The sequence below is a fragment of the Alphaproteobacteria bacterium genome (assembly GCA_019635875.1).
Classification (GTDB): domain Bacteria; phylum Pseudomonadota; class Alphaproteobacteria; order Reyranellales; family Reyranellaceae; genus JAFAZJ01.
In genome coordinates this window covers 56908-114578 of sequence record JAHBYP010000007.1, presented here as the reverse complement: position 1 = coordinate 114578, position 57671 = coordinate 56908, and the positions used below count along the sequence as shown (strand labels likewise).

Here is a 57671-nt window from a genome sequence, read left to right as displayed (position 1 = left end):
CCGAGCACTCCGTCGTCACCACCTGCGCCTATTGCGGCGTCGGCTGCTCGTTCAAGGCGGAGATGCGCGGCGAGGAGGTCGTGCGCATGGTGCCGTTCAAGGACGGCAAGGCCAATCGCGGCCATTCCTGCGTCAAGGGACGCTTCGCCTGGGGCTACGCCACGCACAAGGAGCGCATGCTCAATCCGATGATCCGCGCGCGCACCACCGATCCATGGCGCGAGGTGTCGTGGGACGAGGCGCTCGCCCACACCGCCTCGGAGTTCAAGCGCATCCAGGGCACATACGGCCGCGGCGCGATCGGCGGCATCACCTCCTCGCGCTGCACCAACGAGGAGACCTTCCTGGTGCAGAAGCTGGTGCGCGCCGGCTTCGGCAACAACAACGTCGATACCTGCGCCCGCGTCTGCCACGCGCCGACCGGCTACGGCCTGTCGACCACCTTCGGCACCTCGGCCGGCACGCAGGATTTCGACTCGGTCGAGCACGCCGACGTCATGATCGTGCTGGGCGCCAACCCGACCGACGGCCACCCGGTCTTCGCCTCCCGCCTGAAGAAGCGGATGCGCCAGGGCGCCAGGCTGATCGTCATCGATCCCCGCCGCATCGACCTCGTGCGCATGCCGCATGTCGAGGCGGCGTATCACCTGCCGCTGCGGCCCGGCACCAACGTGGCGATCCTCGATGCGCTGGCGCATGTCATCGTCACCGAGGGCCTCGCCGACGAAGCCTTCGTGCGCGAGCGCTGCGACTGGGACGAATACCAGCGCTGGGCCGCCTTCATCGCCGAGCCGCGCAACAGCCCGGAGGCGGTGGCGGAGATCTCCGGCGTGCCGGCCGAGACCATCCGCGGCGCCGCGCGGCTCTACGCCACCGGCGGCAACGGCGCGATCTACTACGGGCTGGGCGTCACCGAGCACAGCCAGGGCTCGACCGCGGTCATGGCGCTGGCCAATCTCGCCATGGCCACCGGCAATATCGGCCGGCCCGGCGTCGGCGTGAATCCGCTGCGCGGCCAGAACAACGTCCAGGGCTCGTGCGACATGGGCTCCTTCCCGCACGAGCTCAGCGGCTATCGCCACATCTCGGGCGACGCCACGCGCGCGATGTTCGAGACGCTGTGGAACGTGCCGCTCGAGAAGGAACCCGGCCTGCGCATCCCCAACATGCTCGATGCGGCGGTCGACGGCTCGTTCAAGGGCATCTACATCCAGGGCGAGGACATCCTGCAGTCCGACCCCGACACCCAGCACGTCGCCGACGGCCTCGCGGCGATGGAATGCGTGGTGGTGCACGATCTCTTCCTCAACGAGACCGCGAACTACGCCCATGTCTTCCTGCCGGGCTCGACCTTCCTCGAGAAGGACGGCACCTTCACCAACGCCGAGCGGCGCATCCAGCGCGTGCGCAAGGTGATGACGCCGCGCAACGGGCTGGCCGACTGGGAGGTCACCTTGCGGCTGGCCCAGGCGATGGGCCTGCCATTCCACTACGATCATCCCGCGCAGATCATGGACGAGATCGCCGCGCTCACCCCGAGCTTCGCCGGCGTGTCGTTCGCCAGGCTCGACGAGCTGGGCTCGATCCAGTGGCCGTGCAACGAGCAGGCGCCGGAAGGCACGCCGGTCATGCATCGCGACGGCTTCGTGCGCGGCAAGGGCCGCTTCATGGTCACCGAGTACGTGCCGACCGACGAGCGCACCGGTCCGCGCTTCCCGCTGCTGCTGACGACCGGCCGCATCCTCAGCCAGTACAATGTCGGCGCCCAGACCCGGCGCACCGCCAACATGGTGTGGCACGCCGAGGACCGGCTCGAGATCCATCCGCACGACGCCGAGCAGCGCGGCATTCGCGACGGCGACTGGATCAAGCTGCAAAGCCGCGTCGGCGCCACCAGCCTGCGCGCGCTGGTCACCGACCGCGTCGCGCCCGGCGTGGTCTACACGACCTTCCATCACCCCGACACGCAGACCAACGTCGTCACCACGGAATACTCGGACTGGGCGACCAACTGCCCCGAGTACAAGGTCACCGCGGTGCAGTGCGTGCCCTCGAACGGGCCGACCGAGTGGCAGGAGGACTACCGCGCGCTCACCGATCGCTCGCGCCGCATCGCACCGGTGGACGCGGCCGAATGACCGACGACGTGCCGCCGCCGGTGCAACGCGTGGCGCGCGCAGCCTGGGCCGGCGGCGAGCCGTCCTCGGGCATGCGCGTCTTGCCCGAGGAGACCGCGGTCGCGCTCACCTACAATCGCACGACGCACGCGGTGATGATGGCGACGCCGGCCGACCTTGAGGATTTCGCCGTCGGCTTCAGCCTGACCGAGGGCATCGTCGAGCGGCCGCGGGAGATCGAGGAGCTCGCGGTCCTGCCTGGCCGCGACGGCATCGAGCTGCGCATGTGGATCGGCGAGGATCGCGGCGCGGCGTTCCACGATCGCAGGCGCCACCTCGCCGGGCCCACCGGTTGCGGCCTGTGCGGCATGGACAGCCTCGCCGAGGCGATGCGGCCGCCGCGTGTCGTGAGCAGCGGGCTGCGGCTTTCGGCCGACGATGTGCGACGCGCCATCGCCGCCCTGCCCTCGGCGCAGACGATCAACCGCCAGACCCGCGCGGTGCATGGCGCGGCCTATTGGGAGCCGGAAGCCGGCCTCGTCGCCTTGCGCGAGGATGTCGGGCGCCACAACGCCGTCGACAAGCTGGCCGGCGCGCTGGCCCGGCAATCGCTGTCGCCCGACAATGGCCTGCTGCTGCTGACCAGCCGAGTCTCGATCGAGATGGTGCAGAAGGCCGCCGCGATCGGCGCGCCCGTCGTCGTGGCGGTGTCAGTGCCCACGGCGCTGGCGGTGCGCGCCGCCGAAGCGGCGGGCATCACCCTGATCGCCGTGGCGCGCGAGGACGGCTTCGAAATCTTCAGCCATGCCGGTCGCATCGCCAGGGGACCCATCGCCGATGTCGCCTGACAAGCTGATCTACATGGCCAACCAGATTGGCAAGTTCTTCGCCCACGAGGGCGAGGCGCAGGCCGCGCAAAGCGTCGCCACGCATCTGCGCAAGTTCTGGGATCCGCGGATGCGCAAGGCCATCGTCGTGCACTACGAGTCCGGCGGCGTCGGCCTCGATCCGATCGTGCGGCAGGCGGTGGGAAGCTTGAAGGAAGCCTCTTAACTCCCTCTCCCCGCCTGCGGGGAGAGGGTTGGGGTGAGGGGCTGTGGCATGTGACGCACGACTGCCGTGCGCAACCTGAATCTACCCCTCACCCCGACCCTCTCCCCGCAGGCGGGGAGAGGGAGAATGAAAGACCTCAGCCGATCCGCACCATCGTCTCCCTGAACTGCACCTGGCGCTTGGCGTAGCTCAGCGCGCTCATGCGCAGGCGGTTGGCGTTGTCCTCGGAAAGCTCGCGCGCCACCTTGGCCGGAGCGCCGAGAATCAGCACGCCGCCCGGAAACTCCTTGCCTTCGGTGACCACGGCGCCGGCGCCCACCAGGCTGCGCGCGCCGATCACCGCCTTGTTCAGCACCACCGCCTGGATGCCGATCAGCGCGCCGTCGTGCACGATGCAGCCATGCAGCATCGCCTGGTGGCCGATGGTGACGTCCTCGCCGACGATCAGCGGGCAGCCCGGATCGGTGTGCAGGATGGCGCTCTCCTGCACGTTGCTGCCCTTGCCGATGGTGATCGGCTCGTTGTCGCCGCGCAGCACGGCGCCCGGCCAGACGCTGGCGCCCTCGGCCAGGGTCACCTTGCCGATCACCGTCGCCTCCGGCGCCACCCAGGCGGTGGGATGGATATTGGGCGCGTGCTCGCCGAGCTTGTAGATGGCCATGGACGTCTCCGATTCCCCGTAGCGTTTCCCCGCCGGCTTAGCATTGCGAACCTCGCGTGACCACATCAGGTCTTGCTAGGGCGCATTGCAGGCGGGTTGAATGAAACCTGTCATCCCGAGCGCAGCGAGGGATCTTTCCGCCGACGAAAGATCCCTCGCTGCGCTCGCGATGACACCCGGGTTCAGGGAGTGTTCGCGATGGCCAGCGATCTCGTCCGATTGTCCGCCACCGAGGCGGTGGGGCTGCTGAAGAAAGGCGAGGTCTCGCCGCTCGAGCTGATCGATGCCGCCGAGCAGCGCATCGGCGAGGTCGAGAGCGACGTGAACGCGCTGCCGACGCTGTGCCTCGATCGCGCCCGCGATCACGCCAAGAAGCTGATGGCCGGCCGCGGCCGCGTCGCCGAAGGCGAGGCCGGCTGGCTCGCTGGCCTGCCGGTGGCGATCAAGGACCTCGCCGATGTCTCGGGCGTGCGCACGACCTACGGCTCGCCGATCTTCAAGGACCACGTGCCCGAGCGATCGCACCCGCTGGTCGAGCGCATCGAGCGCAAGGGCGGCGTGGTGATCGCCAAGTCGAACACACCGGAGTTCGGCGCCGGCGGCAACACCTTCAACGAGGTCTTCGGCCGCACGCTCAATCCCTGGAACACGTCGCTGACCTGCGGCGGCTCGACCGGCGGCGGCGCCGTGGCGCTGGCCACCGGCGAGGTCTGGCTGGCGCAGGGTTCGGACCATGGCGGCTCGCTGCGCGGTCCGGCGACCTTGTGCTCGGTCGTCGGCATCCGCCCCTCGCCCGGCCGCGTGACGCGCGGCACCAGCAACAACCTGTTCTCGCCGATGTCGGTGCAGGGGCCGATGGCGCGCAACATCCCCGACCTGGCGCTGTTCCTCGACACCATGGCGGGTCATTGCCCGCTCGATCCGCTGACCTTCGACGCGCCGGCGGTGCCGTTCGCCGAGGCCGTGAAGGCGCCGGCGCGCAAGCTGCGCATCGGCTTTACCGCCAATTACGGCGGCACGCTGCCGGTCGACCGCGAGACCCGCGAGATCTGCGCCCGCGAGGTGCGCCGCTTCGAGCAGGCCGGCTGCATCGTCGAGGAGGCCTTCCCCGAGCTCGGTCCGGTCGACGAGACGTTCCTGGCGCTGCGCTCTCAGGTCTTCCTGGTCGACCGCGAGCTGCAATTGCAGACCCATCGCGACCTGCTGAAGCCCGACATCATCTGGAACACCGAGCGCGCCCTGCAGCAATCGCCCAGCGCGCTCGCCCGCGCCGACCGCGAGCGCGCCGCGCTCTATCGCCGCTTCGCCGAGTTCTTCACCAGGTACGACGTGCTGGTCACGCCCGGCGCCGCCACCCCGGCCTGGGACGTGACGCTCAGGGCGCGCGACGTGATCGACGGGGTGAAGCTCACCAACTACATCGCCGGCAGCGCGCTGACCTCGGCCATCACGCTGACCTCCTGCCCGGCGGTCTCGGTGCCCTGCGGCTTCGACGCCTTCGGCCGGCCGGTCGGCCTGCAGATCGTGGCGCCCGCCCGCCAGGAGGCGCTGGCGCTGCATACGGCGGCGGTTTTCGAGCAGCTGAGCGGGCTCAGCCTGCTCTTGCCGATCGATCCACGGCCGGGCACGGTGCCGCCGACCTGACGCCCGATCCTGTCAGCAGTCTGACGAGGGCCTGCATGGACGTTGCACTCAGCACGTAAATTGAGTAATATCAGCCCATTAAGGGGATATTCAGAAATTAATTTTCAGAGGTAATGCAAGTGACCACCAGCGAGCTCGGCCACCAAATTCGTCTTGTCCTCAACGAGGGCGGCACGCTGCCGGTGGATGCCACATCACTCAAGGACGGCGATGATCTCTACGCGGCGGGGCTGACCTCGCACGCCACGGTCAATCTGATGCTGGGCCTCGAGGAACGTTTCGACGTCGAGTTTCCCGACCGCCTGCTGCGGCGGCGCACCTTCGAGAGCATCGACGCCATCAGCGCCGCGGTGACGGAGCTGCTGGCCAGCAAGAAGGCGGCATGACGTCACTGCTCGCGCGCGCCCGCCAGGTAGGGTCCGAGGTCGCCGCGCGGCACGCCGACAGCGTCGATCGCGATGCCCGCTTCCCGCGCGAGGCCTTCGACGCCCTGAAGCAGGCCAGACTGCTGGGCGTGATGGTGCCGCGCGAGTTCGGCGGCGAGGGCGCCTCGATCGCCGAGATCGTGGCGCTGTGCCATGCGCTGGGCCAGCATTGCCCGTCGACGGCGATGATCTTCGCCATGCATCAGATCCAGGTCGCCTGCATCGTGCGCCACGGACAGGAGAGCGCCTGGCACCGCACGATGCTGCGGCGCCTGACCGGCGAGCAGCTGCTGCTGGCCTCGGCGACCACGGAAGCCGGCGTCGGCGGCGACGTGCGCAGCAGCGTCTGCGCCGTCGAGCGCGACGGCGATCGCTTCCGCCTGGAGAAGAACGCCAGCGTCATTTCCTACGGCGCCGATGCCGACGCGATCCTGGTGACCGCGCGGCGCGCGCCGGACGCGCCGGCCTCCGACCAGTCGATCGTGGCCGTGCTCAAGGCCGACTACACGCTGGAGCGCACCGCGGGCTGGGACACGCTGGGCATGCGCGGCACCTGCAGCGACGGCTTCGTGCTGCGCGCGTCGGGCGAGGTCGCGCAGGTGCTGCCGACGCCCTATGCCGAGATCTCGGCGCAGACCATGCTGCCGACCACGCACCTGACCTGGGCCGGCGTCTGGCTCGGCATCGCCACCGACGCGGTGTCGCGCGCCCGCGCCTTCATCCGCGCCGAGGCGCGGCGCAAGCCGGGCACCACGCCGTCGGGCGCGGTGCGGCTGGCCGAGACGGTGAACCTGCTGCAGTTCATGCGCGCCAACGTCGTCGCCGCGACGCGCGACTACCAGCGCGCCATGGAGCAGGCCGAGACGCTGACGGCGCTGGCCTTCGCCGTCGAGATGAACAACGTCAAGACCGGCTCGGCACAGATGGCGACGCAGGTGATCAACCACGCGCTGCTGGTCTGCGGCCTGGCCGGCTACCGCAACGACGGGCCCTACAGCGTTGCGCGCCATCTGCGCGATGCGCATTCTGCCGCCGTGATGATCAACAACGACCGCATCCTCGCCAACAGCGCCGGCCTGCTGCTGGCGCTGAAGGACGAGCCGGAGCTGTTCGCGTGAGCAGCGAGGCGCAGATCGCGTTCCGCAACGAGCTGGTCGCGGCCGGCCTGCTGCACGCCACCGAGGTCGACGGCCTGTACGCGCAGTCCGGCGCCTTCGAGGAGATCGTCGAGCGCTTCAGCGCGCTCATCACCCGCACCGGCGCGGGCGACGGGCCCGAGGTGCTGCGTTTTCCGCCCGGCATGACGCGCGGCACGCTGGAGCGCAGCGGCTATCTGCGCAGCTTCCCGCAGCTTGCCGGCACCATCCATTCCTTCGACGGCGGCGATCGCGAGCACGCCGCGCTGATCGCCGCGCTCGACGGCGGCGCCGACTGGACCGGGGGCCAGAAGGTCACCGGCCTCGCCTTCACCCCGGCCGCCTGCTACCCCGGCTACCCGATCGTCGCCCGGCGCGGCCCGCTGCCGGCCGAGGGCGTGCTGCTCGACGTGCAGTCCTGGTGCTTCCGCCACGAGCCCTCGCTCGATCCGGCGCGCCTGCAGCTCTTCCGCCAGCGCGAGCATGTGCGCATCGGCACGCCGGCGCAGGTGCTGGAGTTCCGCGAGCGCTGGCTCAAGCGCGGCCGCGCCATCATGGAATCGATGGGCGTGCCGCTCGACATCGACGTCGCCAACGATCCGTTCTTCGGCCGCGCCGGGCGCATGCTGGCGGCCAACCAACGCGACCAGGCGCTGAAGTTCGAGCTCCTGGTGCCGATCACCAGCACCGAGAAGCCCACGGCCTGCGTCAGCTTCAACTACCACCAGGACCACCTCGGCCACGCCTTCGGGCTGAGCCTCGCCGACGGCTCGACCGCGCACACCGCCTGCGTCGGCTTCGGCCTGGAGCGCATCGCGCTGGCGCTGCTGCGCCATCACGGCCTCGACACCAGGGCCTGGCCCGACGCCGTCCGCCGCGCGCTCTGGACCTAGAGCGGAGGCCGATCATGTATCTCCGCTGTCATTCCGAGCGCAGCGAGGAATCCAGGCGCCTTCGCGAGATTCCTCGCTGCGCTCGGAATGACAGGGTGATTCCATCCACGCGGCATCGGCACTAGGGCCATGGCGGCGCGGCTGCTCGACCTCAATCCCGCGACCTGGGTGCCCCACAGCCTGCACGCGCCGGACCGCGACTGGGTCGAGACCAATTGCTACATCGACGTCTGGGTCGAGGCGCTGCACGCGCTCGGGCTGGAGCCGTTGGCGGCGCTGCCCTTCACCGTGGCGCAGGACTTCGAGGGCGATCACTTCACCTTCTTCAAGTTTCCGCCCGAGGATCTGCGCGCGCTGTTCGGCCTGGCGGTGCAGGAGCTGGCGATCTTCGACACCGTCGAGGGCCATATCGAGCAGCAGCTCGGCCGCGGCCGCATGGTGCTGGTCGAGGTCGACGCCTTCCATCTGCCCGACACCAAGGGCACCTCCTACGGCCGTGCCCACACCAAGACGACGGTGGCGGCGATCGACATCGACATCGCGGGCAAGCGGCTGGGCTACTTCCACAACACCGCCTTCCACCGGCTGGAGGGCGCCGATTTCGACGGCGTGTTCCGTCGCGCGCCCGAGATCCTCTTTCCCTATTGCGAGTTCGTGAAGCGCGAGAGCCCGCCCTTCGCCGGCCGCGCCCTGGTCGACCGCTCGCTGGCGCTGCTCGGCACCCATCTGCGCCGCCGCCCGGCCGATCCCATCGCCGCCTTCCGCGCCGAGTTCCCGACGCACATCGAATGGCTGGCGACGCGTTCGATGGACTATTTCCATCAGTACGCCTTCAACGTGCCGCGCCAGCTCGGCGCCAATTTCGAGATGCTGGGCAGCTATCTGCGCTGGCTCGCCGAGAACGGGCAGAAGGACCTCGCCGGCGCGATCTCGGCCTGCCAGACCGTGTCGGCCGCCTGCAAGGCACTGCAGTTCCAGCTGGCCCGCGCGGTCAATCGCAAGAAGTTCGGCGACTACGACGCCCTGCTCGACACGCTGGCGACGTCCTACCAGTTCGCCATCACGCCGCTGGTGTCGAAGTACGCATGACCTACTATTCCTGGTGTGTGGCCGGTTGACGCAGGGCACCCCATCGAGTGCGTCATCGTGATTTCAGAGCACATGTCACAAGTGGTCGAAGGGCACCGATTTTATCCCGAGAAATCAAAGACCTTTACCGTAAGGACTTAAAGTGCGGGTCAGCGCGGACATGCGCCTCGATCGGCGGACCTGCCGCGATCGCAGCGGGATCGCGCTACGTGCCGAGGCGCGACGCCGCGATCCGACGGGGCCGGAATCGCATCGGTGAATCAGGGAGTTGTTTTGCCCGCCGCCAGTCATTTGCAGTTCGCTGCGCCTCGCAAGACGACGCGCAAAGCCGCTGATTCGGCAATTTGACTCACGATAGGACTCAACGTACCTCTTGTTCAGCGTTCGCGTGAACATCGACATCTAGGCTCTCCATGAATAGAGGCCCGGATGGTTCACGGCGAAGGCAAATAAGCGCGCGGTGATCCACGGGGGTGGAGGACCGGGCGAGCATGAATGGTTTTAGGCACGGGGGAAGGATCGATGATGGTGGAGGGCGATCGCGCGCGTTGGGCGCCGTGATCGACCAGGTTTCCGGCCACGCCTGAACGGGAGCGAACGATCGGACACGGGGCGACCCGTGGCGGGCTCCGTTTGTCGTGGCGGGACAGCGACGCCGTCTGAGAAGCCTTGGCCTCCACGGAGAGCGGAATGCCGTGGTGGTGTGAGACGATCACAGCGAAGGCCGGGTGAGCGCGGCGATGGCGCGCGTGCACTCCAACGCAGGCGAGCGCGTGCGCGCGCTCGGCGAGGGCTGGTCCCTGGCGACGACGGCGCCGGGCGCCATCGCCACGCCGGCCTGCCTCGGCTCGACCGCCGGCTGGATCGCCGCACCCGTGCCCGGCACCGCCGCGCAGGCGCTGCGCGACGCCGGACGCTGGTCGCTCGACGCGCCCACCCCGCTGCACGATCGCGATGTCTGGTACCGCCTGCGCTTCGAGGGCGACGGCCCGCGCACGTTGCGCCTGGGCGGCCTCGCCACCATCGCCGAGGTGTGGCTCAACGGCGAGCGCCTGCTGGGCAGCGACAGCATGTTCGTCGAACATGCCATCGATGTCAGCCTGCGCGGCGACAACGAGCTCTGCCTCGCCTTCCGCGCGCTTCATCCCCTGCTGGCGGCGAAGAAAGGCCGCGGCCGCTGGCGCACGCGGCTCGCCGAGCCGGCCAATCTGCGCTTCTGCCGCACCACGCTGCTGGGCCACATGGCCGGCTGGTGCCCGCCGGTGCATGCGGTCGGCCCCTATCGCCCGATCGAGCTGGTCGAGCGCGCCTGCCCGCTCAGCCTGCGCAATGTCGATCTGCGCACCCGCGTCGAGGGCGGCGACGGCGTCGTCAGCGTCAGCATCGCCGCCGACTGGACGGACGGCACGCATCCCGCCGCGTTGCTCGAGGTCGGCGACTGGCGCGCGGCGCTGACCTGGCACGACGGCAAGCTGCAGGGCGCGCTGCGCATTCCCGACGTCGCGCTGTGGTGGCCGCATACGCACGGCACGCCCGCGCTGCACGACGCGCATCTCAAGATCGGCACCATCGCGCTCGATCTCGGCCAGGTCGGCTTTCGCACGGTCGAGGTCGATCGCGGCGCCGACGGCAAGGGCTTTGCGCTGCGGATCAACGGCGAGCGCGTGTTCTGCCGTGGTGCTGCGTGGAGCAGCGCCGACATCGTCTCGCTGCCGGGCGACCGTGCCGCCTACGAGCCGTGGCTGCGCACCGCGCGCGACGCCGGCATGAACATGATCCGCGTCGGCGGCACCATGCTCTACGAGAGCGACGCCTTCTTCGCGCTGTGCGACGAGCTGGGCCTGATGGTCTGGCAGGATTTCATGTTCGCCAATTTCGACTATCCGGCGAGCGATCCCGCCTTCCTCGACACTGTCGAGCGCGAGGCCGCGCAGCTGCTCGACCGCACCCAGGCCAATCCGTCGCTCACCGTGCTGTGCGGCGGCAGCGAGGTCGAGCAGCAGGCGGCGATGCTCGGCCTGGCGAAAGGCTCGTGGGACAACCTGATCTTCACCGACGTGCTGCCGCGCGCCGTGGCGCAGCGCCGGCCCGACGTGCCCTTCGTGCGCAACGCGCCGACCGGTGGCGCCCTGCCCTTCGTCGCCAGCGAAGGCGTCTCGCACTACTACGGCGTCAGCGCCTATCTGCGCCCGCTCGACGACGCGCGGCGCGCCAATGTGCGCTTCGCCGCCGAGTGCCTGGCCTTCGCCAACGTGCCGGAGCGCGCCAACGTGGCGGCGCTGATGGGCGAGCAGATCGCCGCTGTCGGCCACCATCCGCGCTGGAAGTCGGCCGTGCCGCGCGACCAGGGCGTCGGCTGGGATTTCGAGGACGTGCGCGAGCACTACATGCGCACGCTCTATCACGTCGAGCCTTCGCGGCTGCGCTATGGGGATCCCGATCTCTACCTGCGACTGTCGCAGGCGATCAGCGGCGAGGTGATGGAGGCGGTCTACGCCGAATGGCGGCGCGGCCGCTCGAGCTGCGCCGGCGGCCTGGTCTGGATGCTGCAGGATCTGCGGCCCGGCGCCGGCTGGGGCGTGATCGATTCCGCCGGCGCACCCAAGCCGTGCTGGCACGCGCTCAAGCGCGCCTTCCGCCCGGTGCAGGTCAATCTCACCGACGAAGGTGTCAACGGGCTGGCCATCCACGTGCTCAACGAGACCGCCGCGAGCATCGACGCGACGCTGTCCTTCGCCTGCCTGCGCGACGGCACGACCGTGGTCGCGCGCGCCGGCCGCGAGCTCAGCCTCGCACCGCGCTCCAGCCTCGAGCTGACAAGCGCCGAGCTGCTGCAGAATTTCTTCGACGTCACCTACGCCTATCGCTTCGGCGCGCCGCAGCACGACGCCACCGTGGCGACGCTCAGCGACCGCGCGAGCGGTGCCACGCTCGCGCAGGCCTTCCACTTCCCGATCGAGGGGCTACCCGGCCGGGTCGACCTGGGAATGCGGGCGGAGCTCGAGCGCGACGATGCCGGCTGGGCCGTGCGGCTGAGCACGCGCCGACTGGCGCGCGGCGTGCACTTCGAGGATGCTGGGTTTCGCGCCCGCGACGAGTGGTTCCATCTCGCGCCGGGCGAGGAGCGGCTGGTGCGGCTGCAGCCGCGCGGGGAGCCGGGCGAGTTGCCCGACGGGGAAATCCACGCGCTCAACGGGCTGGCGCCGCTGCGGTTCAGGGGGAAGCCATGATTCCGGTCGTGTTCGAGGGCTGCGCCGGCTGGCTGCATCCCGCCGCCGGCAGGCGCGGGGTGATCGTCTGCGCGGCGCAGGGCTACGAGGAGCTGTGCACGCATCGACCGATGCGCGGCCTGGCCGAGCGCTTCGCCGCCGCCGGCCTGCCCACCCTGCGCTTCGACTATCCCGGCACCGGCGACTCCGCCGGCGACGAGTGCGATCCGGCGCGGGTGCGCGCCTGGCTCGATTCGATCCACGCCGCTACGCGCTACCTGCGCCGGGAGGCGGGCGTCGAGGAGATCGCCGTCGTCGGCCTGCGAATCGGCGCGCTGCTGGGCGCCATCGCCGCCGAGGAGCTGGGCGATGTCGAGGCGCTGGCGCTGATGGCGCCGCCGGTCTCGGGCCGCGTCTATGTGCGCGAGCTGCAGGCCTTCTCGACCATGTTCACGCCTTCGCCCGAGGGCTCGCCGCCGCCGACCGATGCCGATGCGCTGCAGGCCACCGGCTTCCTGCTGTCGTCCGCGACCGTCGCCGACCTCAAGGGGCTGGGCCTCTTGAAGCTGGCGCGCCGGCCAGCGAAGCGCGTGATGCTGCTGCACCGGCCCGACGCGCCGCCGGAGAAGAAGCTGGCCGCGCGCCTGCGCGAGCTCGACGCCGAGGTCAGCGAGCTCACCTTCGACGGCTTCAGCGAGCTGATGGACGAGGTGTGCTACGGCCAGCGCCTGCCGCACGCCGTCTTCGCGCGCCTCACCCAGTGGCTCGCCGAGGGTGCGGCGACGACCGAGCGCGCGGTGGTTCCGCAGTCGGCGGCGCGCCTGACGCTCGAGGGCTGCAGCGAGGAGGCCGTGCGCTTCGGCGATGCCGAGCGGCTGTTCGGCGTGCTGTGCCGGCCCGACGCACCTCGGCCCGACGGCTTCGTGCCCACCGTGCTGTTCCTCAACACCGGGCATCACCATCACATCGGCTTCGGCCGCATGGCGGTGAACATGGCGCGCAGGCTGGCGGCCGAGGGCATCGCCTCGCTGCGCTTCGACTCGGCCGGACTGGGCGACAGCGAGGCCATGCCGGACCGGCCGGAGGGCGTGATCTATTCGACGGAAGCCTGCGCCGATGTCGGCGCCGCGATCGCGATGCTCGGGGCGCGCGGCCATCGCAATCCCGTCGTGGTCGGCCATTGCTCGGGCGCGCATCTCGCCTTCCATTCGACCGTGCTCGACCAGCGCATCGCCGCCCAGGTGCTGATGAATCTGCAGGTCTTCATCTGGGGCGAGAACGACACGCTGGAAACCGTGATCCGCGCCCGCCGGCGCAGCGGCCGCGAGATCCTGGCCGATGTCTGGCGCGCGATCCGCCAGCCGAAGACCTGGCACCGCCTGATGCGTGGCGAGAAGCGCGACCGCGAGCTGGCGCGCGCCCTGCTCAACCGCGCCGGCCGCGTCGCGCGCGACAAGGTGGCCAGGGTCGGCGGCCGCCTGTTCGGCGCCCAGGCGCCGGCGAGCCCGGTCGAGGGCTGGTTCCGCGCCATCGACGCGCGCGGCACGCGCACCCTGCTGCTCTACAGCGCCGGCGACGACGGGCTGGCCGAGCGCGACCAGCATCTCGGCGCGGGCGGCCGCGCGCTCGCGGCCATGCCCACGGTGCGCACGCAGATCCTCGAGAGCGCCGACCACCTGCTCTCGCCGCGCGAGCTGCAGGAGCGGGTCGCGGCGATCCTGTCGGCCTTCCTCGCCGAGCTGCCGGCGCGGCCGTCGCGGCCGGTTACGGCAACGTCACGGCTGGCCGCCGAATAATCTGCTATATCCCGGGCCATGCCCCGGGTGCTCATCGCCATACTGGCCGTCGCGACCATCGCCGCCGCCGCGGCGCTCGCCTATCTCCTGCACCAGAGCGCGCAAGAGCTTGCCCAGCCGAACCCGGCCCGCGCCAAGGTCGTGTTTCCCTACCCCGAGGTCGTGCGCGAGCAGCAGTGAGGACATCGCTGCGCTCGGGATGACAGAGACTACTCCAGCGCCCCGCGCAGGGCCGTGGCGGAGAGGCGCTCGCGCGCGGGCGTAGAGCGCGTTGGCGATGCGGGCGGCAGGGCGAGCACGATCTTCCTGCCGACGCGCGCGATGATCGCGTCGACCACGGATTCGGCATTGTCGTGGATCACCATCGCCCCTTCGCCCGGTTGCGCCGGTAGAGACGGCGCGCGAAGGCATTGTAGGCGATCTGGCCGAGCTGGCGCAGGCCGGGCAGGCGTGCCAGCGCCGCCAGCCAGCGCTGCCCCCTGGTGCGCGACCACAGCCGCTCGAAGGCATCGACGCCGATGCCGATCGAGCCATCATCCTCCTTCACATTCAGCCGCTCGCGCACGGCTTCGAGCGAGGCGCCGACCTCGGCCACGCGCTCGGGGTTGCTGTGCACGTCGATCCACTCGACATCGGTGGCGCCGCAGGCTTCCATGCGCGCGCGCTGCCCCTCGATCCCGGCGCGGCACACCGGGCAGGCGCTGTTGTAGTAGACCCTGGCGGTCATGCTCGCATCTTACCTTCCCCCGGAGGGGGAAGGTGGCGCGGAGCGACGGAAGGGGGATGTCGAAGACGGACTCCCGTGTCCGGTTTCGACATCCCCCTTCCGCCCTTCGGGCACCTTCCCCCTCCGGGGGAAGGCAAGATCATCGCCACGGCTCGACGAGGATCTTGGTGTGGCGTTCAGGGTTGGCGAGCTCGGTGAAGGCGCCCTTCACCCCGTCGATGCCGACCTTGCCGGTGATCAGCGGCGCGACATCGACCTTGCCCTCGGCGATCAGCTGCAGCGAGCGGGCGAACTCCTCGGGCGTGTAGCCCAGCACGTACTGCACGTTGAGCTCCTTGCTGATGCCGAACAGCGGCTCGGTGCTGTCGGGCTCCATGCAGACGCCGACCACGACGATGCGCGCGCCGCGCGGCACGCCCTCGAAGATCTGCTGCAGCACGCCGGGCACGCCGACGCACTCGAAGACCAGCGCCGGGCGGGTCAGCACCTGGCTGCCCATGATCGGCGCCGCCGGCTTCGCGTCCGGCGGCAGCGCGGCGTGCTCGGTCCAGGTCGCGTAGGCCGAGCCCTTGGCCGGATCGACGACGATGTCGGCGCCCATCAGCTGCGCCAGCCTGCGCCGCGTCGGCGAATAGTCGGCCGCCACGATCGGGCCGATCTTCTTCAGCTTCAGCGCGGCGATCACGGCGAGGCCGACCGGGCCGCAGCCGATCACCAGCGGCACCTCCTCGCCGGTGATGCGCGCCATCTCGACGGCGTGCACGCCCACCGCCAGCGGCTCGGTCAACGCGGCGTGCTCGGTCGACAGCCCGTTGGGCACCGGCAGCAGGAACGGCTCGGTCAGCACCATGCGCTCGCCGTAGCCGCCGGCGAAATCGTTGGAATAGCCGATGGTGGTGATGCCGTCGGGGATGCGCATCACCGGGATCGAGCACACCCGCGTGCCCGGCTTCAAGGTCTTGCTCGTCTGCGGGCCGTGGTCGATCACCTCGCAGACGAACTCGTGGCCGAAGACGACGTCGCGCGCCAGGTCGAAGCGCGGCTTGCCGGTCATGCGCCGGCTGACATCGATCATGCGATGCGCGTGCTTGGCCGCGTGCAGGTCCGAGCCGCAGATGCCGCAGGCCAGCGTCCTGACCAGCACCTGGCCGGCGCCGGGCACTGGATCGGCCAGCTCGCCGGCGACGATGTCGCCGTTGCGGAAGATGGCGGCGCGCATGGCTGATCCCTCCTGCAGATCGTTGCCTCACGCTAGCGCCGACTGCCATGCTCGGTCGACAATTTCGGGGGGAGCGTTTCGTATGCCGCGTCCGGATTGGCGCAAGCGCGCCGGCACGCCGTTTCAGTGCGAGAAACGGCCGGCCATGGGCACCAGGGGCATGGTGGTGACCAACCATCCGCTGGCCTCGGCCGCCGGTGCGGAGATCCTGTCGGCCGGCGGCAACGCCTTCGACGCCGCGATCGGCGCGCTGTTCACGCTCACCGTGGTCGAGCCGATGATGGTCGGCATCTTCGGCGGCGGCATGGCGCATCTGCGCTTCGCCAATGGCCGCCACACGGTGATCGACGGCATGAGCACCGCGCCGCTGGCGGCGCGGCCCGACATGTACCGGACGGTGTCGGACCGGATGCCCGACTACATGGAGACGGTGGGCCGCGAGAACGCCGTCGGCGTCAAGTCGGTGGCGGCGCCGGGCAACCTCAAGGCGTGGTGCCAGATCCTCGAGCGCTTCGGCACCTTCTCGCTGGCCGACGTGATGGAGCCGGCGATCCGCCATGCCTCGCGCGGCTTCAGGGCGTCGGCCTATCTCACGGAATGCGCCTCCGACGTCGCCGCCGACATGGCGCGCGATCGCGAGATCTCGAAGCTCTATCAACCGGGCGGCAGGCCGATTCAGGCGGGCAGCCGGCTGGTGCAGGGCGACTACGCCGAGACCTTGCGCGGCATCGCGAAGAAAGGGCCGGGCGTGTTCTACGGCGGGGCGCTGGGCCGCGTCATCGTCGATCACTTCGCCAGGAAGGGCGGCCTGATCGCGATGAAGGACCTCACCGGCTTCGCGGTGATCGAGCGCAAGCCGGTGCGCGGCACCTATCGCGGCTTCGAGATCGTCGGCCCGCCGCCGCCGACCTCGGGCGGCGTGCACGTGATCCAGATGCTCAACATGCTCGAGCACTACGATCTGCGCCGGCTGGGCTTCGGCACGCCCGATACGCTGCACCTGCTGGCCGAGGTGCTGAAGATCGCCTTCGCCGACCGCAACGCCGCCACCGCCGACCCGGCCTTCGTCAAGGTGCCGGTGGCGAAGCTGATCTCCAAGCGCTACGCCGCCATGCGCCAGGCGATGATCGATGCCAAGCGCGCGCAGGCCTGGAAGACCGGACTGACCCTGCCGGAATCCGCCAACACCACGCATCTCACCGTCGCCGATTCCCTGGGCAACGTCGCGGCGATGACGCAGACCATCAACAATCTGTTCGGCTCGCGCATCATCGTGCCCGGCACCGGCATCATCCCCAACAACTACATGAACCTGTTCGACCCGCATCCCGGCCACACGCTGTCGATCGCGCCGGGCAAGCGGGTGACCTCGTCGATGGCGCCGCTGATGGCGCTGCAGGACGGAAGGCTGCGCTACGCGCTGGGCCTGCCCGGCGGCTTGCGCATCTTCGGCTCGGCGATGCAGGCGCTGATCAACCTGATCGATCACGGCATGTCGCTGCAGGAGGCGGTCGAGGCGCCGCGCGTGTGGAGCCAGGGCGGGCCGGTCGAGATCGAGAACGAGGTGCCGAAGACGGTGCGCGATGCGCTGACCAGGCGCGGCCACGACATGCTGCCATTGCCGCATATCGGCGGCGGCATGAACGCCATCCAGTTCGATGACGACGGCTCGATGCAGGGCGCCGCCTGCTGGCGCGCCGACGGCGTGCCGATCGGCCTGGGCGGCGGACCGGCGCGTGCGGGCACGCGATTCTGGCCCGACCGCACGCGCCCGAAGGCGCGGTGAGAAGGAGGACTCCCTTCCCCCGGAGGGGGAAGGTGCCCGAAGGGCGGAAGGGGGATGTCGAAGACGAACACCGATTCCGTTGAGACATCCCCCTTCCGTCGCTCCGCGCCACCTTCCCCCTCCGGGGGAAGGGAAGAGTCGCTAACGTGCCCGCAGCTTTGCCGACAGCGCGACGGTGAGCGCCAGGCCGACCAGCGCCATGATCATCACCGCCTCGCGCGGGCTCGAGGCATCGGCGAGCACGCCGGCGAGCAGCACGCCCAGCGGGCCGGTGCCGATGCAGACCGTGACGATGCCCATCAGGCGCGAGCGCATCTCGGGCGGCGCCTCGGTCAGCATCAGCGTCGATTGCATGTTGCCGAAGCCCGCCGTGCCGATGCCGCCCAGCACCAGCACAGCGACCGCCAGCCAGTAGGACGGCGAGATCGCCATCACGACCAATGCGACAAAGAACAGGGAAGACCCGCCGACGAACGCCAGGCGGCGGTTGACGCGCACCATGCCCGACGCCAGCACCAGGCCGCCGGCCAGCGCGCCCACGGGCTCGGCGGCGGCGAGGATGCCGACCAGGGTCGGCGAGACCTTGAACTCACCGCTGCCGATCGGCGCGATCAGGCCCGAGTAGCAGAAGGCGAAGGCGTTGACGACGATGGTGATGGCGTAGACCAGCAGGATCAGCGCGTTGGTGCGCGCGAAGCGCAGGCCGGCGGCGATGTCGGTGGCGATGCGGCCCAGCGCCAGCCGCCGCGTCTCCTGCGCGTAGACGAAGCCCAGCATGGCGACGCCGCAGACGAGCTGCACCGCCGCCGACAGGCCGTAGGCGCCGGCCATGCCCAGCAGCTCGAAGGCGATGCCACCCAGCAGCGGGCCGACCATGCGGGTCGCGGCGCCTGTGGTGGAGTCGAGCGCGATCGCCTGCACGATGCGCTGCGGGCCGGCCGCCTCGCCCACCATGCGCCGCCGCGTCGACATCTCGGTCGACCACATCGTGCCGGAGACCAGGCCGCCCAGCACGACGTGCCACAGCGCGAGATGGCCGAACGCCGCGAGCGTCGCGAGGATCGCCGAGATCGACGCCGGCACCAGCAGGGCGGCGAGGAAGACGTGCTTGCGGTTGACCGATTCGGCCACCGCGCCGGCGAAGGCGCCGAACAGCAATTGCGGCAGCTGGCGCGCGGCGGCCACCGCGGCGGCGGCGAGGCCCGAGCCGGTGATCTCGTAGGCGAACAGGCCGGCCGCGAGCAGCTCGAGCCAGCGCATCGCGTTGGCGAAGCCGCCGGCCAGCCACAGCCGCACGAAATCCCTGGACGCCAGCAGATCGCGCGCCCGCCAGCGTTCCTCCTCGTCCTTCATTGCCGCGCACGCTAGCACGTCGCTGGGCGGAACGAGGGCATAACGCCCATGACCGGATTGCGCGACTCGGGCTAGGCTTGCTCGAACGAACCCTCTGTCATCCCGAGCGCAGCGAGGGATCTAGGTTGTTGCTAGATTCCTCGCTGCGCTCGGAATGACAGTGGTGGCGGGAGGAACCAGCATGAACAGACTCGACGGCAAGATCGCGTTCCTGTCGGGCGCGGCGCGCGGCATCGGGGCCGAGACCGCGAAGCTGATGGCCAAAGCCGGCGCGAAGGTGGCGATCGGCGACATCCTCGACGAGAAGGGCCGCGAGACCGCGCGCGAGATCGAGAAGGCGGGCGGCGAGGCGCTCTACGTGCATCTCGACGTCACCAGCGAGGCCGAGTGGCAGGCGGCGATCGACGCAACCGTCAAGCGCTTCGGCGGGCTCGACATCCTGGTCAACAACGCCGGCATGTTCCTCGGCAAAGGCAGCGAGGAGGCGACGCTCACCGAGTGGCAGCGCCTGTGCGGCATCAATCTCACCGGCGTCTTCCTCGGCACCAGGACGGCGATCCCCGCTTTGCGCGAGCGCGCCAAGTCGAGCCCGCAGGGCAGCGCGATCGTCAACCTCGCCTCGATCGCCGGACTCGTGGGCTCGCAGCTCGATCCGCTCTACTCGATGACCAAGGGCGGCGTGACCTTGTTCACCAAGTCGACGGCGCTGGAGTTCGCGCGCAAGGGCTATCGCATCCGCGTCAACTCGATCCATCCCGGCGTCATCGACACCGACATGGGCGCGCAGACCTTCGTGGCGCGCGCGCGCCACGCCGGCACCAACGACGTCGAGCAGGCGCGCAAGGTGTCGGAGAACTATCACCCGATGGGACGGCTGGGCACGACGATGGATATCGCCAACGGCATCGTCTTCCTGGCGAGCGACGATGCCGGATTCATGACCGGCTCCGGCCTGGTCATGGATGGCGGGATCACGGCGCAGTAATTTCCTTCTCCCCGCGAAGGCGGGGAGAAGGTGCCGAGCGCCAGCGAGGCGGATGAGGGGCTTCGCGGCGCCGCAGCGAGCACCACGTTTGACCGCAAGGTCGTGAAGCCCCTTGTGTATCGGGAAAGGACTAGAGTTCGCGAGCGGACGGCCGTTAGCAGCGGCCGTCCGCCGCGAAGCAGAGACCGTATTGCCCCTAGGCCCGAAGACCGTGGATGAGCATGGTCCGCTTCGTGTCTTCCTCGACCCGAACAGTTGAACGGGCTGCGAGCCCGAACGAGCAAGGAAGGGATGACGAAGATGGCACGGAACGAGGGTCTTGTCGGCCTCGATGTCTCGAAGGAATGGCTCGATTGTCACGTGCTGCCGAGCGGCGAGACGTGGCGCATGCGCAACGACGCGGCGGGCCACGCCGCGCTGATCGAACGGCTGGGCGCGCTGGGCGTGCGGTGCGCGGTGCTGGAAGCCTCGGGCGGCTACGAGAAGACGGCGGTATCGGCGCTGTGGGCGGCCGGGCTGCGGGTGCGGGTGGTCGATCCCAAGCGGGTGCGCCACTTCGCCAAGGCGCTGGCTCGGGCCAAGAACGACCGCATCGATGCGCAGGTAATCGCCCGCTTCGGCCTGGCCACGGCGGACGATCGCGACACGACGATCCTGCCCGATGCCCGGCGCGCGGCGCTGGGCGAGCTGCTCGCCGCGCGCCACGATCTGCTCGATCACCGCACGGCGCTGCGGCAGCAGCAGCGCAGCATCGCCGCCGATGTCGCCCAGATCATGGCCCAACCGCTGGCGGCGCTCGAGCAGGCGCTCGCCACGCTGGACGGCAAGATCGCCGAGGCCATCGCCGCGCACACGCCGTTCGCCGCCTTGGCGCGCCGCCTCGGCAGCGTGCCCGGGCTGGGGCCGGTGGCGATCGCCGCCCTGATCGCCTGGCTGCCCGAGCTCGGCAAGCTCTCGCGCCGCAAGCTGGCGCGTCTCGTCGGCGTCGCGCCCTTCGACGACGACAGCGGCCCGCGCCGCGGCGTGCGCGTCATCCAGGGCGGGCGCACCAAGCTGCGCAACGTGCTCTACATGTCGGCCATGGTCGCCGCCACCACCGCCTGCAACCCGACCCTCAACGCCCACTACACGGCGCTGCGGGCCAAGGGCAAGGCCGCCAAGCTCGCCATCATTGCCTGTCTGCGCCGCCTGCTCGGCATGCTCAACGCCATGGTCGCGCGCGACCAGGACTGGCAACCCGCGGCGCTCGCCGCCTGAGCCTGCCGAGCTGTCGGCGCAATGCGCCGACGGCTTGCCGAGCCCAACGAACCGGGGCAGCGGCCGGGTCAAGGCCGTAGCCGCGCCAGCGGGCGCGCGAACGCGCGCGCCTTGACGCGGTCGCTGCTCCGGTTCACTCAACCTCTCCACAATACAGTTGCTCATCCGCCCTTCGGGCACCTTCTCCCCGCCTTCGCGGGGAGAAGGAAGCAAGAGGAGACCACATGAGCCACGACAGGGTCGCGATCGTCACCGGTGCCTTCGGCGGCATGGGCGTGGCGTTCACGCGCAAGCTGCTCGAGGAGGGCTGGCGCGTCGCGCGCTTCGACCTGCAGCCGGCGATCGATGCCGCGCCGCCGGCCGATGACGACAAGCGGGTAATGGCGCTGGCCTGCGATGTCGCGGACTGGAGCAGCGTCGAGCGTTCGGTTAGCGCGGTGCGCGAGCGCTTCGGCAGGATCGACGCGGTGGTCAACGGCGCCGGCATCGTCGCCAACATCGCCTCGATCCAGAAGATGGACCCGGCGAAATGGGCGTGGGAACTGGGCGTCAACCTCAGCGGCCCGTTCCACATGATCAAGGCCACCGCGCCTGATATGGCCGAGTCGGGCTGGGGCCGCTTCGTCAACATCTCCTCACAGGCCGCCCAGGTCGGCTTGCGCTACCAGTCGGCCTATTGCGCCAGCAAGGCGGGGCTGCTCGGGCTGATGCGCGTGGTGGTGGCCGAGTACGGCCACAAGGGCGTGACCTGCAACACGCTGTTGCCCGGGCTGATCGCCACGCCCAAGGTGCTGGGCATGCCGCCGGAGATCCTGCAGCGCGCCGTCGAGGGCATCCCCACCGGGAGGCCGGGCACGGTCGAGGAGATGGCCGAGATGGCCGCCTTCCTGATGACCGACAAAGCCGGCTTCATCAACGGCGCCAGCATCGACATCGACGGCGGCAAGCACGTGCAGATCAGCGACCTCACGCGGCGGCGGGAGGCACGATAGTCATTCCCTTCTCCCCGCGCAGGCGGGGAGAAGGTGCCGAGCGCCAGCGAGGCGGATGAGGGGCTTCGCGGTGGCGCAACGAGCAGCGCGACTCGTATCGGCATCCCGAAGCCCCTCATCCGCCCTTCGGGCACCTTCTCCCCGCCTGCGCGGGGAGAAGGGGAAGACAGGAGAGCATCATGAAATTCGGCCTGCTCTACGAGCATCAGCTCCCCCGCCCGTGGACCGATGGCGCGGAGCACCGGCTGTTCCACGAGGCGCTGGCGCAGGTCGAGCTCGCCGACCGGCTGGGCATCGACTACGTCTGGGAGGTCGAGCATCACTTCCTGGAGGAATACGCGCATTCCTCCGCGCCCGAGGTCTTCCTCGCGGCGTGCGCGGCGCGGACGAAGAGCATCCGCATCGGCCACGGCGTGGTGCTGGCGCCGCCGGGCTACAATCATCCCGCCCGCGTCGCCGAGCGCATCGGCACGCTCGACCTGATCGCCTCGGGCCGCGTCGACTGGGGCACCGGCGAGTCGGCCTCGCGCGTCGAGCTCGAGGGCTTCGGCATCTCGCCCGACGACAAGAAGGCGATGTGGCGCGAGGCGGTCGAGCAGACCGCCAACATGATGGTGATGGAGCCCTATCCCGGCTTCAACGGCCGCTACTTCTCGATGCCGCCGCGCAACATCGTGCCCAAGCCACATCAGACGCCGCATCCGCCGATCTGGGTGGCGTGCTCGCGCCGCGAGACCATCCACGCAGCCGCGAAAGCCGGCATCGGCGCGCTGACCTTCGCCTTCGTCGATCCGGCCGAGGCGGGCAAATGGGCGAAGGAGTATTACGAGATCATCAAGTCGGAAGACTGCGTGCCGATCGGCCACACCGTCAACGCCAACGTCGCCATGGTCACCGGCTTCTCCTGCCACGAGGACGCGGCGGAAGCCAAACGGCGCGGCGCCGAGGGCTTCCAGTTCTTCGGCTACTCGCTGGGCCACTACTACGTCTACGGCTCGCACCAGCCCGGCGTCACCAACGTGTGGGACCGCTTCGAGCGCGCCAGGTCAGGCCTGCCCGAAGTCGGCCATGGCAGCGGCGTCGGCACGCCGGCCGAGCTCACCGAGCACCTGCAGCGCTACCAGGACGCCGGCGTCGACCAGGTGATCTTCATCCAGCAGGGCGGCCGCAACAGGCACGAGCACATCTGCGACTCGCTGAACCTGTTCGCGCAGAAGGTGATGCCGGTGCTCAAGAAGGACCAGGCCGCCCGCGAAGCGAAGAAGCAGGCCGAGCTGGCGCCGTTCATCGAGGCGGCCTTGAAACGCAAGAAGACGATGGCGCCGATCGCCCGCGAGGCGATCCCCGTCGTCACCGCCTACGGCCGCAACGTGATCAACACCGGCCAGGCCGCCGAAGGCCCGACGCACCACCTCAACGCCGACATCACCGTGATGATGAACGACCCGGCGGAAGAGAAGAAGGCGCAGGCGGCGGAGTGAGTCTTGCCTTCTCCCCGCGAAGGCGGGGAGAAGGTGCCCGAAGGGCGGATGAGGGGCTTCAGCGATGGCTCAACGCGCGCCGCCGTCGACATCGTTCAGTGCCGCCCAAATCGCCTCTCGCGTGCTCGTTGGATCCTTGAGGAAATCGGCATTCCAGATGCGCACGACCCGATAGCCGATGCTCTCGAACCAGGCTGTACGTCGCGCCTCGTAGCCCATCTGCTCGACGTGCTGGCTGCCGTCGAGTTCGACGATCACACCGCATTCGATGCAGGCGAAGTCGGCAACGTAGTCGCCGATTGCGTGTTGCCGTCGGAACTTGAAGCCACCGAGGCGACGGCCACGAAGGATCGCCCACAGGCGATCTTCCGCTTCTGTCGCGTCGGCCCGGAGCGCGCGGGCGTTGGCGGTATGAACCTCGCGAAACGGACGTGGCATGCGTCGAAGATCGACGGCGATTGCGGCGTTGTCGAGACACCGCGAAGCCCCTCATCCGCCCTTCGGACACCTTCTCCCCGCCTTCGCGGGGAGAAGGAACTACACGATGAACGCGCGCACGGTCTCGACGAAGGCGTCGAGGCGGTCGTGGTGGACCCAGTGGCCGGCGTTGTCGAAGGACACGACCGTGGCGGTGGGGAATTTCGCGATGCGCCCGTCGTCCTGCGGGTTCGACGCCCAGCTTTCCTTGCCGTAGACCAGCAGGGTCGGACAGGCGATGCGCGTCCACAGGCGTTCGATGTCGTCCTGGGTCATGTCGTAGGGTGACCAGGCGCGCACGTAGTTGTCGAACTTCCAGCTGTAGGTGCCGTCCTCGTTCTGGTTGACGCCGTGCTCGGTGAGATGGCGCGCCTGCGTCGGCGAGAGGTGCTTGTTCTCCTCCTGCATGCGGCGGAAGGCTTCCTCGATGCTGGCGTAGCGCCGCGGCAGGCGGCCCGACAGCCCGCGCACCTCGTCGATCCAGCCGCGCATGCGCTCCTCGATGGTCTTCTTCTGCCGCTCGGCCAGCATCTTCGGCGAGGGACCCAGCCCCTCGATCGCCACCAGCTTGCGCACGCTCTCGGGATAGACGCCGGCGTAGCGCAGCGAGATGTTGCCGCCCAGCGAGTGCGCGACGATGGTCACCGGCGCCAGCTTCTGCTGATGGATCAGCTGGGCGATGTCGTAGACGAAGGCCGACATGGCGTAGTTGCCGTCGGGCGACCACTGGCTGTCGCCGTGCCCGCGCAGGTCGGGAGCGATGATGTGCCAGTCCTTGCGCAGGCGCTCGGCCACCCAGTCCCAGTTGCGGCAATGATCGCGCCCGCCATGCACGAGCAGCAGCGGCGGCGCGGCGGGGTTGCCCCAGTCGACGTAATGCAGGCGCAGGCGCTGAGAGAAATAGACGCGCGAGGTCGGGCCGATGGCGGTGTCGGGCTGGTTGGTCATGCGCTGTCATATCTTACCTTCCCCCGGAGGGGGAAGGTGGCGCGGAGCGACGGAAGGGGGATGTCGAAGACGGACTCCCGCGTTCGTCCCAGGCATCCCCCTTCCGCCCTTCGGGCACCTTCCCCCTCCGGGGGAAGGGAATTTCCCTCGCCCCCGTTTCGCTCTAACGTCCGGCCGGCGAAGGAAGCGAGCGGATCCATGGACCTCAGCAACGAATACCAGTGCCTGCATGAATTCGTGAAGGCGGCGCGCACAAGGCTCAATCCCAATATCTGGGACTACCTGATCGGCGCCACCGAGAGCGAGACGACGATGAAGCGCAACCGGCTGGCGCTCGACATGCTGGGCTTCAAGCCGCGCGTGCTGCGCGACGTGTCGCAGATCGAGGCCACGGGCAGCTTCCTCGACCGCACGCTGCGCCTGCCGGTGCTGCTGGCGCCGGTGGGCTCGCTGGAGTCGTTCGATCCCGGCGCCGGCGTCACCGTCGCCAGGGCGTGCGAGATGTTCGGCTGCGGCATGCTCTTGAGCTCGGTGACCACGGTCGAGATGGAGAAGGTCGCCAAGTCCTCGCCGGCGCTGAAGGTCTATCAGCTCTACGTGCGCGGCGACGATGGCTGGGTCGCCGAGCGCGTGCAGCGCGCCGTCGATTGCGGCTTCGACGCCTTCTGCATCACCGTCGACACCGCGGTCTACTCCAGGCGCGAGCGCGACATCGCCAAGCGCTTCATCAAGTCGTGGCGCACCAACGTCACCGGCGTGAACCATCAGGCCGCGTTCTCGTGGGACAATGTCAGGCGCGTGCGCGAGAAATATCCCGACGTGAAGCTGATGCTCAAGGGCATCAACACCGCCGAGGACGCGCTGATCGCCTGCGACATGGGCGTGCACACGGTCTACGTGTCGAACCATGGCGGCCGCCAGCTCGACCACGGCCGCGGCGCGCTCGACGCCATGCGCGAGGTCGTGGGCGCGATCGGCGGGCGCGCGAAGGTGGTGATGGACGGCGGCATCAGCCGCGGCACGGATCTGGTGAAGGCGATCGCGCTGGGCGCCGACGCCGTGGGCATCGGCCGACTCTATTGCTACGGCCTGGCGGTCGCCGGCGCCGAGGGCGTGGTGCGCGTGCTCGAGCTGCTCGAGGAAGAGGTCAAGGAGTGCTTGGGCCTGCTCGGCCTGGACTCGCTGTCGAAGGTCGACCCCTCCTATCTCTGCCCCGCCAGCCCGGTGGTCCTGCCGCACGTGCACAGCGCCTTTCCGCTGCTGAACCTGGCGGATGAGGGATACTGACTCCTCGTCGTCCTGAGCGAAGCGAAGGACCTGGCGGTGGTGCGATCGGACACCACGCCGGTGCCTGACCGCGATACCGCGAGGTCCTTCGCTGCCGCTCAGGACGACAGCGTGCTTGTCACGTCGGCTCCGGCCCGAGCTTCACCAGCAGCTTGCCGAAGTTCTCGCCGCGCAGCAGGCCGATGAACGCCCGTGGCGCGCGCTCGATGCCGTCGACCACGTCCTCGCGGTACTTCAGCCTGCCGGCCTTGATCCAGCCGGCCATGCGCTTGAGCGCCACCGGCCAGTGCGGCGCGAAATCGGTGACGATGAAGCCGCGCGCCGTCACGCGCTTGCCGACGAAGGTGCCGAGCAGGCGCGGTCCCATCGGCGCGGTCTCGTTGTACTGCGCGATCGAGCCGCACAGCGCGACGCGGGCGAAGAAGTTGAGGTTGCGCAGCACGGCGTCACCCACCGCGCCGCCGACATTCTCGAAATAGACGTCGATGCCGTCGGGACAGGCCGCGCGCAGCGCCGCGTCGAGATCGTTGGCCGCCTTGTAGTCGACGCAGGCGTCGAAGCCGAGTTCCTGCACGACGAAGTCGCACTTGGCCTTGCCGCCGGCGATGCCGACGACGCGGCAGCCCATGATCTTGCCGATCTGGCCCACCACCTGGCCGACCGCGCCCGACGCCGCGCTGACCACGATGGTCTCGCCGGGTTGCGGCCGGCCGCATTCGAGCAGGCCGAAATAGGCGGTCATGCCGGGCATGCCGAGGATGCCGTTGGCGGTCGAGATCGGCGCGATGCAAGGATCGATCCTGCGCAGCTCCGAAGCGCGCGCGAGGCCGTATTCCTGCCAGCCCAGCCGTCCCTCGACGATCTCGCCGGGCTTGAACTGCGGGTCGTTCGACGTCACCACCTCGCCGACGACGCCGCCGGTCATCACCGCGCCGATCGCCACCGGCGGCGAGTACGAGGCGACATCGCGCATGCGCCCGCGCATGTAGGGATCGAGCGACATGTAGATGACGCGCACCAGCACCTCGAGCGGCCCGGGCTCGGGCACGTCGAACTCCTCGACGCGGAAGTCGCTTTCGGCGGGCTCGCCGGCGGGACGGTTCAGCAGCACGACGCGGCGGGCTTTCATGGGTTCAGGTCTCCAGGGCAAGGGTCAAGACGCGAAGCCCAAGCGTAGCGTCTTGACCATAGCTTTCCCCACCCCCTTTAGGGGGTGGGGAAAGCTTGGGGGGATGGCAGGGGGATCGCCGGGGGATGGAAGGTCATCGAAGGGGGGATCGCCAAGGGGGATGGAAGGCCATGGAAGGGCATGGCAGGGGGATCGCCAGGGGGATCGCCAAGCGGGATCGGAGGGACGGCACCGGCGCTCACTCCTCGGCGCTTCCGACGCTGACGTCGCCCGCGGGCGCATGTCATGCGGCCATCCATCACGATTCCACCCGGCGTGACGCTCACGCGCGCGCGGCGTCGCTCAGGGGAACTGCATCTGCTTTCTGGGAACGGGACATGGGCGCTCACTTCAAAGCGCACGGCCTCCCTCGTGCGAAACGACGGGCTGCCTCCCTGCGCACGACATTGCAGCGCCGCATTCGCAGAGTCAATCTGCGCGCGACAAAAAGGAGTGGATCATGAGCGTCGCCACCGACACCAAGGGTGCGAACACCATCACCGGGCGCAGCGCCTTCCTCGCGCTGCTCAAGGACGAGGGCGTGACGACCCTGTTCGGCAATCCCGGCACCACCGAGCTGCCGATCATGCATGCACTTCGCGAGCATCCCGATCTCGGCTACGTGCTGGGCCTGCAGGAATCGGTGGTGATCGCCATGGCCGATGGCTTCACCCGCGCCTCGGGCCGGCTCGCCTCGTGCAACGTGCATGTCGCGCCCGGCCTGGGCAACGCCATCGGTGCGATCTACACGGCGATGATGTCGGGCACGCCGATGATCGTCACCGCCGGCCAGCAGGAGCAGGGCCATGGGCTGACCGAGCCGCTGCTCTACGCGCCGCTGGTGCCGATCGCGACGCCGGTCGTGAAATGGGCCACCGAGGTGACGCGCATCGAGGATTTGCCGCGCATCATGCGCCGCGCCGCCAAGATCGCCACCACGGCGCCGACCGGCCCGGTGTTCATCTCGCTGCCCGGCGACATCCTCAACGACGAGGCGCCGCTCGATCTGGGCGAGTCGACGCGCGTCGACACCGCGGTGCGTCCCTCGGATGCCGCGCTCGAAGCCTTCGCCCGCCGGCTGCTGGCGGCGCGATCGCCGGTGATCGTCGCCGGCACGGAGATCGTCACCTCGGATGCGCTCGCCGAGTCGGCGCGCTTCGCCGAGCTGCTGGGTGCGCCGGTGTGGCAGCAGACGGTCAACACCGGCGCGCATTTCCTCTCCGAGCACGCCTGCTTCATGGGCTCGCTCAACCGCAACCAGCGCGCGGTGCGCGACATCCTGGCACCGCACGATGTGCTGCTCTGCCTCGGCGCCGACGTGCTGCAGATGTCGGTCTACAGCGAGATCGAGCCGCTGCCGGCGGACACGCGCGTGCTGCAGATCGGCCTGCGCGACTGGGAGATGGGCAAGAACTTCCCGGCCGAGATCGCCCTGCGCGCCGACGTCAGGGAGACGCTCAAGGCGCTGATCCCGGTGCTCGAGCGCCTGGGCGGTTCGGCCTTGGCGTCGAAGGCGCGCACCGCGATCGCCGGCTTCTCGCCGAAGAACTGGAGCGCCAAACGCGAGGCCAGGCGCCAGCAGACGGCTTTGCGCGTCGATGCCAGCCCGCTGCATCCGGAGTGGGTGATGATGCGGCTGTCGGAGCGCCTGCCCAACGACGCGATCGTCGTCGACGAGGGCCTGACCAGCGCCAACAGCCTGGTGAGCTACTGGCCGTTCCGCGACCGCTATTCCTATTTCGGCAATGTCAGCGGCGGCATCGGCTGGGGCATCGCCGCGGCCGTGGGCGTGCAGCTGGCGCAGCCCAAAAGGCGCGTCGTGGCGGTGATCGGCGACGGCAGCTCGATGTACGCCGTGCAGGCGCTGTGGAGCGCGGCGCACTACAAGCTGCCGGTGATCTTCGTGATCGCCAACAACGGCGGCTACCAGATCCTCAAGGACCGGCTGAAGCTGTTCCACGGCAACGACCAGCCGATCGGCATGGATTTCCGCGACCCGCCGATCGATTTCTCCGGCCTCGCCCGCGCCTTCGGCGTCACCGCGCGCCGCGCCACCACCGCCCTGGAGCTCGACGCCGCGCTTGACGCGGCGCTGGCCAAGACGGACGGGCCGACGCTGATCGAGACGATGGTCGGCAAGGCGACGTAAGCTCCCTTCCCCCGGAGGGGGAAGGGCGATCGCATATGGCGTTTTCCTCCCTCTCCCCGCTTGCGGGGAGAGGGTCGGGGTGAGGGGTCGTTTCAGATTGGGCACAGCCGTGGTGCGCCACTTGCGGCAGCCCCTCACCCCAACCCTCTCCCCGCACGCGGGGAGAGGGAGCAGAAGGAAGGCACAAACCTCAAACTCAAATCACCCCGGCCTTCTCCAGCACCTGCTTCAGATCGCCGAACATGAACGGCTTGTTGAGCGTCGGCACCCCGGCGTACTGGTCCTCGAGCACCTTGCCGCCGTAGCCGGTGGCGAAGGCGAAGGGGATGTTGCGGGCGCGCAGGATGTCGGCGACCGGGAAGCTGCGCTTGCCGTCGAGGTTGACGTCGAGCAGCACGAAATCGACCGCCTCGCCGGCGGCCAGCTTCAGCGCCTCGTCGAGATGACCGCAGATCCCCGCCACCTCCAGGCCGAGCTCGTCGAGGATGTCCTCGACCAGCATGGCCACCAGCATCTCGTCCTCGACGATCAGCACGCGGCGCTTGCGGGAGCCGGTGGTCAAGCTGAGCCCTCCTCGCGCAGGGAATCGAGCGGCGCCTCGATCGTGCAGACGACGCCCTCCGTTCGGTACTCGATCTTCACCCGCCCGCGCAACTCCGCCGCCAGCCCGCGCTCGATCAGCCGCGTGCCGAAGCCGCGGCGCGCCGGCGGCCTGACCGGCGGGCCGCCGCTTTCCTGCCAGCGCAGGCCGAAGCCCTCGCCGGCGATCCGCCAGGCGAGCGCGACGCGGCCGCTGTCCGCCGACAGCGCGCCGTACTTGGCGGCATTGGTGCCCAGCTCGTTCAGCGCCAGGGACAGCGCGACGGCGCTCTTGGGCCGCAGGCGGAAATCGGGGCCCTCGAGAGCGAAGCGCGCCCGGTCGGCGACGCCGTATGGCCGCAGCGACACCTCGATCACCTCGCGCAGGCCTGCGCCCTCCCAGTTGCGCTCGGTGAGCAGGGTGTGGACGTTGCCCAGCGCCTGCAGCCTGGCCTCGAAGCCGCGCTGCACCGCCAGCGGCACGCCACGGCCGGTCAGCGTCTGGCGCGCCATCGACTGCACGGTGGCCAGCGTGTTCTTGACCCGGTGGTTGAGCTCGTTGATCAAGAGCTCGCGATCCTCCTCGACCGTCTTGCGGTCGGTGACGTCGCGGAACACCACGCCCATGCCCTCGCCCAGCGGGAACAGCCGGTAGGCCAGCCAGCGGCCATAGATCAGCACCGACTGCGTCTCGGAGATCACGGTGGCGCGCGAGGCCATGGTGCGGCGGAACAGCTTGCCCAGCTCGGTGTCGGTGGCCGAGGGGAAGACGTCCCACAGCACGCGGCCCAGCACCGCCTCGGCCGGCAGGCCGAAATGGCGCGAGGCGGCCTCGTTGTAGCGCACGATGCGAAAGGCGCTGTCGAGCGCGTAGAAGCCCTCGCCGATGCCGTCGATCAGGCGGCTCAGCTCGCTCTCGCTGTCGAGCCCGACGCCGCCGCCCTTCAGCAGGCGCGCAAGATGGCCGGCCGCCTCCGCCGCGTCGCGGTAGCGACCGGACGAGATCGCCTCAGCGATCAGCGCCTCGAGCTCGGACATCGCCAAAAGACCGCAGGTCCCCCGTCGCCCCAACAGGCATGAACGCGCCCGAGGCTCAGGGGTTCCATTCTCGATGAAGCGGTGGAAGCTGTGCGTCGCCTGCCTTCGGACGATCAGGATGACATCGCGCGCGCTATCATCCAGCTCGCGGGTTCTGATCTTGCTGCGCCGCTTGTCCTCTCGTCTGAGGAGCGTGAGGCGATCGCCCGCTCCAAGGCCGCCGCTGACCGGGGTGGCTTCGCAACCGACGACCAGGTGCGAGCCGTGTGGGCCAAGCATGGCCTGTGAGGCCTCGGAGTTCGGAGTTGGCCATCGCGCTCCAACTACCTTCCCCCGGAGGGGGAAGGTGGCGCGAAGCGCCGGATGGGGGATGTCGAAGACGGACGCCGAGCATGTTGAGGCATCCCCCTTCCGCCCTTCGGGCACCTTCCCCCTCCGGGGGAAGGGAAGACGCTAGCCGCCCAGCAGGGCGGGGGCGGCCTTGATCTGCTGGCGTTCGACCTTCTTGACGATCTCGGTCAGCTTGACGTGCGCCGGCGCCTTGACGCCGATGTAGTCGCCGCGTTCGGCGATGTAGCCGTTCATGAACTCGATCTCGGTGCGGCGGCCCTTGCGGATGTCCTGGGCCATCGACGGGCGCTGGATGTCGGCGCGCGGGTTGGGATTGACGTTCGAGCCCGGGCGCAGGATCGACTCGATCTCGTCGAGCGCCGCCTTGTCGTTCTCCGAGGCCCTGGCCAGGGTCTCGGGATCGAGCTTGCCGATCTTCTCGATGTGGTAGCCCAGCGCCTGGCCGACGCGCACCGCCTCGCCGCCGAGCTGGATTGAGAAGCGGCGGATGGTGTCGTTGCGATCGCAGTCGGAGCCGGTCAGGCCGGTCGCCGCCGAGACGCCGTTCTTCATGCCGTTCTGGCACAGCTTGGACCAGCGCTCGCCCCACAGGTTGGTCGTGGTCTTGGCGCTGTCGATCATGCCGACCATCTCGCGCAGCTCCTCGACGCGTTTGGTGATGCGGCCATGCACCTCGCCGACGCGGAACACCGTGTGCTTGTCGCCGCCCTTGGCCACGGTGCGGCGGATGGTGGCCGGCTCGTACATGTCGACCGAGATCAGCGAGGCGACCATGCCCACGGTCTTGCCCCAGCCGACCATGCCGGCGATGCGCTCCTCGTTGAGGCAGTTCTGCAGCGAGACCACATAGCCATCGGGCGAGAGATACTGGCGGATCATCGCCGTCGCCCATTCGGTGTCGTAGGACTTCACCGCGACGAAGGCGATGTCGATCGGCTTCTGGCGGGAAAGATCCTGCAGCTCGGTGATGTGCATGGTCCTGGCCTTGGTGACCGTGAACTTCTCCTCGGGCGTCACGCCGTCGAGCATCAGGCCGCGCTTGCGGATCGCCTCGATGTTCTCCGGCCACATGTCGATCAGGGTCACGTCGTGCCCGTTCTGCGCCAGATAGCCGCCGACATAGCCGCCCAGCGCGCCGACGCCGACCACCGCGATCCGCTTGCCCATCGAGTCCTCCCTTGCTTCGCCGGCAGAGTAGTATCGCCGGCCCGCCTCGCGGAAGGCATGTTCGGCGGGGCTGCCATGCCATGGGCCGGCGGCGGGGCCGTGGTACAAGTCGCCTGTCATCCCGAGCGCAGCGAGGGATCCAGGGTCGGCCTGGATCCCTCGCTGCGCTCGGGATGACAGATGGAGGGGTCCCCGATGGGCTACGAGACGATCGAGGTAAAGAAGCTGGCGGGCGCGCTGGGCGCCGAGGTGGGCGGCGTCAGGCTGAAGTCGGTGCAGGACAACCGCACCTGGGCCGAGATCAACCGCGCCTTCCTCGACCACAAGGTGCTGGTGTTCCGCGACCAGAATCTCAGCCCCGACGACATCATGGCCGTGGGCGGCCGCTTCGGCGAGCCGACCTACTACCCGTTCGTCACCGGCATGGATGGCTATCCCTACATCTTCGAGGTCATCAAGGAGCCCGCCGAGACGCGCAATTTCGGCGGCGGCTGGCACTCCGACACGACCTATCTTCAGAAGCCGCCGCTGGCGACGTTGCTCTACGCCGTGGAGACGCCGCAATCCGGCGGCGACACGGTGTTCGCCGATACCGCGGCGGCCTACGACACGCTGAGCGCGGGCATGAAGCGCCTGATCGATCCGCTCAAGGGCATCTACAGCGCCGGCCTGAAGCGCTCCGGCGGCCGCGCCAACATCTCCCGCCAGGTCGGCGGCATGAAGATCCGGAATGCCGAGCAGGCCGACAGCTACGAGGCGATCCATCCCATCGCGCGCACCCATCCCGGCACCGGCCGCAAGGCATTGTACGTCAGCAAGGGCCACACGATCTGCATCGAGGGCATGAGCGAGGACGAAAGCCGGCCGCTGATCGACTACCTCGCCGAGCACTCGACGCGGCTGGAGTTCACCTGCCGCGTGCGCTGGGAGCCGGGAACGCTCACGGTCTGGGACAACCGCTGCACCCAGCACAACGCGATCAACGACTATCACGGGCAACGGCGGCGCATGCAGCGGCTGACGGTGGGCGCCGAAGTGCCGGCCTGATCCCTTCTCCCCGCGAAGGCGGGGAGAAGGTGCCGAGCGTCAGCGAGGCGGATGAGGGGCTTCGCGACCGAGCAACAAGCCCCTCATCCGCCCTTCGGGCACCTTCTCCCCGCCTTCGCGGGGAGAAGGAAAAAAGGGGGACACATGAACTGGACCGACCGGCGCCGGCGATTCCGCGCCATCCTCGCGGGCGAGCGCTGCGTGCATCCGGGCTCGGTGGTCGACGCGATCTCCGCGCGCATCGCCGAGGATCTCGGCTTCGAGGTCGGCATGTTCGCCGGCTCGACCGCCTCGCTCACCGTGCTGGGCGCGCCCGACCTGATCGTGCTGACCTTGACCGAGTTCGCCGCCCAGGCCTACCGCATCAACCGCGCCGGCAACCTGCCGCTGCTGGTCGACGCCGATCACGGCTATGGCAACGCGCTCAACGTCCAACGCACGGTGCAGGAGCTCGAGACCGCGGGCGTCGCCGCGCTCAGCATCGAGGACACGCTCTTGCCGCGTGCCTATGGCGAGACGCAGCCGACCTTGATCTCGATCGAGGAAGGAATCGGCAAGATGAAGGGCGCGCTCGCCGGCCGGCAGGATCCCGACCTGGTGATCTGCGGCCGCACCAGCGCCGTGCAGATCACCTCGGTCGAGGATTGCATCGCGCGCTGCAGGGCGTACGAGGCGGCGGGCGTCGATGCGCTGTTCCTCGTCGGCCTGCGCACCCGCGCGCAGCTCGAGGCGATCGCCGCCGCCACCACCCTGCCGCTGGTGATGGGCGGCGGCGGGCCCGAGCTGAGCGACCGCGACTATCTCGCCAGCAAGCGCGTGCGCGTGGCGCTGCAGGGCCACCAGCCGATCATGGCGGCGATCCAGGCGACCTACGCGACGCTCAAGGCGCTGCGCGACGGCACGCCGCCCGGCAAGCTCACCGGCCTCGCCCCGCCCGACCTGATGAAGCGCGTCACCCGCGACGCCGACTACGAGCGCTGGACGAAGGAGTTCTTGGGCTGAGCCCTTCCCCTGGAGGGGGAAGGTGCCCGAAGGGCGGAAGGGGGATGTCGAAGCCGAACCCAGGAGTCCGTCTTCGACATCCCCCTTCCGTCGCTACGCGCCACCTTCCCCCTCCAGGGGAAGGAAATACCGGTCCAGCACGTTGCGCGTGATCTGCTCGACGAAGGGATTGCCTGACGCCAGGCCGTAGGCCCACTCGGTGGTGCCGCCGTTGAACACCTCGCCCTTGCCGCGGCTGAACGACGCCATCACCGCATGCCCGCGCATCATGCGCGCGCGGTTGGCGGGCGAGTCGAAGCCGGCATAGGCGCGCGTCAAGGTCGGCCACGCCTCGGGCGGTACCAGGCGCTTGTAGGGCGCGTGCTCGGGCTCGGCCAGGGTCGCGGGCGCGGTGCAGATGATCTCCAGATCGGCGGGCACGCCCAGCCGGGCGACGGCGCGCGGCAGGCCGTCGTCGCCGATGGTGAAGGCGCAGCCGTCGTTCTCGTAGGCGACCAGCCGGCAATCGTCGCCGAACACGTCGCCCCAGTAGAGATCGGCGTCCTTCAGCGCCCAGTGATCCTCGCGCCATACCGTGTAGCCGGCGACGCCGCGGCCGACGCAATTGGCGAAGCGGTGATAGCCGCCGAACAGGAACGACAGCCCGGTGAGCGACGCCTCCGGCCGGCCGACCCACGGGCTCGACCACAGCCCCGAGGTGAGATGCCGGCGCGCCGGGTCGGCGGCCAGCTCATCATCGTCCTCGGCGCGGCCCTTGTGGGCGACGAAGCGGCGCCCGCCGTCCTCCCAGCGGCACTGCCAGTAGCAGGTATTGCCGGAGAAGATCGCAAGCCGGCCGCCGTCATCGACGAAGCGCTCGACCTCGGCGCGCTGGTTGAAGCTCCAGTACTCGGAATGGCCGACGACGATGACGGCGCGATAGCCCTCCAGCGCGCGCGGCTCGGCGTCGAGATCGGAATCGGTGAGATAATCGAGCGCATAGCCGGCGCCCTCGGCCCAGGCGGTGAAGGCGTGCTCCCATTTGTCGAGATAGCCGGCCGGGCAGTCCCAGCCATTGCCGCCGGCCTTGATCTCGTCGCTGACCTCGCCGCCGAAGGGCCGCTCACCGAAATCGCGGCGGCGCTTGGTGGCGATGCGATGGGTCGGCGAGCGCGGCCGCAGCAGCCCGGCGGAGAATGGCCGCTCGGCCGACAGCACGCCGGCCACGACGCGCTCGGCCTCGGCCGGCTCGCGCGCCGGATGCGGGCCGCCGACCCAGGTATAGGTGTTGGCACCGCCCCACCAGTTGTAGGCCTGGTAGGTGTTGGTCGCGAGCACGATGGCCGCCGGCGCCGTCGGCTTCGCCGCCTTTACCACCAGCATGTGGCGCGCCGTGGCGCCGTCGTCGGCGCGCAGAACGATGTCGTAGTAGCCGCTTTGCCAGTCGGCCGGCACGGTGAGCCGCATCGTCTCGGGCCAACCGCATCCCGCGACGTGCACCTTGTCAGGCACGGCATGCGGCGCGATGGCGATGCCCTCGATGCGCCGCACCTGGCGCCGCCCGCCTGCCTCGCGCGTGATCTCGATCGAGCAGCGTCCGCCCGTGCCGGCGATATGCAGGCCGACGCTTTCGCCAGGCCGGGCGCTCAAGCGGTCGGCGTAGCACCAAAGCCAGGATGTCATGCGGCTACCGGTACGATGCCCAGAAGAAGAAGGCGGTGCCGATCACGCCCAGCACCGTGCGCACCGCATGCAGCGTGCCCCAGCGGCGGATCATGTCGGTCGTGGCGGGGCTGGCGTCGGCCTCGGTCATCGCCATCAGCTTCTTGTTGAGCGGCGCCATGACGAGCAGGGTGTAGGGCCAGTTGGCCAGCATCACCAGCGCGCCGGCCAGCCAGCGCCAGGCGCGCGCGTCCTGCAGGCCGCCCATGTCCCACCACGCCACCACGCCCAGCGCGAAGGCGATCGCGGCCAGCGGCCCCTGCATGGCGTAGCCGCGGCGATAGGCCGGCTGCCACTGCATCAGCGCGGCGCGGTCGTCGAGGTTCAGCCGCGCCGGCTGCTCGCCGACGCTGACGTAGAACGCCGCGCCGGTGAACATGGCGGCGGAGATCAGGGCGAGGGACGTCGGCAGCAGCATGGATTCCCCTAGCGCGCATCCTGGGTGAATTGAATCACTCTGTCGTTCCGAGCGCGGCGAGGAATCCAGGCGTCCTCCCTGGATTCCTCGCTGCGCTCGGAATGACAGTTGAATCGCATGAACGAACTCCGCTCTAGCGAACCAGCCGGCCCGGCAGGGCGCCGGTGTGCTCGTCGTCGCGCAGCGTCTCGCTGCCGGCGACGAAGACGTGGCGATAGCCTTCGGCGCGCTGCACCAGGCGCTTGCCGCCGGCCGGCAGGTCGTAGGCAACCTTCGGCTTCAGCACGCGCAGGCGATCGAACTCGATGACGTTGATGTCAGCCTTCAGGCCCGGCGCCAGCAGGCCGCGGTCGGACAGGCCATAGGCCATCGCCGTGTCGCGCGTCTGGCGCTTCACCAGGAACTCCAGCGGCAGCCTCTGCCCGCGACTGCGGTCGCGGCCCCAATGGCTCAGCAGGGTCGTGGGCGAACTGGCATCGCAGATCGTGCCGACATGCGCGCCGCCATCGGCGACGCCGATCACGGTGGCCGCGTCGGTCAGCATCTCGCGCACCACCTCGAGATCGCCGCCGCTGTAGTTCTCGAAGGGATGCATCAGCAGGCCGCTGCCGTCGTCGGCCAGCAGCAGCTCGAGCGCCAGCTCGCGCGCGTCGCGGCCGGCGCGTTGGGCCTGCGCCGCGACGCTCATGCTGGCGTCCGGCTCGTAGTCGGGCCGCTCGCCCAGCGGATAGACGCGGTCCAGCGTGATGCCCAGCCGCGCCACCTTGCCCTCGGGCGGCGGCGCGATCAGCGCGCGGCGCAGTTCGGCGTCGGCCTTCAGACGCGCCACGCGCTCGGCATGCGGCAGCTTCGCCAGCGATCTCCAGGCGTCGCTGATCAGGAACGGATGCACCGAGGTGTCGAGCCCCATCAGCACGCCGATGGCGCGCGAGCCGACCTGGGCGTTGGCCTCCAGGCCATCGGCGCGCGCGGCGTGGATCTGCGCCAGGGTCTCGCGCCACAGATTGGGCTCGGCCTGCACCTGCACCAGCAGGCACGACAGCGGCCGGCCGGAGATCGCCGCCGCGGCGCGCAGCGCCTCGAACTCGCCCGGCCCGAAATCGGAGTTCACCTCCAGCACGCCGCGCCCGGCGCGCTTCATGGCACGCGCCAAGGCGAAGAGCTCGGGCTCGCGCGCCGAGAGGCTGGGCGTGAGCCTTCCGTCGCGTGCCTTGTGCTTGGTGGTGCGCGAGGTGGTGAAGCCCAGCGCGCCGGCCTTCAGCGATTCCTCCAGCAGGACGCCCATGCGTTCCATCTCGGTTTCGCTCGGCGCCTCGGCATGCTCCGCACCGCGCTCGCCCATGACGTAGAAGCGCAGCGCCGCGTGCGGCACCTGGGCACCGATGTCGATAACGCGCGGCATGGCGGCCAGCGCGTCGAGATATTGCGGGAAGGATTCCCAGTCGAACGACACGCCCTCGGCCAGCACGGTGCCGGGGATATCCTCGACGCCTTCCATCAGGTTGATCAGGTAATCGGTGCTGCCCGGCCGCACCGGCGCGAAGCCGACGCCGCAATTGCCGAACACCGCCGTGGTCACGCCGTGCCACGAGGATGGCGTGAGATACGGATCCCAGGTCGCCTGGCCGTCGTAGTGGGTGTGGATGTCGACGAAGCCCGGCGTCACCAGCAGGCCGTCGGCGTCGACCACGTGCCTCGCCGCGCCGACATCCCGGCCGACGGCGGCAATCACGCCACCCGCGACCGCGACATCGGCCGTGCGCGAGGGCGCACCGCTGCCGTCGATCACCGTGCCACCGCGGATCACCAGATCATGCATCGCCCGCTCCTGCCGACCATGACGGCATCATAGCCGGTGAACACCGGAATTGCCGCTGCTGTTAGGACATGACTGGTTCATGTCAGGAGCCCGCGATGAAGTCCGCGCCCAGGCGCATCAGGCGCGCCTGTCGCGGACCCTGCGCGATGGTCTGGGAAAAGGCGATATCGGCCAGCGCCAGGTCGACCTCGCGCAGCGCGGCGGCGTCGAGCCCGCCGCGCAAGCTGCGCAAGCGCTGCAGCAAGCGCGCCGCCTCGAGCCGGATGGCGATGGTGAGCGCGCCGGCCGGGAACTGGGCGGGCGGCGCGTCGAGCGAGAGCGCCGCGGCGCGCGCGCCCTGCTCCATCAGCGCCAGCGTCGCGGCGATCTCGCCCGCCGCGGCCTCGTCGCTGCTCGCCGTGGCCAGCGCACGGGCGACGAAGCCGCAGATGCCGACGCTGCCCGAGGCGCCGACCGCGTCCTCGACGTCGCGGAACGGCCGCGCCATCGCTTCGTAGGCCGCGTGCGCCGGCCCCAGCATCGCCTCGGCGGAAACGCGACAGCCGTCGAAGCGCAGGCGGCAATGCGGCGAGGGCCGGAGCGCGCCAAACGGCTCCATCGGCAGGATCGCAAGTCCCGACGTGGCTCTCGGCACAAGGAAGGCGCTGTAGCGCTTGCGCCCCGCCTCGACCGCGGTGATCGCCAGCACGATGAAGGCATCGGCCAGCGGTCCGTTGGTGACATAGGCCTTCTCGCCGTCGATCACGAAGCCGTCGCCGTCGCGCGTCGCGCTCGTCCTGAGATGCTTGGGATGCGCGCCGGCGCCGGGCTCGGAGATCGCCACCGCCAGGGTCAGCGCGCCGGATGCGAGGCCGGGCAGCAGCGCCGCCTTCTGCTCCTCGCTGCCGAAGCCGGCGATGAAGTAACGGCCGACCAGCTGGTGGCCGGTCCACGACATGGCGAAGCCGACGCAGCCGCCATGGGCCGCCAGGTCGTGCTCGGCGCGCGCGATGTCGGCATAGCCGCCGCCATCGCCGCCGAAGCGCGCCGGCAGGCCTGTGCGGAACAGCCCCGCATCAGCGAGCGCGCGCCAGGCGTCGCGCGGAAAGTCCTCCGACGCCGCGAAACCACGCCCGGCGACGTGGCACCGGGCGAAGTCGGTCATGGACAGGGTCATGTTGCCACCTTCATTTACCTTCCCCCGGAGGGGGAAGGTGGCGCGCAGCGCCGGATGGGGGGTGCCTCAACGAAACCGGTGTCCGTCTTCGACATCCCCCTTCCGCCCTTCGGGCACCTTCCCCCTCCGGGGGAAGGTAACGCCCGTCGCTACTTCACCGCCTCCAGGGTGCGGCGCGCGATCACCATGCGGTGGACCTCGCTGGGGCCCTCGTAGACCCGCATCGTCCGCACCTTCTGCATCATCAGCTGCAGCGGCAGCTCCTTGGTGACGCCCATGGCGCCGTAGGTCTGCATGGCGTGGTCGATCACCGAGGTCGCCATCTCGGTGGCGAAGACCTTGATCATCGAGGCCTCGGTGCGCACGTCGCGGCCGTCGTCGAGCTTGGCGGCGGCGTCCATCACCATCAGGCGGCAGGCGTGGATCTGGGTCGCGGCCTCGGCGATCCACCACTGGATGGCCTGGCGGTCGGCGAGCTTCTGGCCGAAGGTGACGCGCTGCTTGGCGTGGCTGCACATCATCTCCAGCGCGCGCCGCGCCATGCCGGTGCACCAGGCGCCCATCTGCAGGCGGCGGATGGTGAGCCGCAGCTGCATCGGCGCGAAGCCCTGGCCGATACGGCCCAGCACCTGCTCGTTGGCCACGCGGCAGTTCTCGAACACCACCTCGTAGGTGCGCTGGCCGCCCAGCATCGGGATCTCGCGCGCGACGATGAAGCCCGGCGTGCCCTTCTCGACGATGAAGGCGGTGACGCCGGCGTGGCGGCCTTCGCTGCCGGTGCGCGCCATGACGATGGTGAAATCGGCGTAGGGAACGCGGCTGATCCAGATCTTGCGCCCGTTGATCACCCAGGAATCGCCGTCCTGCGTCGCGCGCGTGGTCATGCCGGCGGGGTCGCCGCCGGCGCCCGGCTCGGAGATGGCGATCGCCGAGTGCGCCTCGCCCGCGGCGTAGGGATTCATGTAGCGGATCTTCTGCTCCGGACTGGCCACCGCCATCAGCATGTGCAGGTTGGGCGAATCCGGCGGGAAGGTGAACGGCACGCAGGTGCGGCCGAGCTCCTCGTTGATCGGCATCAGGGCGACAGCCGGCAGGTTGGCGCCGCCGATCTCCTCCGGCGCGTCGAGCGCCCACAGGCCGAGCTCGCGGCACTTCTTCAGCAGCGGCGCCTCCTCCTCCTCGGTCAGCGAGATCTTCTGGCCGGCGATCTCGCGCGCGAGCACGTTCTTCTCCAGCGGCATCAGCTCGTTGTCGACGAACTTCGCCACCACGTCGCGCAGCATCCTGTGTTCTTCGAGCATCTCGGCCATCGTTCCCTCCGATTCGAACTCAACGTAGCAGCCAGGCACCGCGCCGTGAAATCGCCGCCGCCAGCATCAGGACGGGCAGCGAGGCGGCGAACAGGAAGGTGACGCGGAAGCCCTCGAGGAAGTCGCGCGCGCCGTCCGAGGCGAGCACGAAGACCAGCGACAGGCCGGCGGCGCCCACGACGATGCCCAGGGTTCGGGTCAGGGTGGCGAGGCTGCCGGCGACGCCGCGATTCTCGCGCGGCAGGGTCGCGGTGACGATGTCGAGATAGGCGACCTGCAGCAGGCCGGTACCGAAGCCCTGCAGCAGCAGCGAGGTGACCATCGACCATACCGGCGGCGAGGCGCCCCAATGCGCCGTCCACAGCAGGCCGGCCGCGGTCAGCGCGCAGGCCAGCAGCGCCGTGGGATAGCGGCCCAGCGTCGCCGCGGTGCGCGCGCCCAGCGAGGAGCCGATGACGCCGCCGGTCGGTCCCATCGCCAGCACGAAGCCGCCGAGCAGCGGGCCGAGCGCGGTCTGGCGCGCGAGGAAGTAGGGCACCAGCAGCAGTGCTGCGAAGCCGGCGAGGTTGACCAGCGCGTTCAGCAGGTTGAGCAGCGAGAAATCGAACGAGCGGAAGACGCCCAGCGGCAGCATCGGCGCGCGGAACGTGCGCTCGCGTCGGATGAAGGCGGCGAGACCGGCCAGCGCGACCGCCGCGAGGATCGCTGCCAGCAGCGCCTCGCCGCGCCCCGCCCGGTTCAGCGCCAGCAGCAGCGCGACCAGGGTCGCCGCCAGCAGCACGGCGCCCAGCGCGTCGAACGGTTCGCGCATCGCGGCGCGCGGCGGCGCCGGCAGGTCGCGCAGCAGCACGAGCGGGATCAGGGCGATCGGCACGCGGAACCAGAAGACGCCGGGCCAGCCGAATTCCTGCACCAGCAGGCCGCCGAGCGAAGGGCCCAGCGCTCCGCCCAGCGCCATCATCGTGGCGTAGGCGCCCAGCGCGCGCATGCGGTGCTCCTCGGCGAACAGCGAGGTGATCAGCGCCGGCCCGCAGCTCAAGGTCAGCGCCGCGCCGACGCCCTGCAGCGCGCGCGCCGCCAGCAGCCATTCATAGACCGGCGCCAGGGCGCAAAGCGTGAAGGCGACGGCGACGCAGGCCAGGCCGAGGCGGAAGACCAGCGCGTGGCCGGCGAGATCGCCCATGCGGCCGAAGGCCAGCATCAGCGCCGAATGCGCGAGCATGTAGAAGATCACCACCCACTGGATGGCGTCGATCGGCAGGCCGAACGATGAGGTAATCGAAGGAAAGGCGATGTTGACCGAGGCGTCGAACGGCACCGTCGCCGAGCCGAGCCCGAGCAGCGCCGCCTGAACCACCGCATGACGCCGCTGGCGATCTTGCATGCGGCGATACTAGCAGCGCTGTCATCCCGAGCGCAGCGAGGGATCCAGGGTTGTCTTGGATCCCTCGCTGCGCTCGGGATGACAGCGAGGCTAGTCGCGGCGCCACCAGTATTCGAGGCCGTAGCCGAGGCCCGGCGCGCGATCGGGCCATGCGAACTTGTCCCAGATGGCGAGCTTGCGCGCCGCCTCCTGGTGGCCGGGCACGCCCAGGACATGCGCGCGCAGCGCCCGATCGAGCAGGCGGCCCCAGATCGCGATGCTCTCGTAGTCCTGCGCGCCGGCCAGGCGGTCGACCAGCGCGTCGACCAGCGGATCGTTCAGCCCCAGGAGGTTGTCGCCGCTGCCGTTGGGCCCGCCGGTGGAATGCCAGGCGACCTGCTGCTCGCTGCCCGGCCATTGCGAGGGGATGGTGAAGCGCTGGGTCATGTCGAAGCGGCGCTGGCGCAGGCGTTCGTTGTAGACGCTGGAATCGACCACCTCGAGCCGGCCTTCGATGCCCAGGCGGCGCAGCGCCCGGAACCAGTGGCCGAGCTGCAACGCCTGGCTCTGGGTCTGGGCCATGACGGCGAAGTCGAAAGCCCTGCCGCTCGCCTGGTGCCGCAGCCGGCCATCGACCAGCCGCCAGCCGGCCGCCTGCAGCAGCGCGAAGGCGCGCTCGAGATGGCGCCGGTCATGGCCGCTGCCGTCGGACACCGGCGGCATCGCCGCCTCGCCCCTCGGCATCAGCGCGGCGATCTGCGGCGGCAGGCTGGCCAGCGCCGCGCGCTCGGGCTCGGAGGGCAGGCCGCCGGCGGCCAGCTTCGTGTTCTGGAAGTAGCTGTAGCTGCGCTCGTAGCCGCCGTGGAACAGCACGCGGTTGGCCCATTCGAAGTCGTACATCAGGCTGAGCGCCTCGCGCACGCGGCGGTCGGCGAAGAGCGGCGAGCGCAGGTTGAACATGAAGCCGCTCATGCCGGTGCCGAACCAGTTGCGCTGCGCCAGGCGCCTGATCCGGCCGTCGCGCACCGGCTCGACATCGTAGGCGGTGGCCCAGTGGCGCGGATTGGCGTCGGCGTAGATGTCGACGTCGCCGGCCAGGAAGGCCTCGAACTGCGCCGTGCGGTCGCGTATCCAGACGATCTCGTGGCGATCGAAATTGTAGGCGCCGCGCATCGCCGGCAAATCGTCGCTCCACGTCATGCGCACGCGCTCGAGCACGATGCGCCGGCCGGCCTCGACCGTGGCGACGCGATAGGGGCCGCTGCCTAGCGGCGGCTCCAGGGTGGTGCTGCCGAAGGCGCGGCCCTGCCACCAGTGGCGCGGCAGCACCGGCAGCGAGGCGTACTCCAGCGCCAGCTGGCGCGGCCGAAACGACGGCAGATGCACGCGCAGGCGATGGCTGCCGAGCGCCTCCAGCCGCACGCGCGCGAGCACGCTACGATAGAACGGCCGGCCATGCTGGCGCAGCGCCTCGGCGGTGAACAGCAGGTCCTCGGTGGTGATCGGCTGGCCGTCGTGGAAGGTGGCGTCCTCGCGCAGCGCGAACTCGACCCAGCGTTCGCCCGCGCCCATGCGCACCGACTTCGCCAGCCAGGCATAGCCGGTGAGCGGCTCGTCCTGCGACGGCTTGAGCAGCGAGGCATGAACGTTGGTGTGCACCGCCACCACCGGCCGCCCCCTGATGACGTAGGTGTTGAGCGTGTCGAAGGTGCCCATCATCGACTGGCGCAGCGTGCCGCCTTGCGGCGCGAGCGGATTGGCATAGGCGAAGGCCTCGAAATCCGGGCCATAGCGCAGTGGTCCGCCGGTCGCGTTGAGCCCGTGCGCCGGCTCCTCGCCTTCGGCTCGCGCCGGACTTACCGCCACGGCAAGTAAGGTCAAAATGATAATGAGTCGCATTATCATTGAATCCTCTTCGATGTGCTGCTAGCACAGTAATGCGATTGCGAGTCGTTCGCACTATAAACTGCAGCATCGGAGGGGCGGATGCTTGGGTTGGGGGGAGCGCGACGGGGTCTTGCGCTGGGCATGATGGTGGTCGCAGCCGGGATCGTTCAATCGACCAGCGCACGGGCGCAGACGGCGTCGCCGGCCGGCGCCGATCCCGCGGTGCTGCTGCCGCCGATCACGGCCACCGCGACGCGCGGCGAGAAGAGCCTGATCGACACGCCGGCCAACGTCTCGACCATCGTGCGCGAGGAGATGGACCGGCGCATGCTGGTGACGATCGAGGATGCCGTGCGCAACCAGCCGGGCATCCAGGTCAACCGCCAGACCTCGGGCACCGATCCGTTCAAGAGCCTGGGCGGCTTCACCATCCGCGGCGTCGGCGGCAACCGCGTGCTGACCATGGTCGACGGCTCGCGCACCATCGAGCGCATCACCGACCAGACCCGCGACTTCGTCGATCTCAGCAACATGAAGAAGGTCGAGATCGTGCGCGGCCCGGCCTCGGTGCTGTGGGGTTCCGACGCGCTGGGCGGCGTGGTGGCGTTCACCACCAAGGATCCCGCCGACTACATCGCCCCCGGCCGCAACTGGGGCGTCCAGGTCGACAGCAACTTCAACAGCGTCAACACCGGCTTCACCAACACCGTCACCGGCGCCATCCGCGTCGATCACGTCGAGGCGATGCTGAGCTACACCAGGCGCGACGCCGAGCAGTACCGGCTGAGCAAGGCGCGCGCCGTCGGCGGCGTGTGGCCGTGCACGCGCGCGCCCGAGTCGCTGCCGTGCAACGAGCTCGACCCGGCCTGGATCTCGTCGAACTCGCTGCTCGGCAAGCTGGTCTGGAACGCCAACAACGGCCATCGCGTCAAGCTGACCGGCGAGTACTTCGACCGCGAGACCATGGTCGACCAGCTGTGGGACAACGGCCGTCCGGTCAACGCCAACGGCACCTTCGGCACCACCACGACGCTCGACTACATGCGCTGGCAGACGCTGCGCCGCTACCGCCTCGCGCTCGAGCACGAATGGAAGGCCGACCTGTCGTATCTCGACGCGCTGCGCTGGCAGGTCGGCTTCCATCCCCAGACGCTGAACCGCACCGGCCATCGCATCCAGCAGCTGGCCAACGGACAGCGCACCTTCCGCGACGATTTCCTGGGCTACCAGGAGTACTTCTACGAGCTCGACCTGCAGCTCAAGAGCTCGATCCAGCTCGCCTCGTGGATGAAGCACAGCTTCACCTACGGCTTCGCCGGCAGCCTGGCGCAGACCGACTACAGCAGGCGCGACATCCTCACCAACCTGACCACGGGCGCGACCACGACGACGGTCGCCGGCGGCTTCAACTTCGCCAACGCCAGCACCTGGCGCGCCGACGCCTATGTCCAGGACGAGATCGCGCTGTTCGGCGATCGGCTGCTGATCACGCCCGGCCTGCGCTTCTCGACCTATCGCATCCTGCCCCGGCCCGGCCCGGGCTATCGCCCGGTGGTCGGCGCCGAGCCGCGCAACATCTACGCCGACGACCTCTCGCTCAAGCTCGGCATCGTCTACAAGCTCGACAAGACCTTCTCGCTCTACGGCCAGTACGCCGAAGGCTTCAAGATGCCGACGGCGGAGCAGCTCTACACCTCGCTGCCCGGTACCGGCTTCAACCTGGTGCCCAACCCGACCCTGCGGCCGGAGCGGGTGAGGAGCTACGAGATCGGCGTGCGCGGGCAGTTGGAGAACGCCTTCTTCTCGATCAACGGCTTCCACGCCGACTACACCGACTTCATCCAGAACTTCGTGTCGATCCCCGGCACGACCGACATCACCTACCAGAACCTGTCGAGCCTGAAGCTGTGGGGCATCGAGGCGACCGGCGCCTGGCGCGTGACGCCGAACTGGGAGCTGAGCGCGGCGGTGTCGTACCAGTACGGCAACCAGCAGACCGACGCGACCTCGCCGGTCGTGCCCTACAACGGCGCCGAGCCGTGGAAGTTCGTCGGCGGCATCCGCTGGACCAAGCCGGAATGGGGCCTCGACGTCGACTTCGTCGGCACCTGGCAGACCGGCATCACCCGGGTGAGCGACACGCCGACGGTGCGCTACCGGCCGGCGGGATACACGGTGTTCGACATCACCGCCGCCTGGGAGGTGGCACCCGGCGTCACCCTGCGCGGCGCGGTGCTCAACATCTTCGACGCGCGCTACTTCCTGCCCTCTGTCGCCAACAGCTACGACCGCAATCCGTCGACGGCGGCGGTGGCCGCGACCAATCCGATCGAGCTGCAGACCCAGCCGGGCCGCCACTTCCGCCTCGGTCTCAGCGTCAAGTACTGAACCCAGACATCGCAGGACGATCATGAACGACGTCGCCCATACGCCCGACTTCCCCAAGGCCGCATGGTTCGCGCCCGCCAGGGCGCGGACCATTCCCGCCGCCGAGATCCTCGACGACGCGGCGAGAGCCGATGTCGTGATGCTGGGCGAGACTCACGACCGCGCCGAGATCCATCGCTGGCAGATGCATGTCTGCGCCGCCCTGCATGCCCGGCGGCCGAACATGGCGGTGGGCTTCGAGATGTTCCAGCGCCGCCAGCAGCCGGTGCTCGATCGCTGGGTCGCCGGCGAGCTCAGCACCGACGCTTTCCTGCTCGAGGCGGAGTGGTTCGATGTCTGGGGCTTCGATCCCGAGATCTACCTGCCGCTGTTCCACTTCTGCCGTCAGCACCGCGTGCGCATGCTGGCGATCAATTGCTACCGCGCGCTGGTCACGCGCGTGCGCAAGGAAGGCTGGGACGCGATCCCCGAAGCCGAGCGCGACGGGCTCACGCCCTCGGCGCCGCCGACCGAGGGCTATCGGCGGTACCTCGCCGACATCGTCGGCCGCGCCCTGCCCGCCGACGTGCGGTTCGACGGCTTCATCGCCGCGCAGCAGACCTGGGATCGCGCTTTTGCCGTCAACATGAAGCGCGCCCTCGAAGTCGCCGACCCCCCGCTGGTGATCGGCATCATCGGCCGCGGTCATCTCGAGTTCGGCCACGGCACGCCGCATCAGCTGCGCGACCTGGGCGTCGCCAACCAGCGCGTCCTGCTGCCGCACGAGGACGACCGGCCGCTCGCCCTCTCCTGCGCGCCGGGCATCGCCGACGCGATCTTCCATCTCGACACGGTCGAGCCGCCGGCCGCGCGCACCGCCAGCAGCGGCCTGCGCTGGGAAACCGGCTCGATGCCGCCGCTGGTCCAGTCCGTCGATGCCGACTCGCCCGCAGCGGAAGCCGGCGTGCTCGCCGGTGACCGCATCACCGCGATCGACGGCCTCGCCGTGGCAACGCCGGTTGACGCCTTCGGCATCCTGCGCCGCCAACCCGCCGGCCGGCGCGTAAGTCTTGCCGTTCAGCGCGACGGCCAGTCGCTCGATCTCGAACTGCACCTCGTCACGCGCACCTGATGCGTGTCGTCAGTCCATACCTTCCCCCGGAGGGGGAAGGTGGCGCGCGCAGCGCGACGGATGGGGGATGCCTCAACACGCTCCGCGTCCGTCTTCGACATCCCCCATCCGCCCTTCGGGCACCTTCCCCCTCCGGGGGAAGGTAAACCTCCATGGCCCGCTACGTCCTGCGGCGTCTGCTGCTGATGATCCCGACGCTGTTCGGGATCATGACGGTCAACTTCCTGATCATGCAGCTGGCGCCCGGCGGGCCGGTCGAGCGCTTCCTGTCGGAACTCACCGGCGGCGCGTCCGATCTCGAGTCGCGGCTGAGCGACGGCCTCTCGGACAGCACCGCCTCGCCCGACGCCACCTCGATCTATCGCGGTGCCGAGCGCCTGCCGCCCGAGTTGCTCGAGGAGATCGAGCGCATGCTGGGCTTCGACAAGCCGCTGCACGAGCGCTTCGTCGACACCATGGTGCGGCTCGCGACCTTCGATTTCGGCAAGAGCTTCTTCCGCGACGCGCGCGTCGTCGATCTCGTGCTCGAGCGCATCCCGGTCTCGGTGTCGCTGGGCCTGTGGAGCACCCTGCTGATCTACCTGGTCTCGATTCCGCTGGGCATGCGCATGGCGGCGCGGCGCGGCGGCGCCTTCGACACCGGCGCGCAGATCCTCACCCTGGTGACCTCGGCGATTCCCGCCTTCCTGATCGCCGTGCTGCTGATCGTGTTCTTCGCCGGCGGCCGCTTCCTCGACTGGTTCCCGCTGCGCGGCCTGGTGTCGGACGACTGGAGCTCGCTTTCCTGGCCGGCGCGCATCGCCGACTATCTCTGGCACATCACCCTGCCGACGCTCGCCATGGCGATCGGCGGCTTCGGCCCGCTGGTGCTGATGACGCGCAACGCCTTTCTCGACGAGCTGGGCAAGACCTATGTCATGGCCGCCCGCGCGCGCGGCGCCTCGCCGCGGGTCGCGCTGTGGAAGCACGTGTTCCGCAACGCCATGCTGATCGTGATGACCGGGCTGCCCGGCGCGCTGATCGGCATGCTGTTCGCCAGCGGCCTGCTGATCGAGGTGATCTTCTCGCTCGACGGGCTGGGCCTGCTGGGCTTCGAGGCGTCGCTGGGCCGCGACTACCCGCTGATGTTCGCCACGATCTACACGCTCACCCTGCTGGGGCTGCTGGTTAATCTTGCCGGCGACGTGGTGAGCGTGCTGATCGATCCGCGCATCGACTTCGCCGCCGGGCAGCGATGATCAGCCGGTTCTCGACTGCGGGCCGCATCCTCGCCACGGCCCGCCGCTCGCGCCGCGGCCGCATCGCGCTCACCACCCTGGGCGTCCTCCTGCTGCTGTCGCTCTGCGCCGACCTGATCGCCGGCGATCGGCCCTTGCTGCTGTCGGTCGACGGCAAGCTGCACTGGACATTGGCCGAGCGGCCGCTGGAGACCGATCTCGGCGGCAGCCTGCCGGTCGTCGCCGATTTCACCGACCCGCATGTCGTGGACCTGATCGAGCGCAATGGCTGGGCGATCTGGCCGCCGATCCGCTTCGGCGCCGACACGGTGAACTACGGGCTGACGGTGCCGGTGCCGGCGCCACCCTCAACGCAGAACTGGCTGGGCACCGACGACCAGGGCCGCGACGTGCTGGCCCGCCTGCTGCACGGCTTCCGCACCTCGCTGCTGTTCGGCCTGGCGCTGACGGCGCTCGCCACGCTGATCGGCGTCTTCGCCGGTGCCCTGCTGGGCTTCGCCGGCGGCTGGGTCGATCTCGTCGGCCAGCGCCTGATCGAGATCTGGAGCGGCCTGCCGATCCTGATGGCGCTGGTCATGATCTCCAGCGTCCTCGTGCCGGGCTTCTTCACCATCCTGCTCGTCATGCTGTCGCTGTCGTGGATGATGATGGTGTCCTTCGTGCGCACCGAGGCGCTCAGGATCCGCAAGCTCGACTATGTGCGCGCCGCCTTCGCCATGGGTGTGCCGCGCCGGGCGATCCTGTGGCGTCACGTCATCCCCAATTCGCTCAACGCCGTGATCGCGCTGATGCCGCTGACCTTGGCGGGCTCGATCGCGCTGCTGACCGGACTCGATTTTCTCGGTTTCGGCATGCCGGTGGGCTCGGCGTCGCTAGGTGAGCTGCTGGCGCAGGGCCGCAACAACCTGCAGACGCCCAGGCTGGCGATCATCGCCTTCGTCGTGCCCGCCGGCCTGCTGGTGCTGATCGGCATGGTCGCCGATTCGCTGCGCGACTCCGTGGACACGCGTCTGGCGCCGCCACGGCGATCGATCGACGCGATCTCGGCCGCCGTGCCCATCGCGACCGATGGTCCGGCGCCACTCCTGCGCATTGACAACCTTGCCGCCGCCTACGAGTCGCAGCGTCAGCGTGTCGAGGCCGTGCGCGGCACCTCTTTGTCGATCGAGGCGGGCGAGATCCTGGTGCTGGTCGGTGCCTCGGGCTCCGGCAAGTCGAGCCTGGCCGCGTCGATCCTCGATCTCGCCGGGCCGACCGCGGTGACGCGTGGCGCGTTCGTCTTCAAGGGCCAGCGGCTGGTTGCAGGCCAACTGGCCGGCGATCGTATTGGCATGATCTTCCAGGAGCCGACGGCGGCGCTCGATCCGCTGCAGAGCGTCGAGAGCGTGGTCGGCGAGTCGCTGCGCCTGCACCGCAATGCCGGCGGTCCCGCGCTGCGCGCCCGCATCGTCGAGCTGCTCGGCCAGGTCGGCTTCCGCGGCGGCGCGGCGCGCCTGGGCGCCCTGCCGCACGAGCTGTCGGGCGGCGAGCGCCAGCGCGTGATGATCGCTGCGGCGCTGGCGGCCGATCCCGACCTGCTGATCGCCGACGAGCCCACCGCCTCGCTCGACGCCCATGTCCGCGACCAGATCATCGATCTGCTGGCGCGACTGAACCGCGAACGCGGCCTCGCCATACTGATGGTGACGCACGACGCGCAGATCGCCCGGCGCGTCGCCCATCGCATCGCTGTCATGGAGGACGGCCGCGTCGTCGAGGTTGGTCCGGCATCGCAGCTGGTCGAGCGGCCTGTGCACGACGCGACGCGGCGGCTGTTCCAGGCGCCCTCGCACCTGCAGGTGGCGCGGCCGGCGCCCGACGGCGAGCCGATGCTGCGGGTCGACGACTTGCGCATCCGCTACACCACGCGGCGCGCCTGGCGCGACACCAAGGCAGCGCGCGATGCCGTCGACGGCGTGTCGTTCGTGCTGCATCGCGGGCGCACGCTGGGACTCGTCGGCCCGTCGGGCAGCGGCAAGTCGAGCATCGCCAACGCGCTCTGCGGCCTCGTCACGCCGGTCGGCGGCACGATCGCATGGGACGGAAGCGACATGGCGACGATGGCCAGGCAGGAGCGGCAGGAGCTGCGGCGGCGCGTGCAGATCGTCTTCCAGGATCCGCAGGGCGCGCTGTCGCCGCGGCTCACCATCGCCGACATCGTCGCCGAGGGCCTGCGCACGCACCGTCCCTCAAACCGCGCGACGCACCGCGCGCTGGTCGAGCAGGCGCTGCTCGATGTCGGCCTCGACGGCTCCTACGCCCATCGCTATCCCAACGAGCTGTCGGGCGGCCAGCGCCAGCGCGTGGCGCTGGCGCGCGCGATGGTGCTGCGGCCCGACCTGCTGATCCTCGACGAGCCGACCTCGGCGCTCGACCGCCATCTGCAGGTCGAGCTGCTGGAGTTCCTGCGCGGTCTGCAGCGGGAGACCGGCGTCGCCTACCTGCTGATCTCGCACGACCCCGAGGTCATCGCCGCGATGTGCGACGATGTGCTGGAGATGGGAAGAGGATGCCTTCCCCCGGAGGGGCAAGGTAGTCGCGTATAGCTTTCTTTCCTTCTCCCCGCCTTCGCGGGGAGAAGGAAAGAAAGCCATATGCGATAGCCCCACCCCTACGGGGGAAGGCAATGATTATTTCGTCTTGCCGAGCTGGTTGAACGGCACGTCCTTGTCGACGCGCACGTCCTGCGGCAGGCCGAGCACGCGCTCGGCCACGATATTGCGCAGGATCTCGTCGGTGCCGCCGGCGATGCGGAAGCCGGCGCCGCCGATCCATTGCGCCTGGAAGCCGCCGGAGCCCGGCACGTCGGACGTCATGATGCCGGCCGGCCCCATCAGCTCCATCGCCATGGCGCCGAGATCCTGCATCTTGGGCGCGGCGATCACCTTGATGATCGACGATTCCGGCCCCGGCGTCTGGCCTTTCGACAGCGCCGTCAGCGTGCGGTAGCGCGTGTATTTCAGGCCCTGGGCCTGCACGTACCAGTCGGCGATCTTCGCGCGCACATGGCCGTTGCGGATCGCCGGACCGTCCTCGAGCTCGGTGCCGCGCGCCAGCTCGAGCAGCTCATCGACGTCGAGCCCGCCCGAGGGCATGCCGACGGCGAGACGCTCGTTCATCAGCGTGGTCAGCGCCGCCTTCCAGCCCTCGCCGACCTTGCCCAGGCGCTGCGCATCGGGCACGCGCACGTTGGTGAAGAACACCTCGTTGAAGTTCGCGCCGCCGGAGATCTGCTTGATCGGCCGCGCCTCGACGCCCGGGCTCTTCATGTTCAGGAAGAACATGGTCAGGCCCTGGTGCTTCGGGACGTTGGGATCGGTGCGGGTGATGATGATGCCCCAGTCGCTGTAATGCGCGCCCGAGGTCCAGACCTTCTGTCCGTTGATGATCCAGTCGTTGCCGTCGCGCTCCGCCCGGGTACGGATGCCGGCGACGTCGGAGCCGGCGGCCGGCTCGGAGAAGAGCTGGCACCAGACCTCCTCGCCGTAGAGCGCCGGCTTGACGTGGCGCTTGAGCTGCTCCTTCGTCGCATAGGCCATCATCGTGGGAATGCACATGCCCAGGCCGATGTCGAAGAAGCCCAGCGGTACGAGGAAGTTCGATTCCTCCTGCTGGTAGATCACCTGCTGGATCGGCGTGCCGCCCTGCCCGCCATACTCCTTCGGCCAAGTGATGCGCGCATAGCCGGCGGCGGCCTTCTTGGCCTGCCACTCCTTGGCCGACTTCAGCAGCGCCGTATCGTCGCTGCGCGCGCGATAGGCCTGCTTGTCGTCGCTCTTGCGCCTGGCGTTGGCCTCGAGCCACTTGCGCACCTCGGCGCGGAAGGCGGCTTCCTCGGGGGCGTCGTTGAAGTCCATGTGTCGCTCCCTTGTCTTCTACCTTCCCCCGGAGGGGGAAGGTGGCGCGTAGCGCCGGATGGGGGATGTCTCAACGACATCGGTGTTCGTCATCGGCATCCCCCATCCGCCCTTCGGGCACCTTCCCCCTCCGGGGGAAGGTAGGGGACGCGCGTCACATCACGCGGCGTTCTTGCGCTCCAGCCGCGTGACCAGCTTGTCCTTCCATGCCAGCGGCCCGCCCAGCGCCAGCGACAGCAGGCGCGAGCGGCGATAGTGGAACTGCGTGTCGGCCTCCCAGGTGAAGCCGATGCCGCCATGCGTCTGGATGTTCTCCTTGGCGGCGAAGTCGTAGGCCTCGGTGGCGGCGATGCGCGCGGCGGCGGCGGCGATCGGCAGGTCGGCGCCGCCCTCCGACAGCATCATCGCGCCGTAATAGGCGTTCGACCGCGCCAGCTCGAGCTTGACGTACATGTCGGCGAGCTTGTGCTTGATCGCCTGGTAGGAACCGATCTGCCGGCCGAAGGCCTGGCGCTGCAGCGCGTAGTCGCGCGCCATCCACATCGCGGCTTCCGCGCCGCCGATCTGCTCGAAGGCCATCGGCACGGCGGCGGCGTCGTACAACGTCTCGAGCTGGCTCCAGCCGGCGCCCTCGGCACCCAGCAATTCGCCCGACGCGCCGTTGAAGGTGATGTGCGCGTGCTTGCGCGCCGGATCGACGGTCTGCACCGTCACGCGCGTCACGCCCGACGCCGTGAGGTCGACGATCGCCATGGAGAGAGCGCGATCGCCGGCGCCGCCGGTGTTGACCAGCACGATGGCGAAGGTCGCCGCGGTGCCGTCGGCCACCGGCAGCTTCTGGCCCGTCACCTTGCCGCCGCCGAAGCTGGTACGCACGTTGCGCGGCGTCGGCGCCTGCGGGCCTTCGCCGGTCGCGATGGTGCCGATCGCCTCGCCGCCGGCCAGCTTCGGCAGCCAGGCCTTCTTCTGCGCCTCGCTGCCGAACAGCTTCAGCGCCTCGGTGGCGAGATAGACCGACGAGGCGAAGGGCACCGCGGCGCAGGCGCGTCCCAGCTCCTCGGCGACGACGCAGAGCTCCAGCGCGCCCATGCCCGAGCCACCGTACTCCTCAGGGATGGTCGCGGCGGTGACGCCGAGCTCGACCAGGCCCTTCCAGACCTCCCCGGCATAGGCCTCGTCGCTCTCCAGCACGCGGCGCGTCGTCTTGTACGGACTCTTGTCCGCCAGGAACTTGCGCACCTGCTCCTGCAGCATCTTCTGGTCGTCGGAGAAATCGAAGTTCATGGGAACACCCACCCTGTCATTCCGAGCGCAGCGAGGAATCTGGATCCCTCGCTTACGCTCGGGATGACACTCGAGACTTAATCCAGATCCATGCCGTCCATGCCGGCGTTCTTGCGCGCCTTGGCGACCATGTCCTTGACGATCGGGCCGAGCGTCGTCGGATCGGCCACCTGGGCGATGGTCGGGCCCTTGTGCCAGCCCTCGGCGACGGCGATCTGGCCGCCGCCGGCCTGAAAGACGCGGCCGGTGATGTCGCCGGACTCCTCGCTCGCCAGCCACACCGCGATCGGCGCCACCCATTTCGGGTCACGCCTCTCCAGATCCTCGGGTGAGTACTGCCGCAGGTCGGCGGTCATGCGGGTGTAGGCCGAAGGCGAGATCGAGTTCGAGGTCACGCCGTAGCGTCGCATCTCGCGCGCGGCGATCACGGTGAAGGCGGCGATGGCGGCCTTGGCGGCGCCGTAATTGGTCTGGCCGACATTGCCGTAGATGCCCGAAACCGAGGTCGTGGTGATCAGCCTTCCGTTTACAGGCTGGCCGGTCTCCTTGAACTTGTCGCGCCAATAGGCGCAGGCGTGCCGCGCCGGCGCGAAGGTGCCCTTGAGGTGCACCTTGATCACCGCGTCCCACTCTTCCTCGGTCATGTTGGTCAGCATGCGGTCGCGCAGGATGCCGGCGTTGGAGAGCACGATGTCGAGCTTGCCGAAGGTCGAGATCGCCTGGTCGACCATGCGCTTGGCGCCGTTCCAGTCAGAGACGTCGTCGCCGTTGACCGCGGCCTCGCCACCCATGGCCTTGATCTCCTCGACGACCTTCTGCGCCGGCGTCAGGTCGGCGCCCTTGCCGTCGCGCTCGCCGCCGAGATCGTTGACCACGACCTTGGCGCCATGCTTCGCCAGCAACAGCGCGTGCTCGCGCCCGACGCCGCGCGCCGCACCGGTGACCAGCGCCACGCGCCCCTCGCACAACCTCGCCATGGGTCCCCTCCATTGATTGGTGGACCACAGACTGGCGCGGACGGGCGGGGCCTTTCAACCGCCACTTTCCGGCCTGCGAACGCAAGACCGATCAAGCGCGCGCTTGCGGCCCGGCCTATACCAGCGCCATGGATCCCGTCGACAAGGCCCTGTGGTTCATCGAGAGCCACTTCGCTGAGGAGCTGACGCTCGACGACATCGCCGCGATCGCCGGCGTGTCGCGCTTCCAGCTCGTGCGCGCCTTCGGGTACGCCACGGGGACCTCGGTGATGCGCTATGTCCGCGGCCGGCGCCTGAGTCATGCCGCGCGCGCCTTGGCCGGCGGCGCGCCGGACATCCTCATGGTGGCGCTCGACGCCGGCTACGGCTCGCACGAAGCCTTCACCCGCGCCTTCCGCGACCAGTTCGGCACCACGCCCGAGGCGGTGCGAACCAAGGGCAGCCTGTGCAGCATCAAGCCGATGGAGGCCATCCGCATGACCGAGACCGCCACCGCCACGCTCGCGCCGCCGCGCTTCGAGACTACGCCGGCCCTGCTGATCGCCGGCCGCGGCGACCGCTTCAGCCACGACAGCTCCGGCGGCATCCCGGGGCTGTGGCAGCGCTTCAACGCCGAGGTCGACCTCATGCCGGGCAAGATCGGCGACGTCGCCTATGGCGTGTGCTGCAACACCGACGATGCCGGCAATTTCGACTACATCGCCGGGGTGCAGGTGCGCGACTTCTCGGAGGTGCCGAAAGAGTACATGCGCGTTCGTATCCCGCCGCAGCGCTACGCCGTATTCGCCCACCGCGAGCACATCTCGACCATCCGCAGCACGGTGACGACGATCTGGAGCAAGTGGCTGCCCGCCTCCGGCTTCCAGGCCGCCGACGCGCCGTTCTTCGAGCGCTACGGTCCCGAGTTCGACAGCCGCACGGGGCTGGGCGGCTTCGAGATCTGGCTGGCGATCAAGTAGGTCCTCCTTCTCCCCGCGAAGGCGGGGAGAAGGTGCCGAGCGTCAGCGAGGCGGATGAGGGGCTTCCGCGTGCAACGACCGCCAGTGTCGCCATTGACCCGCCGCGAAGCCCCTCATCCGCCCTTCGGGCACCTTCTCCCCGCCTTCGCAGGGAGAAGGAAGACGGCTGCAAGCCATTGGGTGATGGCGCGGATGTCCTCTACGGCGCCACCGCGCGCGTGCCGATCACGCCCTCGGCAACCAGCTGGTCGAGCTCGCCGCGCGTCAGGCCGAGATCGCCGCCCAGCACGGCGTCGTTGTGCTCGCCCAATGTCGGCGCCGGCGCCCGCATCGGCGGCGACGTGCCATCGAGGCGATACGGCGCCAGCGGCACCACATGGCTGCCGATGAAGCGCCGATCGGCGCGGCGCCAGAAGCCCGAGGTCACGAGCTGCGGATCGCTCAGCAGATCCTGCGCCGCGTGAACCGGACCCGATGGAACGCCGGCCGCCTGGAATGCCGCGACGATCGAGTCGCGCGCTTTGCCGGCAGACCACGCGCGCACCGCCTCCACCATCGCGGGCTGATCCAGGGTGGCGGCTGCACCGACAGTGCGCGCGACGGCGTTCCACTGCACCTCCGTCTCGGCCGATACCGCCCACCATGCACCGGCCTCGCCGCCGACCATGCGCAGCTTCGACAGCGGATGACGGCTGCCATCGCGCGCCAGCGGCACCTCCTGCGTCGACTGCGCGACGATGGCGTCGGCGCCGAGCTGGAACAGGCACTCGACCTGGCCGAGATCGATCACCGTGCTGGCGCGGCCGTGCTTGCGGCCATGGAGCGCGATCAGGCAGGCGATGGCGCCGAAAATGCCGCCGATCGGATCGCCATAGGCGACATGCTGCATGGTCGGCGGATCGTCGGCCTCGCCATTGGCGAAGGGCAGGCCCGAGGCCTGCTCGACCGTCGAGCCATAGGCGCGGAAGGCGCTCCATGGCCCGCTGGCGCCGAAGGCGCCCATCGAGATGCCGATCAGGCCGGGCACGGCTTCTGTCATCGCTTTCGGACCGATGCCCAGCCGGTCGAGCACGCCCGGCGCGTAGTTCTCGATCATCACGTCGGCGCGCGCCGCCAGCCGGCGCACCA

Annotated in this window: 48 protein-coding genes (2 of these 48 only partly in view); 26 read left to right on the top strand and 22 right to left on the bottom strand. The window is 69.5% G+C overall.

The window, feature by feature from the left end; genetic code table 11:
* The 3 genes in view from fdhF to KF889_23085 are tightly spaced (each overlapping or abutting the next) and all read left to right on the top strand, a layout consistent with a single transcriptional unit that may run on beyond the window.
* On the top strand, positions 1-2138 hold the 3' portion of the coding sequence (gene fdhF, locus KF889_23095) for a formate dehydrogenase subunit alpha (GenBank protein ID MBX3502339.1). The gene continues 706 nt to the left of window position 1, outside the view; the window shows 2138 of its 2844 coding nt (coding positions 707-2844); its start codon lies beyond the left edge, outside the window; it ends in the stop codon at positions 2136-2138.
* The gene (fdhD, locus tag KF889_23090; protein MBX3502338.1) at positions 2135-2965 is read left to right on the top strand and encodes a formate dehydrogenase accessory sulfurtransferase FdhD; all 831 of its coding nucleotides are present in this window, start codon (positions 2135-2137) and stop codon (positions 2963-2965) included. Before fdhF ends, fdhD begins: the two co-directional genes overlap by 4 nt.
* Entirely contained in the window at positions 2955-3170 is a 216-nt protein-coding gene (locus tag KF889_23085) for a formate dehydrogenase subunit delta (GenBank protein ID MBX3502337.1), read from the top strand. The genes fdhD and KF889_23085 overlap by 11 nt, the downstream gene beginning before the upstream one ends.
* Before the next feature lie 136 nt (positions 3171-3306).
* On the opposite strand, the gene KF889_23080 is transcribed toward KF889_23085, so the two are convergent.
* Positions 3307-3831 carry a gamma carbonic anhydrase family protein gene (locus KF889_23080; protein ID MBX3502336.1) on the bottom strand — a complete coding sequence of 175 codons (525 nt, stop codon included), beginning with the start codon at positions 3829-3831 and terminating at the stop codon, positions 3307-3309.
* 198 nt (positions 3832-4029) lie between these two features.
* Here KF889_23080 and KF889_23075 point away from each other — a divergent pair, with 198 nt between their 5' ends.
* The 8 genes from KF889_23075 (at position 4030) to KF889_23040 (ending at position 14203) form a co-directional block, all read left to right on the top strand.
* Positions 4030-5475, top strand: a complete 1446-nt coding sequence (locus tag KF889_23075) for an amidase (protein ID MBX3502335.1) — start codon at positions 4030-4032, stop codon at positions 5473-5475.
* A gap of 113 nt (positions 5476-5588) precedes the next feature.
* Positions 5589-5861: an acyl carrier protein gene (locus KF889_23070; protein ID MBX3502334.1), complete on the top strand. Its 273-nt coding sequence runs from the start codon at positions 5589-5591 to the stop codon at positions 5859-5861.
* A complete protein-coding gene (locus KF889_23065) occupies positions 5858-7018 on the top strand; it encodes an acyl-CoA/acyl-ACP dehydrogenase (protein ID MBX3502333.1) in 1161 nt (386 codons plus the stop codon). Before KF889_23070 ends, KF889_23065 begins: the two co-directional genes overlap by 4 nt.
* Entirely contained in the window at positions 7015-7929 is a 915-nt protein-coding gene (locus tag KF889_23060) for an amino acid--[acyl-carrier-protein] ligase (GenBank protein ID MBX3502332.1), read from the top strand. The genes KF889_23065 and KF889_23060 overlap by 4 nt, the downstream gene beginning before the upstream one ends.
* A gap of 129 nt (positions 7930-8058) precedes the next feature.
* A complete protein-coding gene (locus KF889_23055; GenBank protein MBX3502331.1) occupies positions 8059-9018 on the top strand; it encodes a DUF1839 family protein in 960 nt (319 codons plus the stop codon).
* 740 nt (positions 9019-9758) lie between these two features.
* The gene (locus KF889_23050) at positions 9759-12248 is read left to right on the top strand and encodes a glycoside hydrolase family 2 protein (protein ID MBX3502330.1); all 2490 of its coding nucleotides are present in this window, start codon (positions 9759-9761) and stop codon (positions 12246-12248) included.
* The gene (locus tag KF889_23045; protein ID MBX3502329.1) at positions 12245-14023 is read left to right on the top strand and encodes an alpha/beta fold hydrolase; all 1779 of its coding nucleotides are present in this window, start codon (positions 12245-12247) and stop codon (positions 14021-14023) included. Before KF889_23050 ends, KF889_23045 begins: the two co-directional genes overlap by 4 nt.
* Before the next feature lie 18 nt (positions 14024-14041).
* Positions 14042-14203, top strand: coding sequence for a hypothetical protein (locus tag KF889_23040; GenBank protein MBX3502328.1), 162 nt, complete (start codon positions 14042-14044; stop codon positions 14201-14203).
* A 29-nt stretch (positions 14204-14232) separates the two neighbouring features.
* Here the strand turns inward: KF889_23040 and KF889_23035 are convergent, their stop codons facing one another.
* From KF889_23035 to KF889_23025, 3 genes are all read right to left on the bottom strand, one after another.
* The gene (locus KF889_23035) at positions 14233-14388 is read right to left on the bottom strand and encodes a hypothetical protein (protein MBX3502327.1); all 156 of its coding nucleotides are present in this window, start codon (positions 14386-14388) and stop codon (positions 14233-14235) included.
* The gene (locus KF889_23030) at positions 14382-14750 is read right to left on the bottom strand and encodes a DUF393 domain-containing protein (GenBank protein MBX3502326.1); all 369 of its coding nucleotides are present in this window, start codon (positions 14748-14750) and stop codon (positions 14382-14384) included. The genes KF889_23035 and KF889_23030 overlap by 7 nt, the downstream gene beginning before the upstream one ends.
* 139 nt (positions 14751-14889) lie before the next feature.
* Complete coding sequence (locus KF889_23025; GenBank protein MBX3502325.1) at positions 14890-15969, bottom strand: zinc-binding dehydrogenase; 1080 nt, start codon at positions 15967-15969, stop codon at positions 14890-14892.
* A gap of 82 nt (positions 15970-16051) precedes the next feature.
* Here KF889_23025 and ggt point away from each other — a divergent pair, with 82 nt between their 5' ends.
* Positions 16052-17755: a gamma-glutamyltransferase gene (ggt, locus tag KF889_23020; protein MBX3502324.1), complete on the top strand. Its 1704-nt coding sequence runs from the start codon at positions 16052-16054 to the stop codon at positions 17753-17755.
* A gap of 141 nt (positions 17756-17896) precedes the next feature.
* On the opposite strand, the gene KF889_23015 is transcribed toward ggt, so the two are convergent.
* On the bottom strand, positions 17897-19108 hold the full coding sequence (locus KF889_23015) for an MFS transporter (GenBank protein ID MBX3502323.1): 1212 nt from the start codon (positions 19106-19108) through the stop codon (positions 17897-17899).
* A gap of 181 nt (positions 19109-19289) precedes the next feature.
* Here KF889_23015 and KF889_23010 point away from each other — a divergent pair, with 181 nt between their 5' ends.
* The 4 genes from KF889_23010 to KF889_22995 all read left to right on the top strand — a co-directional run bounded on the left by KF889_23010 (position 19290) and on the right by KF889_22995 (position 23823).
* Positions 19290-20093, top strand: coding sequence for a glucose 1-dehydrogenase (locus KF889_23010; protein MBX3502322.1), 804 nt, complete (start codon positions 19290-19292; stop codon positions 20091-20093).
* Between the two features lie 300 nt (positions 20094-20393).
* Positions 20394-21350, top strand: coding sequence for an IS110 family transposase (locus KF889_23005; GenBank protein MBX3502321.1), 957 nt, complete (start codon positions 20394-20396; stop codon positions 21348-21350).
* A gap of 224 nt (positions 21351-21574) precedes the next feature.
* A complete protein-coding gene (locus KF889_23000; GenBank protein ID MBX3502320.1) occupies positions 21575-22342 on the top strand; it encodes an SDR family oxidoreductase in 768 nt (255 codons plus the stop codon).
* Between the two features lie 179 nt (positions 22343-22521).
* On the top strand, positions 22522-23823 hold the full coding sequence (locus KF889_22995) for an LLM class flavin-dependent oxidoreductase (protein ID MBX3502319.1): 1302 nt from the start codon (positions 22522-22524) through the stop codon (positions 23821-23823).
* Between the two features lie 69 nt (positions 23824-23892).
* Here KF889_22995 and KF889_22990 read toward each other — a convergent pair whose 3' ends face one another.
* Positions 23893-24261 (bottom strand): DUF559 domain-containing protein, encoded by a 369-nt coding sequence (locus KF889_22990; protein MBX3502318.1) that lies wholly within the window; start codon positions 24259-24261, stop codon positions 23893-23895.
* A 99-nt stretch (positions 24262-24360) separates the two neighbouring features.
* A complete protein-coding gene (locus tag KF889_22985; protein ID MBX3502317.1) occupies positions 24361-25248 on the bottom strand; it encodes an alpha/beta hydrolase in 888 nt (295 codons plus the stop codon).
* Between the two features lie 198 nt (positions 25249-25446).
* Between KF889_22985 and KF889_22980 the strand changes: the two genes are divergently transcribed.
* Entirely contained in the window at positions 25447-26535 is a 1089-nt protein-coding gene (locus KF889_22980; protein MBX3502316.1) for an alpha-hydroxy-acid oxidizing protein, read from the top strand.
* 118 nt (positions 26536-26653) lie between these two features.
* Here the strand turns inward: KF889_22980 and KF889_22975 are convergent, their stop codons facing one another.
* Positions 26654-27664: an NADP-dependent oxidoreductase gene (locus tag KF889_22975; GenBank protein ID MBX3502315.1), complete on the bottom strand. Its 1011-nt coding sequence runs from the start codon at positions 27662-27664 to the stop codon at positions 26654-26656.
* Positions 27665-28163: 499 nt separating this feature from the next.
* Here KF889_22975 and KF889_22970 point away from each other — a divergent pair, with 499 nt between their 5' ends.
* Positions 28164-29852 carry a thiamine pyrophosphate-binding protein gene (locus KF889_22970; GenBank protein ID MBX3502314.1) on the top strand — a complete coding sequence of 563 codons (1689 nt, stop codon included), beginning with the start codon at positions 28164-28166 and terminating at the stop codon, positions 29850-29852.
* Between the two features lie 196 nt (positions 29853-30048).
* Here the strand turns inward: KF889_22970 and KF889_22965 are convergent, their stop codons facing one another.
* Together KF889_22965 and KF889_22960 are read right to left on the bottom strand one after the other, a co-directional pair.
* A complete protein-coding gene (locus KF889_22965) occupies positions 30049-30414 on the bottom strand; it encodes a response regulator (protein MBX3502313.1) in 366 nt (121 codons plus the stop codon).
* Positions 30411-31469 (bottom strand): PAS domain-containing protein, encoded by a 1059-nt coding sequence (locus KF889_22960; protein MBX3502312.1) that lies wholly within the window; start codon positions 31467-31469, stop codon positions 30411-30413. Before KF889_22960 ends, KF889_22965 begins: the two co-directional genes overlap by 4 nt.
* Before the next feature lie 66 nt (positions 31470-31535).
* On the opposite strand from KF889_22960, the gene KF889_22955 reads away from it, so the two are divergent.
* The gene (locus KF889_22955) at positions 31536-31757 is read left to right on the top strand and encodes a hypothetical protein (GenBank protein MBX3502311.1); all 222 of its coding nucleotides are present in this window, start codon (positions 31536-31538) and stop codon (positions 31755-31757) included.
* A gap of 165 nt (positions 31758-31922) precedes the next feature.
* Here the strand turns inward: KF889_22955 and KF889_22950 are convergent, their stop codons facing one another.
* The gene (locus KF889_22950; protein MBX3502310.1) at positions 31923-32987 is read right to left on the bottom strand and encodes a 2-dehydropantoate 2-reductase; all 1065 of its coding nucleotides are present in this window, start codon (positions 32985-32987) and stop codon (positions 31923-31925) included.
* A 210-nt stretch (positions 32988-33197) separates the two neighbouring features.
* On the opposite strand from KF889_22950, the gene KF889_22945 reads away from it, so the two are divergent.
* On the top strand, positions 33198-34034 hold the full coding sequence (locus KF889_22945) for a TauD/TfdA family dioxygenase (protein ID MBX3502309.1): 837 nt from the start codon (positions 33198-33200) through the stop codon (positions 34032-34034).
* Between the two features lie 144 nt (positions 34035-34178).
* Positions 34179-35036 (top strand): isocitrate lyase/PEP mutase family protein, encoded by an 858-nt coding sequence (locus KF889_22940; protein MBX3502308.1) that lies wholly within the window; start codon positions 34179-34181, stop codon positions 35034-35036.
* Between the two features lie 93 nt (positions 35037-35129).
* Here KF889_22940 and KF889_22935 read toward each other — a convergent pair whose 3' ends face one another.
* The 7 genes from KF889_22935 to KF889_22905 form a co-directional block, all read right to left on the bottom strand.
* Positions 35130-36698, bottom strand: a complete 1569-nt coding sequence (locus tag KF889_22935; protein ID MBX3502307.1) for a DUF4350 domain-containing protein — start codon at positions 36696-36698, stop codon at positions 35130-35132.
* A 4-nt stretch (positions 36699-36702) separates the two neighbouring features.
* Positions 36703-37149, bottom strand: a complete 447-nt coding sequence (locus KF889_22930; GenBank protein ID MBX3502306.1) for a DUF1772 domain-containing protein — start codon at positions 37147-37149, stop codon at positions 36703-36705.
* A gap of 139 nt (positions 37150-37288) precedes the next feature.
* Complete coding sequence (locus tag KF889_22925; GenBank protein ID MBX3502305.1) at positions 37289-38974, bottom strand: amidohydrolase family protein; 1686 nt, start codon at positions 38972-38974, stop codon at positions 37289-37291.
* An 82-nt stretch (positions 38975-39056) separates the two neighbouring features.
* The gene (locus KF889_22920) at positions 39057-40130 is read right to left on the bottom strand and encodes an acyl-CoA dehydrogenase family protein (protein ID MBX3502304.1); all 1074 of its coding nucleotides are present in this window, start codon (positions 40128-40130) and stop codon (positions 39057-39059) included.
* 149 nt (positions 40131-40279) lie between these two features.
* Positions 40280-41440: an acyl-CoA/acyl-ACP dehydrogenase gene (locus tag KF889_22915; protein ID MBX3502303.1), complete on the bottom strand. Its 1161-nt coding sequence runs from the start codon at positions 41438-41440 to the stop codon at positions 40280-40282.
* 19 nt (positions 41441-41459) lie between these two features.
* Positions 41460-42824, bottom strand: coding sequence for an MFS transporter (locus KF889_22910; protein MBX3502302.1), 1365 nt, complete (start codon positions 42822-42824; stop codon positions 41460-41462).
* A 90-nt stretch (positions 42825-42914) separates the two neighbouring features.
* Positions 42915-44702: an ABC transporter substrate-binding protein gene (locus KF889_22905; GenBank protein MBX3502301.1), complete on the bottom strand. Its 1788-nt coding sequence runs from the start codon at positions 44700-44702 to the stop codon at positions 42915-42917.
* A 129-nt stretch (positions 44703-44831) separates the two neighbouring features.
* On the opposite strand from KF889_22905, the gene KF889_22900 reads away from it, so the two are divergent.
* The 4 genes from KF889_22900 (at position 44832) to KF889_22885 (ending at position 52012) form a co-directional block, all read left to right on the top strand.
* Complete coding sequence (locus tag KF889_22900) at positions 44832-47078, top strand: TonB-dependent hemoglobin/transferrin/lactoferrin family receptor (GenBank protein MBX3502300.1); 2247 nt, start codon at positions 44832-44834, stop codon at positions 47076-47078.
* A gap of 22 nt (positions 47079-47100) precedes the next feature.
* Positions 47101-48189, top strand: a complete 1089-nt coding sequence (locus KF889_22895) for a ChaN family lipoprotein (protein ID MBX3502299.1) — start codon at positions 47101-47103, stop codon at positions 48187-48189.
* Between the two features lie 152 nt (positions 48190-48341).
* Positions 48342-49427, top strand: a complete 1086-nt coding sequence (gene yejB / locus KF889_22890; GenBank protein ID MBX3502298.1) for a microcin C ABC transporter permease YejB — start codon at positions 48342-48344, stop codon at positions 49425-49427.
* Complete coding sequence (locus KF889_22885; GenBank protein ID MBX3502297.1) at positions 49424-52012, top strand: ATP-binding cassette domain-containing protein; 2589 nt, start codon at positions 49424-49426, stop codon at positions 52010-52012. Before yejB ends, KF889_22885 begins: the two co-directional genes overlap by 4 nt.
* 84 nt (positions 52013-52096) lie before the next feature.
* Here KF889_22885 and KF889_22880 read toward each other — a convergent pair whose 3' ends face one another.
* The 3 genes from KF889_22880 to KF889_22870 form a co-directional block, all read right to left on the bottom strand.
* Positions 52097-53323 (bottom strand): acyl-CoA dehydrogenase family protein, encoded by a 1227-nt coding sequence (locus KF889_22880; GenBank protein ID MBX3502296.1) that lies wholly within the window; start codon positions 53321-53323, stop codon positions 52097-52099.
* A gap of 159 nt (positions 53324-53482) precedes the next feature.
* Positions 53483-54607, bottom strand: a complete 1125-nt coding sequence (locus KF889_22875; protein ID MBX3502295.1) for an acyl-CoA/acyl-ACP dehydrogenase — start codon at positions 54605-54607, stop codon at positions 53483-53485.
* A gap of 77 nt (positions 54608-54684) precedes the next feature.
* The gene (locus KF889_22870) at positions 54685-55584 is read right to left on the bottom strand and encodes an SDR family NAD(P)-dependent oxidoreductase (protein MBX3502294.1); all 900 of its coding nucleotides are present in this window, start codon (positions 55582-55584) and stop codon (positions 54685-54687) included.
* Between the two features lie 128 nt (positions 55585-55712).
* Between KF889_22870 and KF889_22865 the strand changes: the two genes are divergently transcribed.
* The gene (locus KF889_22865; protein ID MBX3502293.1) at positions 55713-56543 is read left to right on the top strand and encodes an AraC family transcriptional regulator; all 831 of its coding nucleotides are present in this window, start codon (positions 55713-55715) and stop codon (positions 56541-56543) included.
* A gap of 199 nt (positions 56544-56742) precedes the next feature.
* Here KF889_22865 and KF889_22860 read toward each other — a convergent pair whose 3' ends face one another.
* A protein-coding gene (locus KF889_22860; protein ID MBX3502292.1) for a CoA transferase crosses the window boundary here: on the bottom strand, positions 56743-57671 show its end. Its footprint extends 1297 nt past the window's final position; only the last 929 of its 2226 coding nucleotides appear in the window; its start codon lies beyond the right edge, outside the window; it ends in the stop codon at positions 56743-56745.

Coding starts and splice junctions, on each gene's coding strand:
- fdhD (MBX3502338.1), top strand. CDS start 2,135: ATGACCGACGACGTGCCGCCGCCGGTGCAACGCGTGGCGCGCGCAGCC.
- KF889_23085 (MBX3502337.1), top strand. CDS start 2,955: ATGTCGCCTGACAAGCTGATCTACATGGCCAACCAGATTGGCAAGTTC.
- KF889_23080 (MBX3502336.1), bottom strand. CDS start 3,831: ATGGCCATCTACAAGCTCGGCGAGCACGCGCCCAATATCCATCCCACC.
- KF889_23075 (MBX3502335.1), top strand. CDS start 4,030: ATGGCCAGCGATCTCGTCCGATTGTCCGCCACCGAGGCGGTGGGGCTG.
- KF889_23070 (MBX3502334.1), top strand. CDS start 5,589: ATGCAAGTGACCACCAGCGAGCTCGGCCACCAAATTCGTCTTGTCCTC.
- KF889_23065 (MBX3502333.1), top strand. CDS start 5,858: ATGACGTCACTGCTCGCGCGCGCCCGCCAGGTAGGGTCCGAGGTCGCC.
- KF889_23055 (MBX3502331.1), top strand. CDS start 8,059: ATGGCGGCGCGGCTGCTCGACCTCAATCCCGCGACCTGGGTGCCCCAC.
- KF889_23050 (MBX3502330.1), top strand. CDS start 9,759: ATGGCGCGCGTGCACTCCAACGCAGGCGAGCGCGTGCGCGCGCTCGGC.
- KF889_23045 (MBX3502329.1), top strand. CDS start 12,245: ATGATTCCGGTCGTGTTCGAGGGCTGCGCCGGCTGGCTGCATCCCGCC.
- KF889_23040 (MBX3502328.1), top strand. CDS start 14,042: ATGCCCCGGGTGCTCATCGCCATACTGGCCGTCGCGACCATCGCCGCC.
- KF889_23035 (MBX3502327.1), bottom strand. CDS start 14,388: ATGGTGATCCACGACAATGCCGAATCCGTGGTCGACGCGATCATCGCG.
- KF889_23030 (MBX3502326.1), bottom strand. CDS start 14,750: ATGACCGCCAGGGTCTACTACAACAGCGCCTGCCCGGTGTGCCGCGCC.
- KF889_23025 (MBX3502325.1), bottom strand. CDS start 15,969: ATGCGCGCCGCCATCTTCCGCAACGGCGACATCGTCGCCGGCGAGCTG.
- ggt (MBX3502324.1), top strand. CDS start 16,052: ATGCCGCGTCCGGATTGGCGCAAGCGCGCCGGCACGCCGTTTCAGTGC.
- KF889_23015 (MBX3502323.1), bottom strand. CDS start 19,108: ATGAAGGACGAGGAGGAACGCTGGCGGGCGCGCGATCTGCTGGCGTCC.
- KF889_23010 (MBX3502322.1), top strand. CDS start 19,290: ATGAACAGACTCGACGGCAAGATCGCGTTCCTGTCGGGCGCGGCGCGC.
- KF889_23005 (MBX3502321.1), top strand. CDS start 20,394: ATGGCACGGAACGAGGGTCTTGTCGGCCTCGATGTCTCGAAGGAATGG.
- KF889_23000 (MBX3502320.1), top strand. CDS start 21,575: ATGAGCCACGACAGGGTCGCGATCGTCACCGGTGCCTTCGGCGGCATG.
- KF889_22995 (MBX3502319.1), top strand. CDS start 22,522: ATGAAATTCGGCCTGCTCTACGAGCATCAGCTCCCCCGCCCGTGGACC.
- KF889_22990 (MBX3502318.1), bottom strand. CDS start 24,261: ATGCCACGTCCGTTTCGCGAGGTTCATACCGCCAACGCCCGCGCGCTC.
- KF889_22985 (MBX3502317.1), bottom strand. CDS start 25,248: ATGACCAACCAGCCCGACACCGCCATCGGCCCGACCTCGCGCGTCTAT.
- KF889_22980 (MBX3502316.1), top strand. CDS start 25,447: ATGGACCTCAGCAACGAATACCAGTGCCTGCATGAATTCGTGAAGGCG.
- KF889_22975 (MBX3502315.1), bottom strand. CDS start 27,664: ATGAAAGCCCGCCGCGTCGTGCTGCTGAACCGTCCCGCCGGCGAGCCC.
- KF889_22970 (MBX3502314.1), top strand. CDS start 28,164: ATGAGCGTCGCCACCGACACCAAGGGTGCGAACACCATCACCGGGCGC.
- KF889_22960 (MBX3502312.1), bottom strand. CDS start 31,469: ATGTCCGAGCTCGAGGCGCTGATCGCTGAGGCGATCTCGTCCGGTCGC.
- KF889_22950 (MBX3502310.1), bottom strand. CDS start 32,987: ATGGGCAAGCGGATCGCGGTGGTCGGCGTCGGCGCGCTGGGCGGCTAT.
- KF889_22940 (MBX3502308.1), top strand. CDS start 34,179: ATGAACTGGACCGACCGGCGCCGGCGATTCCGCGCCATCCTCGCGGGC.
- KF889_22935 (MBX3502307.1), bottom strand. CDS start 36,698: ATGACATCCTGGCTTTGGTGCTACGCCGACCGCTTGAGCGCCCGGCCT.
- KF889_22925 (MBX3502305.1), bottom strand. CDS start 38,974: ATGCATGATCTGGTGATCCGCGGTGGCACGGTGATCGACGGCAGCGGT.
- KF889_22920 (MBX3502304.1), bottom strand. CDS start 40,130: ATGACCCTGTCCATGACCGACTTCGCCCGGTGCCACGTCGCCGGGCGT.
- KF889_22915 (MBX3502303.1), bottom strand. CDS start 41,440: ATGGCCGAGATGCTCGAAGAACACAGGATGCTGCGCGACGTGGTGGCG.
- KF889_22910 (MBX3502302.1), bottom strand. CDS start 42,824: ATGCAAGATCGCCAGCGGCGTCATGCGGTGGTTCAGGCGGCGCTGCTC.
- KF889_22905 (MBX3502301.1), bottom strand. CDS start 44,702: ATGCGACTCATTATCATTTTGACCTTACTTGCCGTGGCGGTAAGTCCG.
- KF889_22900 (MBX3502300.1), top strand. CDS start 44,832: ATGATGGTGGTCGCAGCCGGGATCGTTCAATCGACCAGCGCACGGGCG.
- KF889_22895 (MBX3502299.1), top strand. CDS start 47,101: ATGAACGACGTCGCCCATACGCCCGACTTCCCCAAGGCCGCATGGTTC.
- yejB (MBX3502298.1), top strand. CDS start 48,342: ATGGCCCGCTACGTCCTGCGGCGTCTGCTGCTGATGATCCCGACGCTG.
- KF889_22885 (MBX3502297.1), top strand. CDS start 49,424: ATGATCAGCCGGTTCTCGACTGCGGGCCGCATCCTCGCCACGGCCCGC.
- KF889_22880 (MBX3502296.1), bottom strand. CDS start 53,323: ATGGACTTCAACGACGCCCCCGAGGAAGCCGCCTTCCGCGCCGAGGTG.
- KF889_22875 (MBX3502295.1), bottom strand. CDS start 54,607: ATGAACTTCGATTTCTCCGACGACCAGAAGATGCTGCAGGAGCAGGTG.
- KF889_22870 (MBX3502294.1), bottom strand. CDS start 55,584: ATGGCGAGGTTGTGCGAGGGGCGCGTGGCGCTGGTCACCGGTGCGGCG.
- KF889_22865 (MBX3502293.1), top strand. CDS start 55,713: ATGGATCCCGTCGACAAGGCCCTGTGGTTCATCGAGAGCCACTTCGCT.